Origin of the sequence: Gluconobacter oxydans DSM 3504, from assembly GCF_000583855.1 — a bacterium.
In the GTDB taxonomy this organism is placed as follows: Bacteria; Pseudomonadota; Alphaproteobacteria; order Acetobacterales; family Acetobacteraceae; genus Gluconobacter; species Gluconobacter oxydans.
Map to the genome: position 1 here is coordinate 1 of NZ_CP004373.1, position 57,671 is coordinate 57,671.

The 57,671-nt window shown below is 61.5% G+C and carries 50 protein-coding genes, 2 tRNA genes and 1 pseudogene (1 of these 53 running past the window's edge); 23 read left to right on the forward strand and 30 right to left on the reverse strand.

Features of this window, described 5'->3' with window-relative positions; translation table 11 throughout:
• Nucleotides 1-118 precede the first annotated feature (118 nt).
• The 10 genes from dnaA to GLS_RS00050 all read left to right on the forward strand — a co-directional run bounded on the left by dnaA (nucleotide 119) and on the right by GLS_RS00050 (nucleotide 16,855).
• A complete protein-coding gene (gene dnaA / locus GLS_RS00005) occupies nucleotides 119-1,540 on the forward strand; it encodes a chromosomal replication initiator protein DnaA (protein WP_148295943.1) in 1,422 nt (473 codons plus the stop codon).
• 90 nt (nucleotides 1,541-1,630) lie between these two features.
• Nucleotides 1,631-2,755, forward strand: coding sequence for a DNA polymerase III subunit beta (gene dnaN, locus GLS_RS00010; RefSeq protein ID WP_041110370.1), 1,125 nt, complete (start codon nucleotides 1,631-1,633; stop codon nucleotides 2,753-2,755).
• Between the two features lie 13 nt (nucleotides 2,756-2,768).
• Nucleotides 2,769-3,872, forward strand: a complete 1,104-nt coding sequence (gene recF / locus GLS_RS00015) for a DNA replication/repair protein RecF (protein WP_041110372.1) — start codon at nucleotides 2,769-2,771, stop codon at nucleotides 3,870-3,872.
• 85 nt (nucleotides 3,873-3,957) lie between these two features.
• Nucleotides 3,958-6,402, forward strand: a complete 2,445-nt coding sequence (gene gyrB / locus GLS_RS00020; protein ID WP_041110375.1) for a DNA topoisomerase (ATP-hydrolyzing) subunit B — start codon at nucleotides 3,958-3,960, stop codon at nucleotides 6,400-6,402.
• Nucleotides 6,392-7,183, forward strand: a complete 792-nt coding sequence (locus GLS_RS00025; RefSeq protein WP_041110377.1) for a DUF3108 domain-containing protein — start codon at nucleotides 6,392-6,394, stop codon at nucleotides 7,181-7,183. The genes gyrB and GLS_RS00025 overlap by 11 nt, the downstream gene beginning before the upstream one ends.
• 104 nt (nucleotides 7,184-7,287) lie before the next feature.
• On the forward strand, nucleotides 7,288-8,622 hold the full coding sequence (gene glmU, locus GLS_RS00030; protein WP_041110379.1) for a bifunctional UDP-N-acetylglucosamine diphosphorylase/glucosamine-1-phosphate N-acetyltransferase GlmU: 1,335 nt from the start codon (nucleotides 7,288-7,290) through the stop codon (nucleotides 8,620-8,622).
• Nucleotides 8,622-10,448 carry a glutamine--fructose-6-phosphate transaminase (isomerizing) gene (glmS, locus tag GLS_RS00035; protein WP_041110381.1) on the forward strand — a complete coding sequence of 609 codons (1,827 nt, stop codon included), beginning with the start codon at nucleotides 8,622-8,624 and terminating at the stop codon, nucleotides 10,446-10,448. Before glmU ends, glmS begins: the two co-directional genes overlap by 1 nt.
• A gap of 77 nt (nucleotides 10,449-10,525) precedes the next feature.
• Nucleotides 10,526-13,492: an FAD-binding and (Fe-S)-binding domain-containing protein gene (locus tag GLS_RS00040; protein WP_041110383.1), complete on the forward strand. Its 2,967-nt coding sequence runs from the start codon at nucleotides 10,526-10,528 to the stop codon at nucleotides 13,490-13,492.
• A gap of 116 nt (nucleotides 13,493-13,608) precedes the next feature.
• Entirely contained in the window at nucleotides 13,609-14,229 is a 621-nt protein-coding gene (locus GLS_RS00045) for a thiamine phosphate synthase (RefSeq protein WP_041110385.1), read from the forward strand.
• Nucleotides 14,230-14,278: 49 nt separating this feature from the next.
• Nucleotides 14,279-16,855, forward strand: a complete 2,577-nt coding sequence (locus GLS_RS00050; RefSeq protein WP_041110387.1) for a cation:proton antiporter — start codon at nucleotides 14,279-14,281, stop codon at nucleotides 16,853-16,855.
• Here GLS_RS00050 and GLS_RS00055 read toward each other — a convergent pair.
• Complete coding sequence (locus GLS_RS00055; protein ID WP_041110389.1) at nucleotides 16,852-18,279, reverse strand: peptide MFS transporter; 1,428 nt, start codon at nucleotides 18,277-18,279, stop codon at nucleotides 16,852-16,854. The two genes, GLS_RS00050 and GLS_RS00055, sit on opposite strands and share 4 nt — an antisense overlap.
• A gap of 586 nt (nucleotides 18,280-18,865) precedes the next feature.
• Between GLS_RS00055 and GLS_RS00060 the strand changes: the two are divergent.
• Nucleotides 18,866-20,492: pseudogene (locus GLS_RS00060) on the forward strand (porin).
• A 110-nt stretch (nucleotides 20,493-20,602) separates the two neighbouring features.
• Here the strand turns inward: GLS_RS00060 and GLS_RS00065 are convergent.
• From GLS_RS00065 to GLS_RS00100, 8 genes are read right to left on the reverse strand one after another with little or no spacing between them, the layout of a single operon-like run.
• Nucleotides 20,603-21,400 carry an MBL fold metallo-hydrolase gene (locus GLS_RS00065; RefSeq protein WP_041110391.1) on the reverse strand — a complete coding sequence of 266 codons (798 nt, stop codon included), beginning with the start codon at nucleotides 21,398-21,400 and terminating at the stop codon, nucleotides 20,603-20,605.
• Nucleotides 21,397-22,182 (reverse strand): TatD family hydrolase, encoded by a 786-nt coding sequence (locus tag GLS_RS00070; RefSeq protein WP_041110393.1) that lies wholly within the window; start codon nucleotides 22,180-22,182, stop codon nucleotides 21,397-21,399. Before GLS_RS00070 ends, GLS_RS00065 begins: the two co-directional genes overlap by 4 nt.
• Entirely contained in the window at nucleotides 22,179-23,714 is a 1,536-nt protein-coding gene (gene metG, locus GLS_RS00075; protein ID WP_041110395.1) for a methionine--tRNA ligase, read from the reverse strand. Before metG ends, GLS_RS00070 begins: the two co-directional genes overlap by 4 nt.
• Before the next feature lie 30 nt (nucleotides 23,715-23,744).
• On the reverse strand, nucleotides 23,745-24,668 hold the full coding sequence (locus GLS_RS00080; protein WP_041110397.1) for a DNA polymerase III subunit delta': 924 nt from the start codon (nucleotides 24,666-24,668) through the stop codon (nucleotides 23,745-23,747).
• Nucleotides 24,665-25,309 (reverse strand): dTMP kinase, encoded by a 645-nt coding sequence (gene tmk / locus GLS_RS00085; RefSeq protein ID WP_041112514.1) that lies wholly within the window; start codon nucleotides 25,307-25,309, stop codon nucleotides 24,665-24,667. The genes GLS_RS00080 and tmk overlap by 4 nt, the downstream gene beginning before the upstream one ends.
• A 4-nt stretch (nucleotides 25,310-25,313) precedes the next feature.
• The gene (locus tag GLS_RS00090; RefSeq protein WP_041110399.1) at nucleotides 25,314-26,588 is read right to left on the reverse strand and encodes a D-alanyl-D-alanine carboxypeptidase family protein; all 1,275 of its coding nucleotides are present in this window, start codon (nucleotides 26,586-26,588) and stop codon (nucleotides 25,314-25,316) included.
• Nucleotides 26,585-27,433, reverse strand: a complete 849-nt coding sequence (locus GLS_RS00095) for a septal ring lytic transglycosylase RlpA family protein (RefSeq protein WP_041110401.1) — start codon at nucleotides 27,431-27,433, stop codon at nucleotides 26,585-26,587. The genes GLS_RS00090 and GLS_RS00095 overlap by 4 nt, the downstream gene beginning before the upstream one ends.
• On the reverse strand, nucleotides 27,420-28,415 hold the full coding sequence (locus GLS_RS00100) for a lytic murein transglycosylase (RefSeq protein ID WP_041110403.1): 996 nt from the start codon (nucleotides 28,413-28,415) through the stop codon (nucleotides 27,420-27,422). The genes GLS_RS00095 and GLS_RS00100 overlap by 14 nt, the downstream gene beginning before the upstream one ends.
• A gap of 182 nt (nucleotides 28,416-28,597) precedes the next feature.
• Between GLS_RS00100 and GLS_RS00105 the strand changes: the two genes are divergently transcribed.
• A complete protein-coding gene (locus tag GLS_RS00105) occupies nucleotides 28,598-29,164 on the forward strand; it encodes a DedA family protein (protein WP_041110405.1) in 567 nt (188 codons plus the stop codon).
• Between the two features lie 5 nt (nucleotides 29,165-29,169).
• Nucleotides 29,170-30,234, forward strand: coding sequence for an ATP-grasp domain-containing protein (locus tag GLS_RS00110; RefSeq protein WP_041110407.1), 1,065 nt, complete (start codon nucleotides 29,170-29,172; stop codon nucleotides 30,232-30,234).
• A gap of 21 nt (nucleotides 30,235-30,255) precedes the next feature.
• Here the strand turns inward: GLS_RS00110 and GLS_RS00115 are convergent, their stop codons facing one another.
• Nucleotides 30,256-30,720 (reverse strand): MlaD family protein, encoded by a 465-nt coding sequence (locus GLS_RS00115; protein ID WP_011251626.1) that lies wholly within the window; start codon nucleotides 30,718-30,720, stop codon nucleotides 30,256-30,258.
• A gap of 183 nt (nucleotides 30,721-30,903) precedes the next feature.
• Here GLS_RS00115 and GLS_RS00120 point away from each other — a divergent pair, with 183 nt between their 5' ends.
• Complete coding sequence (locus GLS_RS00120) at nucleotides 30,904-31,746, forward strand: undecaprenyl-diphosphate phosphatase (protein ID WP_011251627.1); 843 nt, start codon at nucleotides 30,904-30,906, stop codon at nucleotides 31,744-31,746.
• 38 nt (nucleotides 31,747-31,784) lie between these two features.
• Complete coding sequence (locus tag GLS_RS00125; RefSeq protein WP_041110413.1) at nucleotides 31,785-33,326, forward strand: amino acid permease; 1,542 nt, start codon at nucleotides 31,785-31,787, stop codon at nucleotides 33,324-33,326.
• Here the strand turns inward: GLS_RS00125 and GLS_RS00130 are convergent.
• The gene (locus GLS_RS00130) at nucleotides 33,318-34,523 is read right to left on the reverse strand and encodes a mechanosensitive ion channel family protein (protein WP_041110415.1); all 1,206 of its coding nucleotides are present in this window, start codon (nucleotides 34,521-34,523) and stop codon (nucleotides 33,318-33,320) included. The two genes, GLS_RS00125 and GLS_RS00130, sit on opposite strands and share 9 nt — an antisense overlap.
• A 203-nt stretch (nucleotides 34,524-34,726) precedes the next feature.
• On the opposite strand from GLS_RS00130, the gene GLS_RS00135 reads away from it, so the two are divergent.
• Both GLS_RS00135 and GLS_RS00140 read left to right on the forward strand, forming a co-directional pair.
• Nucleotides 34,727-34,801, forward strand: a tRNA-Met gene (locus GLS_RS00135).
• Between the two features lie 76 nt (nucleotides 34,802-34,877).
• Nucleotides 34,878-35,747, forward strand: a complete 870-nt coding sequence (locus GLS_RS00140; RefSeq protein WP_193363828.1) for a glycosyltransferase family 2 protein — start codon at nucleotides 34,878-34,880, stop codon at nucleotides 35,745-35,747.
• 61 nt (nucleotides 35,748-35,808) lie between these two features.
• On the opposite strand, the gene GLS_RS00145 is transcribed toward GLS_RS00140, so the two are convergent.
• Together GLS_RS00145 and prmC are read right to left on the reverse strand one after the other, a co-directional pair.
• A complete protein-coding gene (locus GLS_RS00145; RefSeq protein WP_024717305.1) occupies nucleotides 35,809-36,267 on the reverse strand; it encodes a DUF4167 domain-containing protein in 459 nt (152 codons plus the stop codon).
• 264 nt (nucleotides 36,268-36,531) lie between these two features.
• Entirely contained in the window at nucleotides 36,532-37,377 is an 846-nt protein-coding gene (gene prmC, locus GLS_RS00150) for a peptide chain release factor N(5)-glutamine methyltransferase (protein ID WP_041112516.1), read from the reverse strand.
• A gap of 30 nt (nucleotides 37,378-37,407) precedes the next feature.
• On the opposite strand from prmC, the gene GLS_RS00155 reads away from it, so the two are divergent.
• On the forward strand, nucleotides 37,408-37,878 hold the full coding sequence (locus GLS_RS00155; protein ID WP_011251633.1) for a hypothetical protein: 471 nt from the start codon (nucleotides 37,408-37,410) through the stop codon (nucleotides 37,876-37,878).
• A gap of 3 nt (nucleotides 37,879-37,881) precedes the next feature.
• Here the strand turns inward: GLS_RS00155 and prfA are convergent, their stop codons facing one another.
• The 6 genes from prfA to GLS_RS00185 form a co-directional block, all read right to left on the reverse strand.
• On the reverse strand, nucleotides 37,882-38,943 hold the full coding sequence (prfA, locus tag GLS_RS00160) for a peptide chain release factor 1 (protein WP_041110417.1): 1,062 nt from the start codon (nucleotides 38,941-38,943) through the stop codon (nucleotides 37,882-37,884).
• A 4-nt stretch (nucleotides 38,944-38,947) separates the two neighbouring features.
• Entirely contained in the window at nucleotides 38,948-40,195 is a 1,248-nt protein-coding gene (hisS, locus tag GLS_RS00165; RefSeq protein WP_041110419.1) for a histidine--tRNA ligase, read from the reverse strand.
• Entirely contained in the window at nucleotides 40,195-41,340 is a 1,146-nt protein-coding gene (gene ispG, locus GLS_RS00170; protein ID WP_041110421.1) for a flavodoxin-dependent (E)-4-hydroxy-3-methylbut-2-enyl-diphosphate synthase, read from the reverse strand. Before ispG ends, hisS begins: the two co-directional genes overlap by 1 nt.
• 91 nt (nucleotides 41,341-41,431) lie before the next feature.
• Nucleotides 41,432-42,724, reverse strand: coding sequence for a helix-turn-helix domain-containing protein (locus GLS_RS00175; RefSeq protein ID WP_041110423.1), 1,293 nt, complete (start codon nucleotides 42,722-42,724; stop codon nucleotides 41,432-41,434).
• A gap of 14 nt (nucleotides 42,725-42,738) precedes the next feature.
• Nucleotides 42,739-43,782: an NAD(P)H-dependent flavin oxidoreductase gene (locus GLS_RS00180; RefSeq protein WP_041110425.1), complete on the reverse strand. Its 1,044-nt coding sequence runs from the start codon at nucleotides 43,780-43,782 to the stop codon at nucleotides 42,739-42,741.
• Entirely contained in the window at nucleotides 43,779-45,104 is a 1,326-nt protein-coding gene (locus GLS_RS00185; protein ID WP_024717303.1) for an aspartate kinase, read from the reverse strand. Before GLS_RS00185 ends, GLS_RS00180 begins: the two co-directional genes overlap by 4 nt.
• Before the next feature lie 174 nt (nucleotides 45,105-45,278).
• Between GLS_RS00185 and ubiG the strand changes: the two genes are divergently transcribed.
• The gene (gene ubiG / locus GLS_RS00190; protein WP_041110429.1) at nucleotides 45,279-46,034 is read left to right on the forward strand and encodes a bifunctional 2-polyprenyl-6-hydroxyphenol methylase/3-demethylubiquinol 3-O-methyltransferase UbiG; all 756 of its coding nucleotides are present in this window, start codon (nucleotides 45,279-45,281) and stop codon (nucleotides 46,032-46,034) included.
• A 64-nt stretch (nucleotides 46,035-46,098) separates the two neighbouring features.
• On the opposite strand, the gene GLS_RS00195 is transcribed toward ubiG, so the two are convergent.
• The 8 genes from GLS_RS00195 to GLS_RS00225 form a co-directional block, all read right to left on the reverse strand.
• Nucleotides 46,099-47,370 carry a lactonase family protein gene (locus GLS_RS00195; RefSeq protein WP_041110431.1) on the reverse strand — a complete coding sequence of 424 codons (1,272 nt, stop codon included), beginning with the start codon at nucleotides 47,368-47,370 and terminating at the stop codon, nucleotides 46,099-46,101.
• A gap of 95 nt (nucleotides 47,371-47,465) precedes the next feature.
• Complete coding sequence (locus GLS_RS00200; RefSeq protein ID WP_041110433.1) at nucleotides 47,466-47,954, reverse strand: DUF2147 domain-containing protein; 489 nt, start codon at nucleotides 47,952-47,954, stop codon at nucleotides 47,466-47,468.
• Nucleotides 47,955-48,212 (reverse strand): glutaredoxin 3, encoded by a 258-nt coding sequence (grxC, locus tag GLS_RS00205; protein WP_011251643.1) that lies wholly within the window; start codon nucleotides 48,210-48,212, stop codon nucleotides 47,955-47,957.
• A 7-nt stretch (nucleotides 48,213-48,219) separates the two neighbouring features.
• The gene (locus GLS_RS00210; RefSeq protein WP_226986594.1) at nucleotides 48,220-48,990 is read right to left on the reverse strand and encodes a ComF family protein; all 771 of its coding nucleotides are present in this window, start codon (nucleotides 48,988-48,990) and stop codon (nucleotides 48,220-48,222) included.
• Nucleotides 48,987-49,181, reverse strand: a complete 195-nt coding sequence (locus GLS_RS13020; RefSeq protein ID WP_062449727.1) for a DUF3553 domain-containing protein — start codon at nucleotides 49,179-49,181, stop codon at nucleotides 48,987-48,989. The genes GLS_RS00210 and GLS_RS13020 overlap by 4 nt, the downstream gene beginning before the upstream one ends.
• A 30-nt stretch (nucleotides 49,182-49,211) precedes the next feature.
• Entirely contained in the window at nucleotides 49,212-50,618 is a 1,407-nt protein-coding gene (gene pgmG, locus GLS_RS00215) for a phosphoglucomutase/phosphomannomutase PgmG (protein WP_041110436.1), read from the reverse strand.
• Entirely contained in the window at nucleotides 50,618-51,502 is an 885-nt protein-coding gene (gene galU / locus GLS_RS00220) for a UTP--glucose-1-phosphate uridylyltransferase GalU (protein ID WP_041110438.1), read from the reverse strand. The genes pgmG and galU overlap by 1 nt, the downstream gene beginning before the upstream one ends.
• A 209-nt stretch (nucleotides 51,503-51,711) precedes the next feature.
• Nucleotides 51,712-51,797: transfer RNA gene (locus GLS_RS00225), tRNA-Leu, on the reverse strand.
• 59 nt (nucleotides 51,798-51,856) lie between these two features.
• On the opposite strand from GLS_RS00225, the gene lipB reads away from it, so the two are divergent.
• Entirely contained in the window at nucleotides 51,857-52,558 is a 702-nt protein-coding gene (gene lipB / locus GLS_RS00230) for a lipoyl(octanoyl) transferase LipB (protein WP_405002420.1), read from the forward strand.
• Here the strand turns inward: lipB and GLS_RS00235 are convergent.
• Together GLS_RS00235 and GLS_RS00240 are read right to left on the reverse strand one after the other, a co-directional pair.
• The gene (locus tag GLS_RS00235) at nucleotides 52,539-53,132 is read right to left on the reverse strand and encodes a LolA family protein (protein WP_041110442.1); all 594 of its coding nucleotides are present in this window, start codon (nucleotides 53,130-53,132) and stop codon (nucleotides 52,539-52,541) included. The two genes, lipB and GLS_RS00235, sit on opposite strands and share 20 nt — an antisense overlap.
• Nucleotides 53,129-53,443: a BolA family protein gene (locus GLS_RS00240; RefSeq protein WP_052327394.1), complete on the reverse strand. Its 315-nt coding sequence runs from the start codon at nucleotides 53,441-53,443 to the stop codon at nucleotides 53,129-53,131. The genes GLS_RS00235 and GLS_RS00240 overlap by 4 nt, the downstream gene beginning before the upstream one ends.
• 69 nt (nucleotides 53,444-53,512) lie before the next feature.
• Between GLS_RS00240 and GLS_RS00245 the strand changes: the two genes are divergently transcribed.
• The 3 genes from GLS_RS00245 (at nucleotide 53,513) to GLS_RS00255 (ending at nucleotide 57,114) form a co-directional block, all read left to right on the forward strand.
• Nucleotides 53,513-54,133: a DnaJ domain-containing protein gene (locus tag GLS_RS00245; RefSeq protein WP_041110444.1), complete on the forward strand. Its 621-nt coding sequence runs from the start codon at nucleotides 53,513-53,515 to the stop codon at nucleotides 54,131-54,133.
• A gap of 85 nt (nucleotides 54,134-54,218) precedes the next feature.
• Nucleotides 54,219-55,235 carry a cobaltochelatase subunit CobS gene (gene cobS, locus GLS_RS00250; protein ID WP_041110446.1) on the forward strand — a complete coding sequence of 339 codons (1,017 nt, stop codon included), beginning with the start codon at nucleotides 54,219-54,221 and terminating at the stop codon, nucleotides 55,233-55,235.
• Between the two features lie 4 nt (nucleotides 55,236-55,239).
• Nucleotides 55,240-57,114 (forward strand): cobaltochelatase CobT-related protein, encoded by a 1,875-nt coding sequence (locus GLS_RS00255; RefSeq protein ID WP_041110448.1) that lies wholly within the window; start codon nucleotides 55,240-55,242, stop codon nucleotides 57,112-57,114.
• Here GLS_RS00255 and GLS_RS00260 read toward each other — a convergent pair.
• Nucleotides 57,068-57,671: the 3' end of a pyridoxal phosphate-dependent decarboxylase family protein gene (locus GLS_RS00260; RefSeq protein ID WP_041110450.1), read on the reverse strand. It continues 824 nt past the right edge of the window; the window shows 604 of its 1,428 coding nt (coding positions 825-1,428); its start codon lies beyond the right edge, outside the window — the gene reads right to left on this strand; it ends in the stop codon at nucleotides 57,068-57,070. The genes GLS_RS00255 and GLS_RS00260 overlap by 47 nt on opposite strands.

Genomic DNA, 57,671 nt, shown 5'->3' on the forward strand with positions numbered 1-57,671 from the left:
CGGAAATTCGCCAGCTTTTCTGCTGCAGATTTCTGTCGAGAGCACAATCGCCCTGCGCGCAGGGAACCACAACTGATACCCGCCCCGTGCGGGAATGGATATGAAAGGGGGTACAATGGTGGAAAACGCTCAGTATCTGGACGCCAGCGCCTCCGCCCCCGGTTCGACGACACCGCTGGAAACCGCCTGGATCCGCGTTCGTGAGAAACTGAAGAGTGAGGTTGGCGAGGTCGAATACCGGACATGGCTCCGGCAGATCGTTCTGGGACCACTCGAAGAAGATGAACTGACCCTCTACCTGCCCACGCGCTTCCTGCGTGACTGGGTCCGCAGCCAGTATGAGGAGCGCCTTCAGACGCTCTGGCGTACCGAGCGCGAGGACATCAAGGGGGTCGAGCTTCAGGTCAAGCGTGGTCTGCCTGAAGTCTCCATGGGTGACGCAGAGGACGGGGAAGACGGCTCAGGCGAGGGGCATGAACTTGCGCCGCAGGCTGCTGCCCCTGAAAGCCGCAGCGATCTGGCGGTGCCGCTTGATCCGCGCTTTACGTTCGATACCTTCATCGTCGGCAAGCCCAATGAGTTTGCCTATGCCTGCGCCCGCCGTGTGGCGGAAAAACCGTCGAGCCCGGGCTTCAATCCGCTGTTCCTGTATGGCGGAGTCGGCCTGGGCAAAACCCATCTGATGCATGCCATCGGAACGGAGTTGACCCGGACCGGCAAGGTCTCCGTGGCTTACATGTCCGCGGAAAAGTTCATGTACCGCTTCATCGCGGCGATCCGTTCGCAGTCCACGATGGAGTTCAAGGAACAGCTCCGTTCCGTTGACGTGCTGATGATCGACGATCTGCAGTTCCTGATCGGCAAGGACAACACGCAGGAAGAGTTCTTCCATACGTTCAACGCCCTCGTCGATGCTGGTCGCCAGATCATCGTCAGTGCCGACAAAAGCCCGTCTGATCTGTCAGGCCTCGAAGACCGTCTGCGGACCCGTCTGGGCTGTGGCATGGTCGCAGACATCCATGCCACGACCTTCGAGCTGCGCATTTCCATTCTGGAAGCCAAGGCCAAGGCCTCGGGGACGCATGTTCCGTCCAAGGTTCTGGAATATCTCGCCCACAAGATCACGACCAATGTCCGTGAGCTTGAAGGCGCTCTGAATCGCCTGATCGCCCATGCTGATCTGGTTGGACGTCCTGTGACGCTTGATACGACGCAGGATGTTCTCAAGGACATGCTGAAGGCCCATGACCGCCGCGTGACCATTGAGGAAATCCAGCGCAAGGTTTCCGAGCACTGGAATATCCGCCTGACGGACATGTCCTCCGCCCGCCGTGCCCGTGCCGTGGCACGTCCGCGTCAGGTTGCCATGTATCTGGCCAAGCAGCTCACAAGCCGGTCTCTTCCTGAAATCGGACGCAAGTTTGGCAACCGCGATCACACGACCGTCATGCACGCCGTCAACCGCGTGACCGAGCTGATGGACCAGGACACATCCTTTGCCGAGGACGTGGAACTGCTGCGCCGGATGCTGGAAGGCTGACCCTTCGCGACCTCCGATCCCTCTCTTTCCCGAGGGACGGGGGTCTGCTAGGTTCTCTCAATTAATTCAAGATCTTCGCCGAGGCTCGGAATGAAATTCAAGGTTGACCGTACCCTGCTGCAACGGGCTCTGGCGCATATTCACGGCGTTGCGGAAAAGCGGAATACCATTCCCATCCTAGCCAACGTTCTGATGAGCTATCAGGATGACGTTCTGCGTCTGACGGCGACGGATATGGAAATCGCCGTTGTGGAAGATGTTCCCGCGACTGGCGAGCGCTCCGGCTCCACGACCGTTCCGGCTGCGGTGCTCTTCGAGATCGTCCGCAAGCTGCCCGATGGGGTTGCTCTGGAGTTCGATCATCAGGACAGTGAGGCTCCGCTCGCCCTGCGTGCCGGCCGTTATGCGACCAGCCTGAACGTCCTTCCGGTTGATGATTTCCCGGCGATGGTTGCTGGCGATCTGCCGCATCGTTTTTCGATCCCGGCTGCAACGCTCCGTGGTCTGATCGATCGTACGAAATTCGCTATTTCCAACGAAGAAACCCGCTATTACCTGAACGGCATCTATCTGCACGTTGCAGAAAATGGCGCCGTTCCGATGCTGCGTGCGGTGGCTACGGACGGCCACCGTCTTGCCCGCGTCGAGACGGATCTTCCCGAAGGCGCACGCGGCATGCCGGGCGTCATCATTCCGCGCAAGACCATCAATGAACTGCGCAAGCTGCTCGATGAAGGGGCGGCCGATCTGGAAGTATCCCTGTCCGATACCCGCATCCAGTTCCAGGCCGGTCCCGTTCTTCTGACCTCCAAGCTGATCGACGGCACCTTCCCGGAATACGAGCGTGTCATTCCCAAGGGCAATGACCGCATCCTGCGCGTTGGAAAGCGCGACTTTGCAGCGGCCGTTGGTCGCGTCGCAGCCATCAGCCAGGAGCGTTCGCGCCCGGTCAAGCTGTCCATCACGCAGAACATGCTGAACCTGTCCGCCACCAGTCCCGATCAGGGCGTGGCGCATGAGGAACTGGACGAAAACGCCGTTTCCTATGACGCCGCACCGATCGAAATCGGCTTTCAGGCCCGTTACCTGACGGACATCACCGATCAGATCGACGTGGAAGTGGAGTTCGCATTTTCCGACAGCTCTGCTCCCACCATCGTCCGTGACACGGCATCGCCTTCGGCGCTGTATGTCCTGATGCCCATGCGGGTCTGAGCACGAGCCACGATTGAAACTGACCCGGCTCGCGCTGACGGATTTCCGGAACTACACCCATACCGTCTGGACCCCGGAAGCCTCCATTCTGGTTCTGACGGGGGAGAACGGGTCCGGGAAGACCAATCTGCTCGAAGCCGTTTCCCTGCTGGCCCCCGGGCGGGGCCTGCGGGGGGCAGCACTTCCCGCCTTGTGCCGTCAGGGCGCAGAACGATGGGGGGTTGCGGCCACGCTCCAGTCCGGACTGGACGAATTCCGGATCGGCACGGGGAGCGATCTGAGCGAAAAACAGCGCCGGACATTCCGCCTTGATGGGGAAAACATCCGCTCGCAGGCTCTGATCGGCCAGAAATTCTCCTGCGTCTGGCTGACCCCCCAGATGGACCGGCTTTTTCAGGAAGGCTCCAGCGGCCGGCGGCGGTTTCTGGACAGGCTGGTCATGGCGCTGTCTCCCGATCACGGACGCCAGATCGCAGCGCATGACCGCTCGGTCGTCAGCAGAAACAGGGTTCTGTCTGAACGTCCGAACGAGGCGGAATGGCTTACTTCCATAGAAGATTCCATCGCCCGTCATGCGGTCGCTGCGTCTGCCGCGCGGTTGGCGCTCATCGAGAGCATGAACGCCCATCCTTTTGAAAATGATGGATTTTCTGCCAGTACGCTGCATCTGGACTGCGCCATCTCACGCCACCTGACAACCCAGCCGGCCCTCGAAGTCGAAGACTGGATCAGGAACAGCCTGCGACAGGCCCGCACAGAAGACCGACAGCGCTCCACGACATCCGTCGGCGCCCATCGGGCCGATTTCACGCTTTCGGACACCGCCACGGGACGTCCTGCCGAGCTTTCGAGCAGCGGCCAGCAGAAGGTCATGCTGACCGGCACGATCCTGTCCCATGCACGGCTGATGACACAGGAACGGGGATATGCCCCGGCCATCCTGCTTGATGAACCCCTGCTTCATCTGGACGAGATGCGACGACATGCGCTCCTCGACAGCCTTGAGGGGCTGCGGGCGCCTGTCCTGATTACGGGCACGGATGCCGAGGCGTTCGCGCCAATCGCAGGCCGCGCCCAGTTTTTTTCCGTCAGGAACGGCACCATATCCCCGTCCTGATACGCCGCCGCCGCTGGCCTAAATGAACGGCAGGGGCTATACTGATCCATCAGTTATTCAGAGTACCACGGAGACCGTCACGCGCATGTCAGAGACCCAGAACCAGCCCGAGATTCCTGGCGCAGACGGTGAAGATTACGGCGCTTCCTCCATCTCGGTCCTGAAGGGGCTGGACGCCGTCCGCAAGCGTCCGGGCATGTATATCGGCGATACCGATGACGGCTCGGGCCTGCATCACATGGTCTTCGAAATTATCGACAATGCGGTGGACGAAGCCCAGGCCGGCCATGCAACCTACTGCATCCTGACCCTGAACGGTGACGGTTCCGTATCGGTGCGAGACGACGGTCGTGGCATTCCGACGGATCTTCATCCGGAAGAAGGCATCAGCGCCGCCGAAGTCGTGCTGACCAAGCTGCATGCCGGCGGCAAGTTCAACCAGAATTCCTACAAGGTTTCCGGCGGTCTGCACGGCGTGGGTGCGGCCGTGGTGAACGCCCTGTCCGAATGGATGGAAGTGCGGATCTGGCGCAACGGACTGGAGCACAAGATCCGCTTCCAGCATGGCGAACGCGACGAGGCCCTGCATGTCATCGGCCCCTCCTCCGAAGACCGGGGCACACTGGTTACGTTCAAGCCCAGCAAGCAGACTTTCACGAAGGTCGATTTCGACATTTCCATTCTTGAGCGCCGCGTCCGCGAGCTCGCATTCCTGAATTCGGGCATGCTGATCATCCTGCGGGACGAGCGTCATGCAGAGCCGAAGGAACTGCGCTTCCACTATGATGGTGGTCTGAGCGCGTTCGCGGAATGGCTTGATTCTTCAAAAACTTCCATCGTCACGCCGCCCATTACGGGCGAGATCGACAATCCCGAAAGCGGCATCCGCGTCGAGTTCGCGCTGACCTGGAACGACAGCTATCACGAGACGATGCTGTGCTTCACCAACAACATCCCGCAGCGCGATGGCGGCACGCATCTGGCCGGTTTCCGTCAGGCCCTGACGCGCGTTGTTGGCAAGTATGCCGAAGGTGTGGCCAAGCGTGAGGCCGGATCGCTGACGGGCGAGGACATGCGCGAAGGCATGACCGCTGTCCTGTCCGTGAAGGTCCCTGATCCCAAATTCTCCTCGCAGACCAAGGACAAGCTCGTCTCGTCCGAAGTCCAGCCGGTCGTTCACGCTGCGGCGTCCGATGCGATCTCCCACTGGTTTGAGACGCATCCCAAGGAAGCGAAGGCCATCGTCGCGAAGATCATCGACGCTGCCAGCGCGCGTGAAGCTGCGCGTCGTGCGCGTGAGCTGACGCGGCGCAAGGGTGTGCTGGATGTCTCCTCGCTTCCGGGCAAGCTTGCGGACTGTCAGGAACGCGATGCGTCCAAGGCTGAAATCTTCATCGTCGAGGGTGATTCCGCAGGTGGCACGGCCAAGCAGGGACGGGACCGTCGCTTCCAGGCCATTCTGCCGCTGCGCGGCAAGATCCTGAACGTCGAGCGTGCCCGGTTCGACCGGATGCTGGGTTCGGCGGAAATCGGAACGCTGATTACGGCGCTTGGCACCGGCATCGGACGCGGCGAAGTCGATCAGGGCGGTTTCTCGGCCGAAAAACTGCGCTACCACAAGATCGTCATCATGACCGATGCTGACGTCGACGGATCGCATATCCGCACGCTGCTGCTGACATTCTTCTTCCGTCAGATGCCGGAGCTGATCGAGCAGGGTTATCTCTACATCGCCCAGCCGCCGCTCTATCGCGCCAAGCGCGGTCAGGAAGAGCGCTATCTCAAGGATGATGCCGCTCTTGAGCAGTATCTGCTGGACAAGGCCCTGGCGAATGCCTCCCTGCGCTTTGCGGATGGCCGGGAACTGACAGGAGAGCCTCTGGCCGAGGAAGTCGCGTTTCTTTCGGCTGCCGCCCGTCGCCTTCAGAGCATTGCTTCCAAGGTTCCCGTCTGGGTCATGGAGCAGGCCGCCATCTCGGGTGTGCTCGACAGCGATATCGCGGTCGCAACCTCGCGGATGGCCGAGTTCCAGCAGCGTCTGGACGGGGCTTCGCTGCCCAACGAGCGCGGCTGGAAGGTCTCCATTTCGGAAACCGGTCTGGAATGTGCCCGCTCCGTTCGTGGCGTGGGCGAAGTCTACCGGATCGAGCCTTCGCTCCTGCGCTCGGCGGAAGCCCGCTGGCTGGTGTCGGAATGGGAGCGTCTGGCCCGCGATTTTGCCAAGCCCGTCACGCTCACGCTCGACCCCACGGCTTATGAACTGTTCGGTCCCGCAGCCGTCATGGAGCGCATCCTGCTTCAGGGCCGTCGCGGCCTGACCATCAACCGCTTCAAGGGGCTGGGCGAAATGAACGACGAGCAGCTGTGGCACACCACGCTCGATCCTTCGACCCGCACCCTGCTGCAGGTCCGGGTCGGGGACGTGGAAGATGCCGGACAGGTGTTCTCCACGCTGATGGGTGACGTCGTGGAGCCCCGCAGGGACTTCATTGTCGGTAATGCCCTGAAAGTCGCCAATCTTGACGTTTAAGGCTCTTGTCGCAGGGACCGCGCTTGCCCTGATGGCTGGACTGGGCTGTAGCCCGGCCCGGGCCGAGGGGCAGGTGAATGCCGCCTATGCCGTTTATCTCAAGGGCTTTCACGTCCTGAACGCGCAGGCATCCTATCAGCTCCAGCCCTGGGGCTATGGGGGCAGCACCCAGATCAAGCCTGCGGGCCTGATCAGCTGGTTCGTAACCATGGACGTGACATCCCGCGTTGAGGGGAAGTTCACGCCCGACGGCAATGTGCAGCCGGTCCTGTTTGACAGTGGGGGTATTTCCCGCGGGAAGCACCGTCATGTCCGGCTGGAATTCTCGAACGATACTCCGAAAGTGGTAGATCTCCAGCCTCCGGAGACTGACCGCGAACCGATCCCCGACAGCTCCCTGCCGCATACGGTCGATACCCTGAGCGGCATGGCGCATCTGCTGCATGCCCTTGCCACGACCGGGAAATGCGACGGAACGCAGATCGTTTTTGACGGGATCCGGCTGAGTGAAATGGTGGTCCATGGTCCGACCATGGCAGACATCCCGCAGGGGCAGGACGAGGCCTATGCCGGACAGGCGCTGCGCTGTGATTTCATAGGGCGCCAGCTGGCAGGCTTTGTGAAAGATTCTCCGAACAGAGCAAAACTGGCCTCTCCCCAACCGGGATCCGTCTGGTTCAGAAAGATTGACGGTCTGGGACTGGTTCCGGTCCGGATCGAGTTTAACCACCCCAAACTCGGGCGTGTCATGGTTGTCATGCAACACGCCGTAGCTCCCTGAACGGAGCACTCGAACGTCTTGCAATAATCGGCAATTCGAAGTGATGACACAGCCTGCGGGCTCCGTTTGACGCGGGCCCGCGGTTTGGATACCCCGGGCGGGACATGACCGACAGCACCCATCGCACCACTGCCATTATCCTTGCTGCGGGCCTCGGCACCCGCATGAAATCCCGTCTGCCAAAGGCGCTGCATCGTCTGGGCAACCAGCCGATGATCAACCATCTCATCACAACTGCCCGGCAGGTCTTTGATGATGTGGTCGTCGTCACCGGGCCGGACATGCCGGACCTTGAAAAGGCCGTCCGTCCTTTCAAAACCGTCACACAGGTCGAGCGGCTTGGCACAGCCCATGCCGCCAACACGGCGCGGGACCTATTCGGCACTGGCGACGTGGCCATTCTGTATGCCGATAATCCGCTGATTACGGCAGAAACGATGCAACGCCTGCTGGCAGCACGCAGGGAAGGTGCCAGTCTGGCGCTTCTCGGAATGCGGCCTGCGGAACCTGGGCGTTATGGCCGGATTGTGGAAGACCACGGCAGGGTCGTGAAGATCGTCGAATTCAAGGATGCCACGGAAGACGAACGCCGCATCACGCTGTGCAATGCGGGCGTCATGTGTGCCGGAGCCGATGATTTCCGCACCTGGCTTGCAGATGTCGGCAACGACAATGCCCAGGGTGAGTATTACCTGACAGACGTGGTTGAAATGGCCGCAAAAGCCGGACCGGTCGTTTGCGTGGAAGCACCGGAAGCCGAACTGGCGGGCGTCAATTCCCGCTCGGAACTGGCTCGTGCAGAAGCGACGCTTCAGACCCGGCTGCGAATTGCAGCCATGGATGCGGGTGTTACGCTTGTTGCTCCTGAAACCGTGTTCTTCAGCACCGACACCGTCATCGAAGCGGATGTAACGGTTGAGCCGAACGTTTTCTTTGGCCCCGGCGTGAAGGTCCGTTCCGGTGCGCTCATTCGTGCCTTTTCCCATCTGGAAGGCTGCGAGGTCGGGGAAAATGCGATGATCGGTCCCTATGCCCGGCTACGCCCAGGCACGCTCTGCGCCGCGCAGACGCATGTCGGCAATTTCGTCGAGCTCAAGAATGTGGAACTGGGCGAGGGTGCGAAGGCCAATCACCTGACCTATCTGGGCGATGCCTCGGTCGGGAGCGGCACGAATGTCGGTGCAGGGACCATCACCTGCAATTACGATGGCGTGTTCAAACACCGGACCACGATCGGCGAGCGCGTATTCGTCGGCTCGGATTCCATCCTCGTGGCTCCTGTGACCGTCGGAAACGATGCCCTTATTGCGGCCGGCAGCGTCATCACCAGTGATGTTCCCCCCGGCGATCTCGCTCTGGGCCGGGCCCGGCAGACGCTGAAAAGCGGGCAGGGCCTTCAGATCAAACAGTCTCTCAAAGCTCGGAAGGAACAGGGCTGATGTGCGGTATCTGCGGTATTGTTGGACACCAGCCTGCCAGCCCGATCGCGTTCGAGGCGCTTCGCCGTCTTGAATATCGCGGATATGATTCCGCAGGCATCGCCACGCTGACGGCATCCGGGGACATTGAGCGCCGTCGTGCTGCCGGCAAGCTCGATAATCTCGAGCATGTCCTGAAGGAACACCCGCTGCCTGGCACGACCGGGATCGGCCATACGCGTTGGGCCACGCATGGCGCGCCCACGGAAAACAATGCCCATCCCCATGAGGCCGGTCGTGTGGCGATCGTCCATAACGGCATCATCGAGAACTTTGCCGAGCTCAAGAAAGAGCTTGAGGCGAAGGGACGCGTGTTCCGGACGGAAACGGATTCAGAGACGGTTGCCCATCTGGTCGATGACTATCTGGAACAGGGACTGGAACCTCGCGATGCAGCCTTTGCCGCGATCAAGCGGCTGGAAGGCGCCTATGCCATTGCCATGATCTTCAAGGATCATGAGGGTCTGCTGATTGGTGCACGCCATGGTGCTCCACTGGCGGTGGGCTATGGCAATGGCGAGATGTTCCTCGGGTCCGACAGCATTGCGCTGGCCCCGATGGCCCGGAAGATGACCTATCTGGAAGACGGCGACTGGTGCGAACTGACACCTGGTCATGTCACGATTTTTGATATGACCGGCTCGGAAGTCACCCGTCCGGTTCAGGACCTGACCTTCATGGCCGGACAGGTCGGCAAGGACGGCTACCGGCATTACATGGAGAAGGAACTCCATGAACACCCCGTCGCCATCGGGCAGACGCTAAAGCGCATTACCGACCCAGCTTCGAAGCGCATCGTCCTTCCGGAAATGCCGTTCGATCCGGCGCAGGTTCCGCGCATTACCATCACAGCCTGCGGCTCGGCCTATTATGCCGGCATGGTCGGGCGGTACTGGCTGGAATCCCTTGCGCGCATTCCGGTGGAGATCGATGTTGCGTCCGAAATGCGCTACCGCGAGCCACCGCAGCCGGACAAGGGCGTGGCGCTGCTGATTTCCCAGTCCGGCGAAACTGCTGATACGCTCGGGGTTCTTCGGAGCCTTAAGAAGGCCGGGCAGAGCATTGTTTCCGTGCTGAATGTCGAGCACTCGACCATGGGACGCGAAAGCGATCTCGTCCTGGGTATGGATGCTGGGCCGGAAATCTCCGTAGCCTCAACCAAGGCTTTCACGGCTCAGCTTTCCGTTCTGGCGGCTCTGGCAATCGACTTCGCGCGGGCCCGCGGCACCATGGATCAGGGCCGTGAAGAACGTCTGACAGCCAGCCTGCTGGATCTGCCGTCCCGCGCTGCAGAAGTCTTTACCCGTACCAAGGATATCCAGGCGATGGCGGCCGTTGTCGCTCAGGCCCGCGATGTCCTGTATCTGGGGCGCGGAATCTGCACGCCAATCGCCTTTGAAGGTGCATTAAAATTAAAAGAAATCAGCTACATCCACGCGGAAGCTTATGCCGCAGGTGAACTGAAGCACGGCCCCATCAGCCTGATCGACCAGACCGTTCCGGTCGTTGCCATCGCACCGTCCACGATCCTGTTCGACAAGACGCTGTCCAATCTGCAGGAAGCGAAAGCGCGTGGCGGGCGCATTCTTGCCTTCACCGATACAGAAGGTGCGAAACGTCTTGAAGGCGTGGCGGAACAGGTTGTCATCATGCCGGATGTGGACGCTTTCGTGGCCCCGATCCTGTATGCCATTCCCGTTCAGATGCTGGCCTATGAAGTCGCCCTGCTGAAAGGCACGGATGTGGATCAGCCCCGGAACCTTGCCAAATCAGTCACGGTTGAATGAAGGATTTTCCTATCGGGGGAAATTTTTTGCAGACATTATAGTAACAACACACATGGCAGCCTGAAGGAGACGCAAATATGGGTGGGGACGCAATATCCGGAATATCGGCCGGAAATTCAGGACTCTCTCCCAGCGCCTCTGAAATCACCATACGCGAAGCTTTTATCAGGCGACTGGATGAGCAGGGATTTGAAGGTGATATCAACCTTCAGGTCTCGTCGCGGCTGGTCTCTTCCACCGATAACAGCATCTATCAGCGCCTTCCGGCCGCCGTCATTCATCCACGCACGCAGGAAGACCTCAACCGGGCCGTCCGCGCTGCCGCTGATGGTGAACTGACCCTTGCAATCCGTGGCGGCGGGACAGGCACCAACGGGCAATCGCTGACGGATGGTATCGTCCTTGATGTCTCCCGCCATCTGGACCGGATCCTGGATTTCGATGCCGAGGCGGGAACGGTCACGGTGGAACCGGGCGTTATTCTGGCTCGGCTTAATGCCTTCCTGAAGCCTCACGGATTTTTCTTCCCCCCTACGGTCTCGACCGCCACGAGAGCCACGATCGGCGGGATGATTGCTACCGACGCGTCCGGCAAGGGGTCGCGCATCTATGGTCGGACTTCCGACTACATAGAAACGATGGACGTCGTGCTCTCGGACGGAACCGACCTGCAGATCGGCCGACTGACAGCACCCCAGCTGGAAGAGGCGATGAGCGGGAAAGGGCTTGCCGCCCAAGCCTATCGCGAAGTCCATCGGGTCGTCACGGAACAGGCCGACGAGATCCGGCGTGTCTTCCCGGACATGAACCGTGGCCTGACGGGATACAATCTTCAGAACGTCCTGCTTGAGGACGGAAGCTTCCATATCGCACGGCTCTTGGCGGGATCGGAAGGCACGCTTGCCCTGATCAAGAAGGTTGTTCTGCGGGTCAGACGTCTGCCGAAATACCGGCAGCTTATCGTCGTTCGCTATGCCAGCTTCAACGATACCCTGCGTGATGTTCAGACGCTTCTGCCAGCCAATCCGTCTGCGGTAGAAGTGCTGGACGACCGCGTCCTTGCCAAGGCCCAGCAGGACGTCACATGGCACGCGCTGGAACGCGTTCTTGGCACTAGGTCTGCGCTCCCGGTCAAGGGTATGAGCTTCGTCGAGTTTGTCGGGGACGATCTGGACGTCCTGCAGGAACAGATGGCCCATGCGGTCACCCTGCTTGCGAACTCTCCGCACAAACCCATTGATCATAAAGCGGTTTCTGATCCGGACATTATCGCTAACCTCTGGACACTGCGGGAAAAATCGGTTGGGCTTCTCGGGCGTCCGGATGGCCACAAGCAGGGCGTTCCGTTCGTCGAGGATACGGCCGTTCCTCCGGAAGTTCTCCCTGAATATGTCAGCGAGTTCCGTGATATTCTGGACGGCTACGGACTGTCCTACGGCATGTTTGGACATGCCGATGTCGGCTGCCTGCATGTCCGCCCGTTTCTGGACATGCTCACACCGCAGGACCGGGCTCTGATCCGTCCGATTTCAGATGCTGTGGCTGCTCTGACGAAACGCCATGGCGGTCTGCTCTGGGGCGAGCATGGGCGGGGATTTCGGGGCGAGTTCTCGCCGCTGTTTTTCGGTGAAACGCTCTTCGCCGAACTCTGCCGGATCAAGGATGTCTTTGATCCCAAAGATATTTTCAACCGCGGCAAGTTGGCACCAAGTGGCGCGGGCTACCCCGTGGACCGCATTGACGGCATCCCGTTCAAGGGCAGCTTCGACGAGGATATTGCTCCCGCACTCCGCGAACCTTATGCGCTTTCCATAAGCTGTAACGGTAATGGCGCCTGTTTCAACCGTGAGCCGGACATGGCCATGTGCCCGTCTTACAAGGCTACGAAAGACAGGTCGCAGTCCCCGAAAGGCCGGGCCCTGCTGCTCCGGAGCTGGGCCCGGCTGCGCTCCCTGCCGGACAACGCACCTGACCGGGGGATGCTCCCGGTTCTGACGGAAGAGCTCAAGGCATCCCTGGACACCTGCCTGTCCTGCAAGGCCTGCGCGACGCAATGTCCGATCCGCGTGGATATTCCGTCCATGCGTTCGAAGTTCCTGGCGACCTACTTCCGCGACAACCGCAGGCCGGTTCGCGACTATCTGGTGTACTGGCTGGAGCCCCTGCTGGCGGTCGGGAGACAGGCCCCGGCGCTGGCCAATCTCCTGATGCATAATCCGGTATCCGAGGCTGTTCTGTCCCGGATCGGGCTGGTGGATCTGCCGTATCTGAAGCCTGCACGACTGGGAGCCGACAGTCGGGTCAGCCGCTCCTGGCTGCGCCGTAACCGTCGTAACCCGCGGGCTGTAATCCTGATCCAGGATTCCTTTACCGGCAGCTTTGACGGCGGCCTCATCGAGAAGGTCCATGCGCTTCTGACGACGCTTGGGCTGGACGTGAAAGTCACACCCGTCTGGGACAACGGCAAGGCCCGGCACGTTCTGGGGTTCCGCAGGGGCTTTGGCGTTACGGCCCGTCAGACATTGCGGAAGCTGCGCGCTCTGGCAGCTTTTGGTATTCCGATCGTTTCGCTGGATGCCGCTACCGGACTCATGTTCACGCAGGAATACAGGGAAGTCGCAGGGGACACACCCGTCCCGGACGTTCTTCCGCTGGAGACCTATCTGCGTGGACAGATAGAGCAGGGGGCGTTCGCGCAGCTACAGACTGCAGGCAAGGGGGAATCCCTGACGGTCATCTCGCATTGCACGGAGCAGGCGGCCCGTCCGGAAAGCGCGGGGGACTGGGCCTTCATCCTCCGGCATTTCGGAGTACCGGTTCAGGCAGGCAAGGCCGGGTGCTGTGGCATGGCCGGACTGTTCGGGCACCAGAAAGAACAGGCGAGCCTCTCCCGCCAGATTTTTGATCAGAACTGGGCGGGGAAAGTGAAGCAGCCGGTGCTGGCGACCGGATTTTCCTGCCGCTGCCAGAGCGAGCGCATGGCCGGTCATCGCCCGCCCCATCCGGCGGAAGCATTGATCTCCGGGTTGCAGGAACGGTCCTGAAAACAGGACGTTGATAAGGATGAAGCGCCTCTGGACGCACCCCGTCCAAGCTGTAACACTGTTACCTGTCCGATGATGCGCGGCTTTTCGTGCAGGCCCTGTGGAGTACGAATGTGATGTCTTCCCTTCCATCAAGGATTTACGCTGTCGTCGACCATCCGCGCTGGGTGGAACGGCTTGGGGGAGCGGGTCTGCGTTTCATCGAACTCTATCTGCGTGATCTGCCGGAAGAAGAGATCAGGGCGCAGGCCCTGCTGGCACAGGAACTGGCCGCACGTTTCAATGTTTCTCTGGCACTGAACCGCTACTGGCAGACAGCCATCGAACTGGGCTATGAATGGCTGCATCTTGGCCCTGAAGATCTGGAGACGGCGGATCTCAACGCGATCCGGACCGCGGGCATCAGATTTGGCATCTCGCCCCATACGCACGAAGAGCTGCAGACGGCACTAGCCTGCAAGCCGGATTATGTGTCCTTCGGCCCGGTCTGGTCCACGCAGCTCCGGGGCGTGCCGCTGACGGGGCGGGGCCTGGAGAAACTGGCAGAATGGCGCGGGCTGTGCGGCAATGTTCCGCTGGTTGCCATTGGTGGCATCACCGTGCCCCGACTGGCGGAATGCCTTGAGGCAGGCGCCGATACGGTTGCCGTCATGAGCGACTTCATCGGTCACGAGGACCCGGAAAGTCAGGTCCGACGCTGGCTTGACGCTGTTTCCCGAGAGACAGCACCAACTTGAAACACGCCAAGTCGTCTGAAGACGACCTCATGAAGGAGCCGAGACAACGATGATGGTGACAGGACTGGCGGCCGTACTCCTAGCGCTTGCGTTCCTGCTCACGCTTGTCAGCATCATCCAGCCACTCGCGAAACGTCTCGAGATTTCCGAAGCTGTCCTGCTGGCATTGACCGGGATCGGGCTGGGCCTCGTCGCGTCCCTCATCGTGCGCTCGTCTGCGACCGATCTGCTGGACGGGGCAGCCGAGGCGCTGATCTATTTCCCGGTCAACAGTGAAGCGTTCCTGCTGATTTTCCTGCCCGTTCTGGTGTTTCAGGGCGCAATGGCCATCGATGTGCGCCGCCTTGCCCATGAAACCGCAACGGTGCTGCTTCTGGCCGTGGTCGCCGTCATTGTCTCGACCGCGACCATCGGCTTTGCGCTTTATCCTTTTGCCCAGCAGAACCTCGTGGTCTGCCTGCTTCTGGGATCGATCGTCGCGACGACTGATCCGTCCGCTGTCGCTGGGATCTTCCGCGAAATTGGCGCGGCATCACGCCTGACACGCCTTGTCGAGGGTGAGGCACTCCTGAACGATGCTGCCGCCATTTCGATCTTTTCGATCCTGCTGGCAGCCGTTACCTCGCATCACCAGATCCATTTGGCCGACGCGCTGATGGACTTCCTGACAGCGTTCATCGGGGCGATTGTGGTCGGCGTCTGTCTGGCGCGCCTCACATTGCTGCTGATTGCCGGACTGGGAGGATCGGCCGCGTCCGAAGTCACGCTGACGCTGGCGCTGCCCTATGCCGTCTATATTCTGTGCGATGAAATGCTGGGCTTTTCGGGCGTGGTCGCAACAGCCGCGGCTGGGCTGACGGTCTCCGCTTACGGGCCGTCCACCTTCCGGCCGCAGGTCTGGCGTTTTCTGAACGAAATGTGGGAACAGCTTGTTTTCTGGGCCGGATCGCTCGTGTTCCTTCTGGCCGCCATGTTGGTGCCCCGTCTGCTGATCGGCATGACGAAATGGGACTTCGTGCTGATCGTGATCGCCAGCGTCGCAGGCCTGATCGCGCGTTCGGCCGTGATCTTCGGGATGCTCCCGCTTCTGGCGATCACGAAGCTCTCGCCGCCCGTTCCCAATCCCTTCAAGGCCACGATGGCCTGGGGTGGCATCCGTGGCGCCATCACGCTGGCGCTGGCGCTGGCCGTGACCGAGAACCAGAGCGTTTCGAGCCCGGTCGCGCATTTCGTCGGCATTATCGCCACCGGTTTCGTGCTCATCACGCTTCTAGTCAACGGGACCACGTTGCGGGCGCTCGTCCTGTTCTTCAAGCTGGATCAGCTTTCGCCCATTGATCAGGCCATCCGACAGCAGATCGTGGGGATTGGCCTGGGTGAGGTTGCGGAGCGCACACGGGAGCTTTCCGAAGAACTGGGCTTCAGCGAGCAGACCCGCGCCGGTGTCATTAGCCGTCTGGAACGGCGCGCGGAAAAGGAGAGGGCGGCCAACAATTTTGAATCCGCCCTGAGCGACCGCAACCGCGTCAATATCGCCCTGATTACCATCGCCAACCAGGAGCGCTCCCTGCTGCTGGACCTGTTCCGCATTCAGGGGCTGTCCCGGCGCGTGATGGAGACATTGCTGCGCACGGCTGAGTCCATGGCCGATGGCGCGCGTCTCGAAGGACGGTATGGCTATGTCCGAGCCCTCAAACGCCGCCTTCAGCCTTCATTGCGCTTCCGGATCGCGCAGGAACTCCACAGCCGCCTTCATATCGACGAGCCGCTGACGAACTGCATGATGGAGCGCTTCGAGATGCTCATCATCGCGCATCTCGTCTCGCTGTCACTTCAGCGCTTCATCCGCCAGCGCATGGAGCCGACACTTGGCCCGCGTATCACGGAAATCGTGTCCGAAGTGCTCGGCCGCCAGCGCAAGCTGCTGGACGATGCGCTGGAGACGCTGCGCCTGCATTATTCCGGCTATTCCGAGGCTCTGGAAAGCCGCATCCTGCGCCAGATTGCCCTGCGTCTGGAGGATGAGGAATATGACGCGCTCGAAGCTGACAACCTGATTTCCGAAGAGTTGCACCGCGAACTGCACCGGGAAATCGAACGCCAGCGCGCCCGGCTGGATGCGCCGCTGCGCTTCAATCTCAAGAGCGGCATCGAGCAGCGTCTCCGGGCCTTTCCGGCCTTCAACGGCGTTCCCGACAGCGTGCTTCAGAAGCTCTCGGGCAAGGTCTCCATGCATTTCGTCTCGCCTGGCGAAATCCTGTTCAAGCGCGGGCAGCGCGTGCGCGTCGTCTATGCACAGGTGGCAGGGCTGGCGGAAGTCAATCTGGCGGAACGGGATCTGCTGTTCGGAAGCGGAGACCTGATCGGCGCGGCCTCCGTCATCCGCAACGAGACCATGCCCGGGACCGTCCGCTCCCTGCAGTTCAGCCATCTGCTCGCCATTCCGCGTCCGGTGTTCGAGAGGCTGCTGAAGGAGTATCCCATCGTTCAGCGCCTCATCATCCAGCGTAGCCAGAAAAGAGCAGACGGCCTGCTGACGCCCGTCACGGTTCGCACGCTGGATGGTGATGCTGTCTCAACCGCATCGGCCCCGGAAATGCGCCGTCTGGTTGCGCCGCCGTCTTAAGGCACGGGCGGCGCGGTCTCTTTGCCGGGAGCCAGAAGGTCACGGAAGTGCACGGCACAGAAGCCAAGGATTGCCGCTGCCACAAGCGCGGCTCCTGAATGCAGCAGCCAGAACGAGACGTCGGAAATCCGTCCCAGCAGCGTCGCCAGCTTTCCGATCAGCAGGTTGGACAGGAACAGGTGAAGCGAGAAGCAGGCAACGAGAATGGTGTTCAGGCTCACGGGGGCGGCGCGTGAGAAAAGCGCCATTCCGATCGCATAATTCATCGAAAAACCGATGTCATTGATGATGTGAAAGGCCAGTCCCCAGAACAGGCTGACCTCATGGGGGCCCGGACTGATCCATGATCCCAGAGCCAGCATCAGCGGCCCGAAAGCCGCAATGTACGTCCCAAGGGCGACCTTGGAGATCTCCGACAGATCGGGCCTGCGACGCGCATAGGCCTTCCAGAACCACAGAACCAGCACGGCGCACAGGGTGCTAATAAATCCATCCAGGGAAATGAGATCGCTCACGGGCATCTCGTATCCCAGAAGATGAAGCTGGAAATGCTCGCGCCCCCAGAGCAGATAGCCGTCGAAGATTTCCGAGTTCGGAACAGCGCCCACCGCCAGAACAGGCACAAGCGCCAGCAGCAGCAGGGTCGTCTTCTTTTCCTGCGATGTCAGGGCAGGGCGTGCGGGCTTTGTGGCTGCGGCCGGGGCCTCAGACCGAAGCACCGCAACAGCAGGAGCGGGGAGCCAGCGCCGCCCCACGAGATAGACCACAAGCCCGATCAGCATGCCCAGGCCCGCTGCCAGAAAGCCCCAGTGCCATTCGATCTGCGCCAGGCTCGCGCACAGGACCGGGGACACGATGACGGCGATCTGAAGCCCCATCATGTAGATCTGATAGGCATCAGAACGCCGCCGGTCACCCAGTTCATACAATGCGCCGACCTGTGCACGCAGACCGCCAGCCATGCCAAGCCCGGCCAGCAGAAAGCCGAGAGCCAGTACAAAGCTCCAGTCAAATGACATCAGGAAATGACCCGCTGTCATCAGAATGGCGCCCAGCAGGATGGTCCGTGTCTGGCCGAGGACGCGATCCGCCAGAAAACCGCCGAGGAGAGGGGTGGCATAAATCAGCGCCAGAAACAGACCTGTAATGGCTGCGCCCATGGCGCGCGGCCCCACAGGCGCATAAAGGGCCGAAACAAACGCCTCAAGCGGGCCGAGACCCACAACGGCTCCTGAATGAGCCGGCTGCAGCAGATGGTCCGTCAGATACAGGGCCAGAATGGCCTGCATCCCGTAGAGCGAGAACCCGACCCAGCCTTCGGTCAGCGTCAGCACCCACAGTCCGATGGGATGCCCCCAGAGTTCCCGCTGTTTTCCGGCGGAAGACGGTTCGACAACAGGGGAAGCAGGAAGGATCTCGGTCATGCGGCCTCATTCGCGCAGGGGCGGGATAACCTGCGTAAAGGGAGAAAGCCGGTGAGGTAAAGGGGGAGATAGGGTAGTGGCAAAATGCCATAGGATGCATTTGTGGCGTTTTGCCATAGCGCCACAACAAGGCGAAGCAGCATTCAACCTATGGCAAAATGGCCCAATTCCTAAAATTGGCATTTTGCCATAGGTGGCAGGTTTGCCGTTACGGGAAAGCCTTGCATCCATCAGAAAGCAGCTGCTGGAAGCCGGAAAATCCAAGGCAAAATGATAATGGCATTTTGCCATAAGTGAAAAATGTCTGAAAACTGCCGATATTATTGCTTCCAGAGCAATCTGACGCAGAGAAATCCGGACGGATGTCAGGGCCGGGATCGCGCTCACATAAATGTCGTATAAGATATATTATGCCAACTAATGGATCCGGAAATCCTGAATTTCTGACGTTTTTGTGAGAACACATCCTATTGTTGCGAAGAATGTCTCCATTCGCGCTAGGAAAAGCATTGTAGTCCATTCTACCGGTGCACGCCCGCATTGCGAGCGCCGGTGTATCCGCGGGAGCGGCTGTTATATGCCATCTATGTCCCTGTGCCGCCTGAGTCTCCTGGGAAGCACATTCTGCATTGCTGCACTTTCCGTCCTTCCGAATGTCGCACGGGCAGATGATTATACGGAGCTGCTCGACATTCTCCGGGCCAAGGGCAGCCTGACCCGCTCGGAATACAATGTTCTGCTGGCCCATCACCAGCATCACTCGCATCCTTCCCTCCAGCGCGATGATGCCAGCGCCCCTGCCGCTCCGTCGCGTCATCGCAACCGCTACATGCGCTATGGACCCCAGAATGAAGGCAGCAGCCTGGAGGCTCCCCCGGATGTCACCACCATTGCGGCTGTTTCCGCAGCGCGCCGTGCTGCCATGGAAGCGTCCGCCAGTGCGCAGGATGCCCGCAATTCGCTTCTGGAAGCACGGCGCACGTACAATCCGGACAGCATCGTGCGCGTGAAGCCCTATGTCGCGGGCAAAGGCGTTACGATCCAGGCCGGCCAGATCGACATCAACATCTCGGGCTTCGTCAACGCTTACTACACCTATAACAGCCCCGCCGGTGGTCGCGCTGTTGCGGGTGGGTGTCTCGACCGGCAGCAGCGGCTTTGATTCCTCGTCCGTTCGTAACGGCCTGCTGCCCGGCGGTCTGATCCTCAAGCTGAACACGGTTCAGGACGGGATCAAGCTTGGCGCCGTCTTCGGTATGTATCCCGGCATCAACAACAACAATCCCAGCACCTTCAACGCCAATTCGGGCGGCAGCCCGGTGGGCCTTGGAACGGCCGGCCTCGATTTCCGTCAGGTTTACATGACCGCTGGGACGGACAAGTTCGGTACGGTCAAGCTGGGCCGCGATATCGCACTGTTTGCATCTGACGCCATCCTGAACGATGCCACACTCCTCAGCGTCGGCAGTACCGGCAGTAACGCCAATCCCGCCAACACGTCACTCGGCCGTATCGGCGTGGGCTATGTCTATACGGACTGGCTGCCGCAGATCACCTATATCTCACCGAAATGGAAGGGTTTTCAGGCTTCCGTCGGCGTCATGACACCGCTGGATGAATACAACTTCGCCGGTGGCGGCCTGTCTGCGACCACGACCCAGCACAGCTCGCCCATGCTTCAGGGCAAAGTCACCTATGATGGCAATATTCTCGGCTTCACGACCCGCTTTTGGAGCAGCTTCCTCGTCCAGCATCAGCAGAACCTGACCAGCTCAACACTGGGCAGCAGCAGCCGGAAAGGCACGACGGTCGAGGCCGGCGACGTTGGTGTGAAGGTCACGCGCGGACCGTTTGAAGGCGTGGCCTATTACTATTATGGCAGTGGTCTCGGCACGACCGGCATCTTCTTTGATGGCGTATCTGCCGATGGGCGCAAGCGTGATTCCGAAGGCTACTACGTTCAGGCAGCCTACAAGATCCTGCCCAAGCTCAAGCTTGTTGGAAGCTACGGCGTCAGCAACCTCTATCAGGCGCCTGGTGAGGACAATCCGGACATGGTCCGGCGCAACCAGTCTGAAGTCGGAGCTATCTATTACAACCTGACGGACTGGTTCACGATCGTCGGCGAATATGCCCACACGGAATCGGATTCCCACAGCAGCGCCCACGAAAGCGACCACACGATGTCCGCAGGTGCCATGATGACCTTCTGATCCTGAAGGACCGGGCACCTCCCTGCCCGGTCTTTCAGCTCACGAGGATATCTCTCGCTCCTGCCCTGTGCGTCCTTCATGGGCAGTCCGCTACAGGCCAGCACCCCGTATTAATCCTGAAGGTCGAGCACCATTCCGTCATAGGCTGGCTCGACGCCAGCAGGCAGTATCTGGCGCAGGGTCTGATAATCCATCTCTGGCCCCATATGGGTCAGGATGACGTGCCCCACACCAAGACGCTCACGCCACTCGAGCACGCGTTCAAGCCAGGCATGGGCTGGATGCGGCTCGTACTGGAAGCAGTCCACGACCCAGGTCTGCACGCCTTCAAGCAGCGACAGGGACACATCCGAAAGCGTCTCGACATCCGTGCTGTAGGCAAAGTTTCCACAACGTACGCCGAGAGACATGATCCGACCGTGTCGCTGCTCGAAAATCCGAGCGGTCAGACCGGGAAACGTGACTGTTTCTCCGGGCTGCACGACATGCTCGTCAAAAACCGGCCGGTAGAACTCTGGTCCTTTCCAGGGCGCGAACGCATAGGCGTAGCGCAGGCGCAGTTCTTCCAGAACATCCGGGGTGGCCAGCAGCGGCAGAGGCGTTTCGATCACGCGGTTGATGGCCCGCAATTCGTCGAGGCCACCGATATGATCGCTATGCGGATGCGTATAGAGAACCGCATGCACGTGGCTCAGGCCACAGCTCAGCATCTGATTGCGAAAATCCGGCCCGGAATCCACCAGAAGCCGGAAACCGCCCTCACCTTCAATCACGACTGAAGAACGTGTGCGCCGGTTACGCGGCTCAGTTGGGTCGCAGGCGCCCCAGATCCCCGTCCGTGGTCCCTCCTCGCCCCCGATCATGGGAACGCCGGCAGAGCCGCCACATCCAAGGATTGTCACTTTCACGCAGCGATCCTCGTGAACAGACGACGGGCGTTTTCAGACGTGATCCGCGCGATCTCGTCCAACGACACACCGCGCTCTTCGGCCAGTCGCGCGGCCGTATGAGCGACGTAACCCGGCGTGTTGGGCTTGCCGCGTTTCGGGACAGGTGCGAGGAACGGGCTGTCCGTCTCGACCAGAATGCGGTCTTCCGGAACCATCCGCGCCACTTCGCGGATTTCCTCGCATTTCGGGAAAGTCAGCAGTCCGGAGAAGCTGATATAGCCCCCCAGTTCCAGAGCCGCTTCCGCCAGTTTCGGGCCTGAAGCGAAGCAGTGGATCAGGAACGGAAACGCGCCCTTGGCGTGTTCGTCACGCAGGATGGCGATCATGTCGTCATCGGCGTTGCGGGTATGGATGACGACCGGCAGTCCCGTCTGACGTGCGGCCGCGATATGGGTGCGAAAAGCAGTGTGCTGCGCTGGCTTGGCCTCGTCTCCGCTATGGAAATAATCCAGCCCCGTCTCTCCGATCGCCACGACGGAAGGCGCTTCGGTCTTGGCGACGAGTTCCTCGACGGAAGGCAGACGCTCCTCGCCTGCATAATCCGGATGAATGCCGATCGCGCACCAGATCCGCAGATCGGGCGTGTCATGCTGCGTCAGAGCGATCTGCGTATCCGCCTGTGAAAAGCGCGTGCCGATCGTGATCATGCCTGACAAACCTGACTCTCGCGCCAGCTCGAAAGCGGGTGCAAGATCGTCAAGCTTGTCCAGATGACAATGGGTGTCGATCAGTCCCGTCATGCCTCTTCCTCGACAAAGCGCGGGAACAGACCTTCCGGCTTGGGAAGCGTGCGACCTGCGGGCAGCGGTGTTTCGAGGGCCGCGAATGTCCGCTCGTCATCCTGCACACCGAGCTGTGTCAGCATCCGGTCCATCGTGTTCGGCATGTAGGGCTGAAGCATGGTTGCAATGCCTCGGATCATGTCCACGAGAACCCGCAGCACATCTGCCATCCGCTCCGGATCGGTCTTTTTCAGAGCCCAGGGCGCCTGACGGTCGATATAGGAATTGGCGGCGCGGATAACCTTCCAGACTTCTTCCAGCGCATCCGTGATCGCCTTGCGTTCGATCTGTTCGGACATGATCGTCGGCAGCAGCGTCACCATTGCGAGCATGGCCTGATCATCTTCGGTCAGCGTGCCACGCTCGGGCAGAATGCCGCCCAGATTGCGGGCCACCTGGCTCAGCGTGCGCTGGCACAGATTGCCGAGATCGTTCGCCAGTTCGACATTCGTGCGCGTGATCATGGAACGGCGGCTGAAATTGGAATCACCCCCGAATGGCACTTCGCGCATCAGGAAGAAGCGCAGCGCATCCAGTCCAAACTCGTCAGCCAGCGCCTTCGGGTCGAGGACGTTGCCGAGCGACTTGCTCATCTTCTCGCCCTCGACCGTCCACCAGCCATGGGCAAACACGCTCTTCGGCAGGTCAATGCCCGCTGCCATCAGGAAGGCAGGCCAGTACACGCAGTGAAAGCGCGCGATTTCCTTGCCCACGATATGGACATCCGCCGGCCAGAACTTGGCCCGCGGGTCATCGAGATCCGGATAGCCCACGGCCGTCAGATAGTTCGCCAGCGCGTCGAACCAGACATACATGACATGGTCCGGATCGTTCGGAACCGGAACGCCCCATTTGAAGCTCGTGCGGCTGACGGACAGGTCGCGCAGGCCCTGGCGGACGAAGCTCTCGATTTCACGACGGGGGCCGACGGGACCGATGAAGTCGGGATTGTCTTCATAGAGTTTCAGAAGCCGGTCCTGAAAATCGGACAGACGGAAGAAATAGGACGGCTCTTTGACGCGCTCGACCGGCGCACCGGACGGCGCCACGAACGTTCCATCAGGCTTCTTGACCAGTTCGTCCTCGCCGATGAACGCTTCGTCGCGCGTCGAGTACCAGCCTTCATAGGCGCCCAGATAGATATGCCCGTTCGCGGCAACCTTCTCCCACAGCGCCTTGGCCGCGCCCTTGTGGCGCTCTTCGGTCGTGCGGATGAACTCGTCGGTCGAGATCGCCATATCCTTCTGCATCTGGCGGAAGGAGGCTGAAACCTCGTCGGCATAGGCCTGCGGGTCCATGCCCTTGGCCACAGCCGTCTGCTCGACCTTCTGGCCGTGCTCGTCGGTGCCGCTGACGAACAGGACCTCTTCGCCGTTCAGGCGATGGAAGCGGGCCAGAACGTCGGCCGCGATGGAGGTGTAGGCATGCCCGATATGCGGAGCGCCGTTCACATAGAAGATCGGGGTCGTGATGGTGAAGCGCCGCGTCATGTCCACTCGTTTCATAACACCCGGACCATCTCAGCTGCCGGAAGCGAGTTCCGCTGCCTGACGGATGGCCTGGGCCTTGTCCAGATTGAAGCCTTCGGTCTGACGCCTCAGCGTGTCCAGTTCGGAACACTGCCGCGCCGCCAGATCGGCCTTTGCAAGATCCCCGCGCCGCGCTGCCGAGCGCGCACGGTCTGCCAGTCCCTCGCCTAGCAAATCGCAGAGCAATGCGAAACCTTCAGCCTCTCTCGCAATACGCTCGCTCAGGGCCATGGTTTCCGACCCGCGCACCTGTCCAGCAAGGATTTCCGCCACAAATGACGCAATCGCCCCGTCCCTGTCATGCGAGAGAAAGAGTGCCCGGCCAAGCGATCCATGCGCGCGCGCCAGCACATCCGCAGAGATGCCGGGCAGTGCAGCCCGCATATCGGCATCGGACAGCGCGGACAGTGTGAGCATCCGGCAGCGGCTGCGGATCGTGGGCAGGAGCGCCCCCGGAGAGGACGTAGTCAGCAGCAGGACACAGCGCGGGGGTGGCTCTTCGAGGATCTTGAGCAGCGCGTTGGCCGCGAACCGGTTCAGATACTCCGCCCCGTCCACGATCACCACGCGCCAGCCGCCTTCGGTCGCTGTGTGATGCAGGAAAGTCTGGACCGGACGAACATCCGCCGCCGTAATTTCACCGCGCAAACGGCCTTTTTTCTCGTCCACGGCCCGCGAGATTTCCAGCAGGTCCCCGTGCGTGCCAGCCGCGATACGCCGTGCCTGCGACGAGTCCGGATTTTCTGCGTTCAGAAGCAGTCGGGCCAGACGGAAGGCCAGCGTTGCCTTGCCGATCCCTGCCGGACCACAGATCAGCCAGGCATGATGCAGCTTGCCACTGGCCAGGGCCTGTCGGAATGTGGCTTCCGCCTCGGCATGGCCATACAGGTTCAGAGTGTGCCGCGGATCGCTCACACGCCCTGAACCGTCAGGCTTTCATGCACGGCCCGCAAAAGCGCCGCACTGACGGCCTCCGGCGTCTGGCCCGCATCCACACGTTTCACCCGCGCCGGATCAGCCGACGCAATTGCATCGAACCCGGCCAGAACGCGTTCGTGAAACGCTTCCGCCTGAGCCTCGTAACGGTCCGTCTGGCCTCCACGCGCCTTCAGACGCGCGAGCGCCTGCGTCCGGGGGAGTTCCAGCATCAGCGTCAGATCCGGCTCGAAGTCCACGAGTTTGCGGGCACCGTTCAGGAACGCCAGAACTTCGGACGTCCCCTGCCCGATGCCATAGCCCTGATAGGCCAGCGTCGAGTCATGGAAGCGGTCACACACCACGATCTCGCCACGCTCCAGCGCCGGCAGAATGGCGTTGTCGAGATGGTCCGACCGGGCGGCCATGTGCATCAGGATTTCCGCCCGCCAGGACAGATCGACCTTCCCGAACAGCAGCAGGTTGCGGATTTCCTCCGCGCCCGGCGTCCCACCGGGCTCCCGCGTCAGAAGGACGTCGTGCCCTTCCGCGCGCAGGGCCTCGGCCAGAAGGCGGGCCTGCGTGGATTTCCCGGCGCCCTCGCCGCCTTCGAGCGTAATAAACAGTCCTTTTCCAGCCATGCCCTTACTGCGCGGGACCATGGCCTAGACGCGTCATGGCGCGGGCGACCAGTCCAAGCTTTGCCACCGTTTCGCCAGCCTCAAGCGGCACGCGGATATCGGCCATATTGGGCGCAGAAATCACCAGCGCCCCGCAGACCTGACCCTTCGTCACCGGCGCAATGACCGGAGAGGCATAATCCACCCCGATATGGGAGCGCTGCTGCCAGCCCACCGGGAGCGTCATGACGATATCGGCACCTGCCACCAGCGAGACCTGACGGTGTTCGCCCATCCAGACCGGCGCGGAATCCACGACCTGCCCGCGACGGAACAGCGTGGCGTTCTCGAAATTGGCGAATGCCCAGGACATCAGACGCTCACCCTCATGGGCGCGCTCGTTGCTCGACGATGTGCCATTGATGACGACGATGACGCGGTTGCCGTTGCGCTTGGAGCTTGCACAGAGGCCGAAACCGCCCGCATCCGTATGGCCGGTCTTCAGGCCGTCAGCGAGCCCCTTGTCCACCAGCACGTTCCGGTTACCCTGACGAATGTGGTTGTAGGTGAACTCGAGCTCGCCGAAATAGTGGTAGTACTGCGGAAAATCGCGGATCAGATGCGAGGCGACCGTCGCGACATCGCGTGCCGTCATGTAGTGGCCGTCTGCTGGCAGCCCCGTCACGTTGACGAAATGCGAGTTCATCATGCCGAGCTTCGGCGCTTCTTCGTTCATCATCGCAACGAAGCGCTCTTCGGAACCCGCAATGCCTTCAGCCAGAACGATACAGGCATCATTGCCGGACTGGATCAGCATGCCCTGGATCAGGTCGGATACCAGAACGCTCTGGCCCAGCGGCACGAACATCTTGGAACCCTGCGTGCGCCAGGCCTTTTCGCTGACCGGCAGGCTCTGCTCCAGACGGATGCGACCCGTCGCCAGCATGCCGAACACGATATAGGCCGTCATCATCTTCGTCAGGGAAGACGGTGCCATGCGCTCGTCGGACGCCTTGTCGAGCAGGACCGCGCCCGTGTCGTAATCCACGACATAAGCCCAGCGCGCCACCGTATCGAACGGTCCGATCGGCGTGTTCGCCGGCGTGCCAACAGGAGCGTCAGCCGAAGGAGCCGCAGCGGCTTTCGCAGCATGGCCTGCATGACGGTGCGGGCGCGCAAACGCCTTCAGGGGCCCCGCAAAAGAAGCACAGGCCGCAATGCCTGCCACCCCACCGAAAAGAGAGCGTCTAGTCCGCACGTTCGTCCCCAGTTCCACGGCCTTCACACAACCGGCCGTCATTCCACAATGATCCGCGCGCCCTCTACCCCGCACAGGCGGGTGCGGTCCAGTGCCGCGTCCGCCTGTGCGATATCGGCATAGGGCCCGCCAACAGCACGCCACTCCAGTCCCGCGCCTTCAGAGGCATGCAGAACCGTACCGCCACAGCGCATGGCGACACTCGCCGCCGTCGCGTGACCGGAAAATATTCCCATCAGGACATACAGCCCCGATGGCCCCGGACTGCCCTGCATCCAGGTCGCGGGCAGCGGCCCCACGGCAACGGAAGACGCCGTCGCGGACGAGTCGTTGCCATAGACCCGCGAAGACCCGTCACTCAGGGACGTCTCGCGGACTTCCCCGACGGGAGCCGCGGAAATGTTCTGGGCCGGCGGCTTGCCCAATCCTTCCGCCAGGGACCGGCTGGCCGCTTCGTCTTCCGTGACCTCAACGGGCGTATCCGCCGTCATGCCCAGCAGATCCGCAGCTTTCGGAGAAAGCGCGATGATGCGCCCCGGATCCGCCGGGCCACGATCGGTCAGCCGGATGCGGACGATCCGCCCGTTCAGCAAATTGCGGACACTGACGATCGCCGGAAGCTGGAGCGTCTGATGCGCGCCGGTCATGCCGTTCGCGGACCAGGCCTCGCCATCCGCCACCAATCCGCCAGCCGGTGCGTGCTGCCGCGTTGCCAGACCTGTGACGTGATAGTCGAACTGCTCGTTGGGATAGAACCAGCCGTGCGTTCCACGCCAGGCACTTCCCAGTTCGTAATGCGGGTGCGCGGCAGGCGTCGGCTCTTCACGGTGACAGGCCGCAAGAAGCGGCAGAAGGGCCAGAGCGGCCCCGTAATTACGCAGAGACAATGCCCGTCCCCAGAAGCCCGACACCGAGCGCATAATAGTCCGAAGGATTATAGCGGCGGATCACGTTGAAGTTGTGATAGACCATGAAAGCCTGCGTCCCCGGACCATCGGGCTGCACGACAGCACCCTGCACGTTCGATTGCGAGAACGCCGTCCCATCCACGCGACGCACGCCCAACGCCATCCACTCGCCCAGCGTCCGCTGCCGGGTCCGGCCGATCTCGGCCTTGTCGAGCACCTTGGTCAGCGTGACTTCCTGCCCCCACGGTTCGTTGACCTGCCAGCCGCATTTACCGAGGTAATTGGCAATGGAGGCGAACACATCCGCTTCAGACGTCCAGATATTGCGCTTGCCGTCCCCGTCTCCGTCCGCTGCGTAGCGCAGATAGGCACTGGGCATGAACTGCGCCTGCCCCATGGCGCCCGCATAGCTGCCGATCATGGCCGCAGGTGCGATATCACCGTCATTGAGGATCTGAAGAGCCTTCATGAGCTCGTTGCGGAAGAAGGCAGAACGCCGCCCGTCAAAGGCCAGCGTCGCCAGCGCATCGATGACGGAATACGTCCCGTCATGAGCACCAAATCCCGACTCGAGGCCCCAGATCCCCATGACGGCGCGGTCGTCGCATCCAAAGCGTGCGCTGACGGGAGACATCACAGACTGCTGAGCGGCGTAAACACTCCGCCCTTTCACAAACCGCGACTCCGGCAGAACGCGATCACGATACTGCGCCCAGGTCAGGGTGAACTCCGGCTGGTGACGGTCCAGTTTGAGCACGGAGGCGTTGGGCTGCGTCGTCAGGCTGAGAGCCTGCGAGACGATCGAAGATGAAAGCCCCTGCGCCAGCGCCTGTGCCCGGACACTCTCGAGAAAAGCGCCATAACTCTGCACACGGGCCTGGGCGTTGGCGGATGAAATCCCGACTGCCGCCGAACCGGCAACGGAAGTCAGGGCGGCAAGCAGATGGCGTCTTTGAAGCACGGTCAGGACCAGTCCCTTACGGGTAGAAATGATAGGGCATACGCTAGCAATCCGCAGCACGGACCGCCAGTCTCGGCGGGAGTGTCGCAGGTCATTCGCACCGAAATATGGCACGGCAAGATTGTCGTTGGCGCGCTGGCGTGCGAAACCGGCGCCTCAATGTTCATGGAACCTCCCCACTCGTGATCGCCATCGGCCCCGCCATGGCCTCGCAGCCAGCCTGGCTGAAGGCAGCCACCATCATTGTCGGCACCTTCATTCTCGAAGACGTGGCCACGGTGCTTTCCGCTATCGCCGCCCGCGCCGGAGAAGTCAGCATCCCCCTCGCCTTGGGTGCGCTGTATTTCGGGGTAGCAGTCGGGGATATGGGCCTGTACGGGCTTGGCGCCGCCGGTGCCCGCTGGCCTTACCTCAAGCGGTTCCTGACCCTTCCCAAACGCGAACGTACACAGGACTGGTTCAGCACGAACGTCATCCGCGTGGTGGCCATTTCCCGCTTCGTGCCCGGCGCCAGGCTGCCGCTCTATACGGCCTGCGGTTTCTTCCGCGCGCCGTTCCTTCCCTTTGCCATGACCGCAGTTCTGGCTACGCTGGTCTGGACGACGTGTCTTTTCCTGCTTGCCATGAGAGTCGGGGGCTGGCTGCTCGCCCATCAGGGGGGCTGGCGCTGGGCCGGGCTGGCGGGGTTCGTCCTGTGTATCGTTGTCGTCGGGCGCCTGATCGCCCGTCTCCAGACCGTGAGCCAGTAACAGCAATGTCCAAGTCAGAAGCCGACCAGAACCCCCTCTCCCTTTTCGAATTCTGGCCTGGATCCATCTTCTACACCCCCATCGTCCTGTACTGGATCGCTATGGGGATCAAATACCGCGACCTCAGCATCTCGACCGCCGCCAATCCGCGTATCGAAACCGGCGGCCTGTGCGGCGAGAGCAAGTCCTCCATCCTCGACATGGGCGGTTCCACGGCACAGTCCTATATCGCCCCTTATGTCGTCTTCCGCAGTGGCAAGGGTTCCGTTCGCCGGGCGCTCGACGCCATGGAGCGCAAGGGCCTGTCCTTCCCCGTCGTCATCAAGCCCGATATCGGCTGTAATGGCACGGGTGTGAAGCTCGTCCATAACCGCGAACAGCTCGAAGCCGTCCTGCCGCAGTTCCCTGATGACGTGGACATGCTGGCACAGGACCTCATCACCTATCCCGTCGAGGCTGGGCTGTTCTACATCCGCCATCCCGACGAACCGCGTGGCCGCATCACATCCATCACCTACAAGGAAGCGCCGGTCCTGACAGGCGATGGCGTATCCACCATCGAGGAACTGATCCTGCGCGATCCCCGTATGAGCCTGGTGCCGCAGATCTATCTGCCGCGTCTGGCCGGACGGGAGAAGAACGTCCTCGCCAAGGGTGAGGAAATGCCGCTCGTCTTCGCGGGCAACCACTGCAAGGGTTCCGTCTTCCGCGATGGTCGAGCCGATACGACGGACGCGCTGACCGCACGCCTCGACGCCATCATGAAGGACATCCCGGATTTCCATTTCGGGCGCGTGGACGTGAAAGCCGCTTCCATTGAGGACCTGCGCCGGGGCGAGAACTTCCGGATCATCGAGATCAACGGCGTTGGTTCCGAAGCGACCCATATCTGGGACCGCCGCACCACGCTGTGGGAAGCCTATCGCGCCCAGTTCTCACATTACCGTCAGACGTTCCTGATCGGTGCTGCCAACAGGGCGCGGGGCTGGAAAACGTCGGGCGCGTTCTCGATGCTGCATTCCTGGCGCAAGCAGCGCCGGCTTCTGGCGTCCTATCCGCTGAACGACTGAACCCGGCGCGGCAGACGGGCCTTACTGGCCCAGCTTGCCGCCACCAAAGATGTAATTGCTGACCTGCTGTTCGAGCGAAAGCTGATCCCGCGTGTCGGTGATCTTGCCTTCGCCGGACAGTGTCGTGTGGGAATGACCTGGCTGGATCTGCAGGGCATTGTCCGCCGTCATGGTCGGCGCACCGATGCCCACGGCCGTATCAACGGGAAGATGCAGGCGCTGGTCCACCGTAAAAGCCACATCGGCCATCTGCGTGCGCGGATCGAGTGTGATGGAGACGACGCGTCCCACCGGCACGCCTGCGAGATCGACATTCGCGCCCGTGTGAAGGCCATTCGCGGAATTGAAGGCCGCATGCAGGATCTCACCCTGAAAATCAGGCCCCTTGCGCAGGGCATTGCCGTAAACGAGGAATGTTCCGGCAATCGCCAGAACGAGACCACTGGCCAGGATGGCGCCCCCACGGCCACTCAATGTTGACTGCATGCCAGCCTCGCCTTCCGGAAAATCTTGAACAGAACGGGAGTTAGTCCTCCCTTGACCGCCCGGTCAAGATGGAGACCAGGGTTGCCAGAGAGGTGACCTCCAAGGTTGCGTCCTCTGCCACCATGGGGCAAGTGATCTGCTTTTCCGCCTTTGTGACGAAGGCTTCCACCCGAAACAGGCTCCATGACGCTTCTCCAGGCCCTCATCCTCGCCATCGTTCAGGGAATTACCGAACCCTTCCCGGTCAGCAGCCTCGGTCATGCCGTGCTCCTGCCCGCTCTCCTGCACTGGGATCTGGACGAACACGCGCCCATGTTCCTGCCGTTCCTGACCATGCTGCATGTCGGCACGCTGGTCGCGCTGGCCGGTGTGTTCTGGCGGGACTGGATGGCCATTCTGGGCGGTATGTTCGGTCGCTACGGCAGTTACCGGCAGATGGAAGCGATTCGGATCTTCGGACTGCTGGTCATCGCCACCATTCCCGCTGTTCTGGTCGGATGGCTTCTGGAGCACCGCCTGCGCGCCGTGTTCGGCACGCCCCTCGCCGTTGCGGGGTTCCTGATCCTCAATGGCTTCCTGCTGATGGTCACCGAATGGCTCCGGCGCCAGAAGGGCCACCGCGACCACAAGCCCATTGCAACGCTTGCTCCGAAGGATGCCGTGATCATCGGCATCTGGCAGTGCCTGGCTCTCCTCCCAGGTCTGTCGCGTTCAGGTGCGACCATGAATGGTGGCCTTCTGCGCGGGCTGGACCATGAAACGGCCGCGCGGTTTTCGCTCCTGATGGCCCAGCCTATCGTGCTTGCGGCCACGGTCCGTGAAGCCTGGCAGATGCGTCACATGACAATCTCACACGATATCATGGTGCAGTGCGTCGCCGGTGCCGTCGTTGCCGGGCTGACCGCGCTGATCTGCTCGCTCGTGATGCTGCGCTTCTTTCGCAACCATGATGGCTGGGCCCTGACACCGTTTGGTGTCTACTGCGTTCTGGCCGGCCTTTTCGCCGGTGCCGTCATTCTTCTCTGACCTTTCCAGCCGCCGTTTTTCGCGGCACATTGCGGATCATGCCAGCTTCGATACAATCTCCTCCCGATCTCCCCGGACCAGGCCGCCGAAAGACCCTTGAACAGGTCCTTTTCGAGAACGACACGAACGGTCTCAAGCGCAGCCTGACGGCGACGCAGCTGATCATCCTCGGGGTCGGGTCCACAATCGGCGCTGGCATCTATGTCATGACGGGTACGGCTGCTGCCGAATATGCCGGCCCCTCGGTCCTGATTTCCTTCGTCATCGCTGCCCTCGCCTGCCTGTTCACGGCCTTTTCGTACGGCGAACTTTCCTCGACCCTTCCCGTATCGGGCTCGGCCTATTCCTACGCCTATATCTCAATGGGCGAGAAAGCGGCCTGGATGGTCGGCTGGCTCCTGCTTCTGGAATACGGCATCTCATGCTCCGCCGTCGCAGCGGGCCTGTCGGGTTATGCAAGCTCCCTGCTGGGCGTCACCGGCTTTCACATGCCGTCTGCACTGACCCACGCAACGCTCCAGCCCGTCCCCGGCACAGCCGGGGCACAGATCAGCGCCGACTGGCGGTTCGATCTGATCGGCTTTACCGCGACGCTTCTCGTGACGGCCCTGCTGGTCCGGGGCGTCGAGGAATCCGCCCGCATCAACACCATGATCGTGGCGCTTAAAGTCGGGGTGCTGTTCGTATTCGTGGCGCTGGGCATCGGGACCGTCAATCCGGCGAACTGGCATCCGTTCATTCCCGCCAGTGAAGGCGGTTTCCATTACGGGGTACGCGGCATTTTCCGCGCAGCTTCGGTTATTTTCTTTGCCTATGTCGGCTTCGAGGCCGTTTCCACCGCTTCAGCCGAGGCCCGTAACCCCACCCGCGACGTGCCGATCGGCATCATCGGCAGCCTGCTGATCTGCACCATCGTCTACATGATCGTCGCGACCGTCCTGCTCGGCATCGTGCCCTATCGTGAGCTGGATGTGCCCGACCCGCTCGCCATTGCCGTGAAGATCATGCACACGCCCTGGCTGTCCCTGCTGGTCAATATCGGTGCCACGATCGGCCTGTGCTCGGTCCTGATGGGCCTGATGTACGCGCAGTCCCGCGTCCTGCTGACCATCAGCCGCGACGGTCTGATTCCGCAGATCTTCAGCGTCATCCATCCGAAATTCCGCACACCATGGATCGGGACCATCGTCCTCGGCCTCGTGGTCGCACTCATCACCGCAACCCTGCCGATCGACATCATCAGCGATCTCGTTTCCATCGGGACGGCTGCCGCGTTCGGGATTGTCTGCTTCACGGTCATCTGGCAGCGCAACACGCGACCTGACATCGTGCGTCCCTTCAGCGTCCCGCTGGGCGGTATCCGCATCCGTGGGATCTGGATCGGCACGACACCCGCGCTCGGCATCCTGTTCTGCCTGGTCATGACCATTCCGCTGGTCTCGGACATGGTTCACGCCGTCACCAGCGGTAACCCGGTTCCGCTGATCCTTCTGGTGACCTATCTGGCGCTGGGCATTGCAACTTACGCCTTCTACGGGCGGCGCCATTCAAAAATGCGCGCCGAGCCTCCCTCAGTCTGACGACATCGACGAACTGCCGGGCCCCATGCCCGGGCCCATATAGCTTCCCGGCGGCGGTCGGCTGATCGGGGGCGCCATCCGTTCCCAGGGCTCCTGAGCCCCGGCTGCTGGCGGCATCATGGAGAAGCGCGAACGGGGCAGCGCCTCGGGGCATTCATCGCGGATGCGGGCGATGATCTTCTCGCGGATATCGCACCGCAGATCCCAGCTCTGAAGCGCCGTACGCGCACTGGCGATGATACGGATGGACATGACATGCGCATCGCAATCCGCCACCTGAACGTCGAACACGCGCCCGTCCCAGAGTGGGCATCCCCGCACGATTTCGTTCAACATCTCGCGGATCTTGTCCATCGGCGCCTGATAATCGACCCACAGGAACACAACCCCGATGATGGCCGCGGAATTATGCGTCCAATTCTCGAACTGGTTTTCCAGAAAATACGAGATCGGCACGATATGCCGCCGCCAGTCCCAGACCCGCAGCACCACATAGGTCGCGTTGATTTCCTCAACCCAACACCAGTCGCCATTGATGATGATCAGGTCTTCCATCCGGATCGGCTGGGTCAGCGCGATCTGCACACCTGCGATCAGGTTCGTCAGCAGCCCGCGCGCCGACAGACCGACGATCAGGGACGCCGCCCCCGCAGACGCGAACAGGGACAGCCCGTACTGCTTGACCGACGGAAACAGCATGAGCGCCGAGGCCACGGTCACGATGCCCACCAGGATTTCCGTCAGCCGCCGCAGGACGCGGATCTGCGTCTGGTGCGAGCGGATCATGATGTCGTCGGTCTCCTCGCGCGCCGCAAGGCGGTTGAGATAGACCTCCGTCATGATCCGGAAGACCATGATCGCCGAGAACCCGAAAGTCAGGATCAGCAGGAACAGGAAGAAGAGCTGAAGATCGTCTTCCTGAGCCGCCGTAAATCCCGTTGCCGCCGGCAGCGCGGAGAGCATAGCCAGGAGCGCCACCATCAGCCGCGTGGGCCTGCGCAGGGAGGAGACGATGCGCCGGATCAGCGCAGCCTTGCGCGATCCCGGGATCCGCAGGAGCTGCGTCGTGACCAGATTGCCGCAATAGAACGCCAGCACCCCCACAACCACCAGCATCAGCACCGAAACGACGGAAGCAGGCAGCCAGGTGAAATAGGACCGTATGGCAAACAGGGTGCTGACGAAATGTTGCGTCACCAGATGAAGGACTCCTTGCGTTAAAAGGAATTGCGGGCCTGAAAGAGGCCAAATGGATTGGAAAACCGTGATACCTCAAATGCCACGGGCACCCCGGACAATGCGACCCGTAAAAACATCTTATTTTCCCGGGACTAACGTGTTGACACCCTGAAAGATCCCCCTTAAAACCCCGCGACAACGCCGGTTAACCCCGGCCGGATGGCGGTGTAGCTCAGTGGTAGAGCAGGGGAATCATAATCCCTTGGTCGGCGGTTCAAATCCGTCCACCGCTACCATCCCTTTTCCCGAAAACAGAAAATTCATTGCGGTTATGCCCTGCTGTGCGGGAACGTTTTCTGTATTCTGCCCGGCATGATCAAGAAACCCCTCGCCGTCGTGACGATGGTCTATAACGAGCCGGAACATCTTCAGCTCTGGCGCCGTCATTATGGTGCCCAAGTCGGAGAAGCCGCCTGCTACGTGATCGATCACGGATCGGATGATGGCTCGACAGAACATCTGGGGCAGGTGAACGTCGTGCGGATCCCCCGCTCCCCACAGGACGATGAACGCCGCACCCGCGCCATCGGAAAATTCTGCGACAGCCTGCTCGAATGGTATGACAGCGTCATCTATACGGACGTGGACGAAATCCTGCTCGCGGACCCGGCTTTTGTCCCTTCCCTGACGGAATTCGCGCTCCTGAACCGCTCCCCGGTTGTCACCGCCACAGGCTTTGACGTCATTCATATCCCGGACGAGGAAGCACCGTTCGACTACAGCCGCCCCTTCTCCCTTCAGCGCCGCCATCTCCGCTTTTCCAGTGCGATGTGCAAACCGGTCCTGACCCGCATTCCCATTACATGGGCTCCGGGTTTTCACTGCTGCGAGGAGGCCGTCCCCACTCTTGCGACCCCACTTTTCCTGTTCCATCTCCGCTATGCGGATCTGACATCGGGACTGGAGCGGCTGGAACGCACCCGCAGGCAGCCCTGGATTTCCGAAGAGGTCGGACGCCACCAGCGTCTGGAAAACACGGATTGGGAGAACATGCTGCGCAGCATGGCCGGACTGCCCCGGACGGACTGCACGCTCGATAACCGTGACGAGCGTCTGAGCCAGTGGCGCCAGCAGGTCGAGGACAGCACGCAGACACGGGTACATGACCGCTACCGCCTTGATCTCCATCTGAGCGGCACGGAACTGTGGCGCGTTCCCGAGCGGTTCGTAGGACGGGTCTGAGACACAAAAAAAGCCGGCCCTTTGCGGGGCCGGCTTTTTTTGATCTGTCTGAACCGGGGCTTCAGTCTGCCTCGACCTCAGCCGTGCGATGATCCTGATCATCTTCCGAGGAACGCTCGGCGTTGTGCTCGGCATCCTGTTCCTGCGAGGGCTGCTCCTCTTCAGAACGCTCGCCACGCGGCTCCCGGCGGTCTTCATAAGCGCGCTGGCGCTGCTGCTGACGCTCGGTGCGCTCCTGCTGGCTCTTCTCGGCAGCCTGGTTCATGGCATTGAGAATACGGAAATAATGCTCCGCGTGCTGGAAATAGGCTTCTGCAAGAATGCGGTCGCCAGTTCCGGTCGCGTCGCGGCCCAGCTGGAGATACTTCTCGAACAGCTGCTGCGCCGTACCACGGACCCGCAGATCGGGTCCGTTACTGTCAAACACATGGTTGCGGTTCAGAGGTGTCTGGGCATTGCTGCTGCGTGATGGCCCACTACCCGCACGATGATGCCGGCCTCTTATGCGCTTCATATTCATCGACCCGTGATGCACTTTCATGATGACGTGGACCGTTCTGCAACTGCAGAAAGTCCGACCGCCGCTGTCGAAAAAGACGTCTGTCTGTTCCGCTATGGCTGAACCCAGCTCAGCCAGTCTTCCATCGTCAGTGCATGATGACATGAACGATGGGCAAAGATGCGCCTGACAGTGCTGGCAAAAACACCCTCAATTCGCATGCATTGGCTTTAGCAATACCAAGTTCCGTCAGTCAAGCCAACGGTTTTTCGTCACGATCCGCCCTCACCCGTCCGATCGCAGGACAAGGGCTCGTTCGATGCCGCCCAGATCGGCCTTATGCGCCACGTCCCGCAGCCCGCTCGCCGCTCCCAGCGCGGAGACCGCATCGATCTGCCCGATCCCCATTTCTAGGATCGCGTATCCCCCCGGCACCAGAAGCGCAGGCAACGCAGCACACAGGATGCGATAGGCGTCCAGCCCGTCCGCGCCACCATCCAGAGCCCGCGCTGGCTCATACTGCAGAACTTCGGGCATCAGCCCCGCCAGATCCCCGCTCTCAATATACGGCGGGTTGGACAGGACAACATCGAACCGTCCCGTCAGCGCATCCGCCCAGCTTCCGGCCAGAAAGGCACTGCGTTTCGCCAGTCCGGCCCGGATGGCATTGCGCCTTGCCAGTGCTGCGGCCTGCGGGGACAGATCCACGCCCACACCCGTGGCCTGGGGATATTCGGACAGGGCCGCCAGCAGCAGACATCCTGTTCCGGTTCCAAGATCGAGAATGGAGAGCGGCGCATTGCGGTCCGGACAGACATACAGCAGAGCTTCGATCAGGGCTTCACTGTCGGCACGGGGGATGAGCGTGTCACGTCCCGTCTCCAGATCCAGCGTCCAGAAGCTAGTCTCTCCCGTGATGAACGCCAGAGGCTCCCGGTCCAGACGCCGCTTCAGGGCCTCTGCGAATCGCAGCTCCTGCGCAGGCTCTACACCGTCCAGAGATAGCAGACCGCCCAGATCACGCCCTGTCGCCCAGCACAGCAGGAGCCGGGCTTCACGGCGCGCATCCTCGATCCCGGCCTGCTCCAGCGCCTGTGAGGCCTCGCGCAAAAGATCATCTTTGGCCATCATCATTCAAGCGAACCTGTTATAGTTGGTGTCATGAAGTCCAAACGCGCCTTCCTCTATTCCGCCCTGCTGCTTGGCTGCACGCTCAATCCAGTTCACGCCCAGTCGGAACTGTCCACGGAACTGCCCCCGTCCTTTACCGTGACGGACGAGCGCGCGCCCGAAGAAATTTCGGAAGTCTCGCGCCTCTATCTGGACGGCAATCTGGTGGCGACCTTCAGGCTGGGACTGTCCAAAGCCCATGAGACGCAGACGATCCCGCTTCCGGTCGGCCGCTTCGATGTAGATTATGCCCTGTGTGGCGAAATCACCATCGTCCATAACGGCCATCAGGAAACCCATCAGGTCAGCAGCGAAGGCCAGCTCCACCATCCCGAAGGCCATTCGCTCGACGCGGTGGGGACCAACAACTTCACCGATTTCTTTCTGGTCGACTACGACGATGCCGCTGTTGCCACACACCGCCATGGCCGCGCCGCCGTCTGCGCGACACCCAATACCTGAGGCTCAGAACCCTTCGGCGGCAAGCAGTTCCGTCTGCTCTTCGCGGGTCAGGGCATCAATGATCTCGTCGAACTCGCCGCCCATGATCCGGTCGATCTTGTAGAGCGTCAGATTGATTCGATGATCCGTCACGCGCCCTTGCGGAAAATTATACGTCCGGATGCGCTCTGAACGATCGCCCGTCCCGACCTGTGATTTCCGGTCGGCTGCCCGGGTGGCATGAAGCTGCGCGCGTTCCCGCTCATAGAGCCGGGCACGCAGGATCTTCATGGCCTTGGCCTTGTTCTTGTGCTGGCTTTTCTCTTCCTGCATCGCTACGACAATGCCACTGGGCATGTGTGTAATGCGAACCGCACTTTCCGTCTTGTTGACGTGCTGGCCGCCCGCCCCCGAAGCGCGGTAGACGTCGATCCGCAGATCATCGTCATTGACCGTCACATCGACTTCTTCGGCTTCCGGAAGCACGGCCACGGTCACGGTAGACGTATGAATCCGTCCCTGACTTTCCGTCGCCGGAACACGCTGCACCCGGTGCACACCGGATTCGTATTTCAGCCGCGCGAAAACCGACCGGCCGGAAATGGTCGCCATGCCTTCCTTGAGGCCGGCCACCTCGTTCTCGGCATATTCCATGACTTCAAAACGCCAGCCATTCTGTTCGGAAAAGCGGCGATAGGCATCGAACAGTTCCGCGGCGAACAGTCCCGCCTCATCGCCGCCCGCTGCGGGACGGATTTCAAGGATGGCGCTGCGTTCATCCGCCGCATCTTTCGGCAGAAGCGCCAGACGCAGGGCATGCTGAAGATCGGGCAATGTCGCCTCGATCTCCGCAAGCTCCATCTGGGCCAGTTCACGCATTTCCGGATCATCAAGCAGGGCCTGCGCCCCGGCTTTCTGTTCCTCGGCACTTTTCCAGGCCTGGATGGAGGCGACCACAGGCTCCAGTTCGGCATATTCCTGCGACAGACGGGTGAAGTCCTCACCCGTCAGCTCGCCGGAAGACATCAGGGCCTGGACTTCCTCCGAACGCGCGACAATCCGCTCAAGCCTGTCGTCAAATGCCATGTGTTCAGGTGCGTCCTGCGCTCAGAACCCGCACCAGATCCGCAACCGGCACTTCCTGCTGCTCGCGGCTGGAGAGGTCACGAAGCTGCACGATATTCTTGGCGATTTCCTCATCGCCCAGAACGATCGCATGGGACGCGCCGGACTTCACCACACGCTCCATGCGCTTCTTCATGTTGCCACGGGTCTCGATTTCGGCCCGCAGACCAGCAGAGCGCAGAGCGCGAGCAATAGACGCGGCTTTGAGGACGGCCTCGTCTCCCATCGGCACCAGCGCGATACCGGCCGGAAGTTCCGGGACGGAATCCAGCAGCATCGCCAGACGCTCAATCCCGCCAGCCCAGCCGATCGCGGGAATGGCCGGGCCACCCATCTGCTCCACAAGACCTTCATACCGGCCACCAGCCAGCACCGTGCCCTGAGCGCCAAGCTTCGAGGTCACGAACTCGAACGCCGTGTGGCTGTAGTAATCAAGGCCGCGGACGATGCGGGGGTTTTCAACGAAATCGACGCCGAATGCCTGAAGGCTGGAGCGCAATCCGTCCCAGAACTGACGGGACTCATCGTTCAGATAATCCGCAAATGCGGGAGCATCGTCGAGCAGCTTGCGGTCCTGCTCGGACTTGCTGTCCAGAATCCGCAGCGGATTGGCTTCAAGCCGGACGCGGCTTTCTTCCGACAGCGCATCCGCATGGTCGCGGAAATACGCCACCAGCGCTTCACGCCAGGCCTGACGGCTGGCCAGATCGCCAAGCGTGTTGAGCTCCAGCGTGACATGATCGCCCAGACCCAGCTCGCGCAGGATGTCCTGCGCCATGGCAATCGTCTCGGCATCCCGAAGCGGGCTTTCCGCCCCGATCAGTTCCGCACCGATCTGGTGGAACTGACGGTAACGCCCCTTTTGCGGGCGCTCATAACGGAACATTGGCCCGTGATAGAACACCTTCTGCGGCAGGGACTGCGTCAGGCCATTCGTGACCAGTGCCCGGCAGATCGCCGCCGTGCCTTCGGGGCGCAGGGTGATGCTCTCACCGCCACGATCCTCGAACGTGTACATCTCCTTGGACACGACATCGGACGTCTCGCCGAGCGTGCGCGAAAAGACGCGCGTGTCCTCGAATATAGGTGTGCTCCATTCCTCGAAACCATAGGTCCGCAGCACCCTGCGGGCCGTCTCCACAACATGGTGGTGACGGCGCATGGTCTCGCCAATGAGGTCATGGGTGCCGCGTGGGGGCTGAAGTCCTGACATCAGTTGGCTGCCGGGTCCATCTGCTTGGCCGTGGAGGCCTCGACCTTGCCGGCCTCGATATCCGAAACCTTCTTTTCCACCAGTTCGACGATATGCTCGATCATGTCGCCAGCCGGCATCGTGTGATCCTGACGGCCTGCGGCATAGACCATGTGACGGCCATTACCACCACCGGTCACGCCGATATCGGTCATCAGAGCCTCACCCGGGCCATTCACCACGCAGCCGATGATGGACAGCGTCAGCGGCGTCTTGATGTGCTGCAGGCGATCTTCCAGCGTCTGCACCGTCTCGACGACATTGAAACCCTGACGCGCACAGGACGGGCAGGAAATGATCTTCACGCCGCGATGACGCAGACCGAGGGACTTCAGGATATCCCAGCCGACCAGCACTTCTTCTTCCGGAGCGGCGGAAAGCGAAACACGCATCGTGTCACCCACGCCGGCCCAGAGCAGGTTGCCCAGACCGATGGAGGATTTCACGGTGCCCGCGCGCTTGGAGCCGGCTTCGGTGATGCCGATATGCAGCGGGTGGTCACAGCAATCCGCAAGCTGCTGATAGGCTGCAACAGCCATGAAAACGTCCGAGGCCTTCACGCTGATCTTGAACTCGTGGAAGTCGTGATCCTCGAGGATCTTCGCGTGTTCCAGAGCACTCTCGACCAGAGCTTCCGGGTTGGGCTCACCGTACTTTTCGAGCAGGTGCTTTTCGAGCGAACCGGCATTCACGCCGATACGGATGGAGCAGCCATAATCCTTGGCGGCGTTGACGACTTCACGCACGCGCTCGGCGCTGCCGATATTGCCCGGATTGATTCGCAGGCAGGCCGCACCGGCCTTGGCGGCTTCGATGGCGCGCTTGTAGTGGAAATGGATGTCCGCAACGATGGGGACGTTCACTTCATGCACGATCTCCGCCAGCGCAGCCGTGCTGGCTTCGTCCGGGCAGGACACGCGCACGATATCCACACCAGCCAGCTCGGCCAGGCGGATCTGGTCGATCGTGGCCTGCGCATCGGATGTCAGGGTGTTGGTCATGGTCTGCACGGAGATCGGGGCATCACCACCGACCGCAACCTTGCCGACATGGATCTGGCGCGACTTGCGACGCTCGATGTGCTGATAGGGACGGTAGCTGCTCATGATTTACCTCTTCGTGCCCGGAAAGGACCGGGAGCTCTGACCCAGTGGGCTGTATTCAGGGGCACTGAGCCCCCCTGACGGATATAAGGGTTTAATGCGATGGCGACGATTGTTCCAGCGGCTGATGTTCAAGCTGCCGGGCATTGAGGTCATCGGCCGAGACTTCAGATGCGACCGGCGCCTTCCGGGGAACGGAAACAGGCGGTGCTCTGGGGGGCGCAGGCGCGACTGCCAGCGGCGCAGCGGTTGCTCCCGGTACGGGAACCGGCGCATTGGGCTGCACCGGCAGCGCGATCCCCGATCCGAATGCTCCGGAACGGATGGCATCGGCCGTCACCTCGACATTCCGGCGGACCTGCCCTTCTTTCCCCAGCGGCGCACTGGTTGCCCCGGCCGTGGTCAGGACGATACCGCCAGCATTGCCGAACGACATCCGGAACGGAGCGCCTGCGGGATCGCCCTGCCAGCTTTCACCCGGCTGCATCACACGCGACATGAGAACATGCCCGTCCCGATCCCTGACCTGCGTCCAGACGGGAGCCAGCGCCCGGAGCACAACAGCTCCTTCGGGTACAGCCGGCGGCAGATCCGTGGCAGGCTGACCGATCGCTCCAGTCTGCTGCGAAGGCGGGGCCTCGCCTGCCGGGGGCGTCTCTGAATCGTCATCCGAAGCCGGCGAAGCCACAGATGGTACAACCGTCGAGGGCGTGGGTTGTACCACTGAAGGCGCTGCAGGAACATCCGGCGCCGGAGCATTCTGCGTCGGTGCGGCCGCCGGAGCATTCTGCGTCGGTGCGGCCGCCGGTGCCGGCGCTGCGGGAACAGAGGACGCCGTCACGGGAGCCTGAGGCTCCGGCGTCGGAGCACGTCCGGGCATCACTGAGGCGACCTGCGGAGAGGTCATGGCAGGGGTCGCAGCCCCTGGCATCAGTTCCGCTACAGCCGGGACCTGCCTCTGGGCCGGGTTGTCATGTTCCGTAAAGCGATACCAGCCCACATAGGCTGCGACCACAACCACGAGCCCTGCCCCGACCAGCACACCGACCGGCAACCCGCGATCACCCTCAGGCTGCGGGAAAACCAGCTCCGGCTTGCGGGTTACGGCGCCACGCGTGTCACGGCGGAACCGCTCGACCAGCGCATCCGCATCCAGTTGCATGGCATGAGCATAGGTGCGGAGAAATCCCACCGCATAAGCCACGCCAGGCAGCTTCGACAGATCGTCTGCCTCGAGGGCAGCCAGCAGTTTCGGGCGGATTCGCAGCCATTCCGCGACATCTTCAAGCCGCCAGCCGAGTTCCTCGCGACGCGCACGCAGCACCGTTCCGACACTTGGCTGGTCGGAAGGTTGCGAAAACGGGCGGTTCGAGGACGGTGGGGACATGACCGGACAATCCGTTAGCTTGGCGCGTGGATGCGGGTTTCGCGCTGCTTGATGGCATCCACGGCCTGCTCAACCAGCGTCGCGATGATTTCGGCGACCGGACGGACTTCCTTGACCATGCCCACGGACTGACCAGCCATGACCGAACCCGTCTCCACGTCACCGTCGATGACGGCACGACGCAGGGCACCGGCCCAGTAATGCTCGATCGAGAGCTGGGCTTCTTCCTTGGTCAGCTCGCCACTCTGGAACTTCCGGAGTGCTTCACCCTGAAGACGCGCGAAGTTCCGGCCCCCTTCGTTCGAAAGACCACGCACCGGGATGACCGGGAACAGCTCATCGAGCTGCACGGTCGTCACCGCATCGCGGGCATTGGCGCGCAGGAAGGCCTTCTTGAAGTTCTCATGCGCGATGCTCTCTTCGGACGCCGCAAACAGCGTTCCGAGCTGCGCACCGGCCGCGCCCTGTTCCAGATAGGACAGGATCGCGTCACCACGGCCCAGCCCACCGGCAACAAACACGGGAACATCACGGATATGCGGCAGGATTTCCTGCGCCAGAACCGTCAGCGACACCGGACCGACATGGCCGCCGGCTTCCGAACCTTCGATCACAAGAGCTTCAATGCCCATGCGCACCAGACGCTTGCCAAGAGCCAGAGCCGGAGCGAAACCGATCGCCCTCGCCCCGCCATCGCGCACCTTGCGGATCGTGGCGCTGTTCGGCACGCCGCCTGCGAGCACGATGTGCGAGACATCATGCGCCAGACAGACATCCACCAGCCGGTCCAGCTCGGGGTGCATGGTGATGAGGTTCACGCCGAACGGGCGCTTCGTCATCGCCTGCGTGGCAACGATTTCCTCTTCCAGACGCTCGGGCGACATCGCACCACAGGCAATGACACCGAATCCGCCGGCATTGGAAATCGCGGAAACCAGATGCCGCTCGCTGACCCAGGACATGGCGCCGCCAAGGATGGCGACTTCGCTCCCGAGGAAGTCACAACCCGGCTTCCACAGCCGGTCCAGCGTCGCGCGGGCGTTCAGGGTTTCGCTCACGCGTCGGCTCCCTCTTTGGCATCAAGGCCATAAGCCGTGTGCAGAGCGCGCATGGCCAGTTCGGTATATTCGGAATCGATCAGGACGGAGATCTTGATCTCGCTCGTGGAGATGACCTGCACATTGATGCCGCGGTCGGCCAGCGTGCGGAACATCCGCGCGGCCAGACCGGCATTCGAGCGCATGCCGATACCCACGACGCTGATCTTCACCACGTTGTGTGACGTGATCAGTTCGCCATACTGTACGTATTCGCGGGCCTTCTCCAGCACGGCGCGGGCAGCGGCCTCATCGGCCTTGCTGACCGTGAAGGTCATGTTCGTCATGTTGTCCACGCCGACGCTCTGGACGATCATGTCAACATTGATGTTCGCGGCTGCCAGCGGATCGAAAATCGCGGCGGCAATGCCCGGACGGTCCGGAATGTTCCGCACGGAGATTTTCGCTTCGTCATGCGAGTTTGCAATCCCCGCAACCAGTTCCTTCTCCATGATCTCGTCCTCATCAACCACAATCGAACCGCTGTCGTCATCCGTCTCGGCGAACGAGGACAGCACCCGCACACGGACACCCTCGCGCATGGCGAGACCGACACTGCGGGTCTGAAGTACCTTGGCGCCTACCGAAGCCAGTTCAAGCATCTCCTCATAGGTGATGCGATCCAGCTTCTTGGCGCGTTTCACGATGCGCGGATCGGTCGTGTAGATCCCGTCCACATCGGTATAAATATCACACTGATCAGCATTGATGGCAGCAGCGACGGCCACGGCGGACGTGTCCGATCCTCCGCGTCCCAGCGTCGCGATGCGGCCATCGGGGCCGACGCCCTGGAAGCCGGCCACAACGGGCACGACATCATCATCCAGACAGGCCAGAAGCGCCGTGCCGTCCACGCTCTCGATGGCGGCCTTGCCATGTGCGTCGTCCGTCACGAGCGGGATCTGCCAGCCCTGAAACGACCGCGCTTTCACACCAAGCGCCTGAAGCGCGATGGACACGAGCCCGCTCGTCACCTGCTCGCCGGCGGCCACAACGGCATCGTATTCTTTCGGATCGGCCAGCGGGTCCAACTCGGCGCAGTATCCGACCATCCGGTTCGTGACACCAGCCATGGCGGAGACCACGACGGCCACACGGCGGCCGCGGTCATGTTCCGCTTTCACGCGTTTTGCAACGTTCCGGATGCGCTCGATATTCCCGACGGACGTGCCGCCGAATTTCATGACAACCGTCTTCCGTTTCCCGCTTTCGCCCTTGATGGCGGCATGGGGATCGGCACGACCGGAAACCTGGTCGTGGACGGGAGTATCGGGCATGGACATCGCGGATAAGGCTCCAGTACGTGTCTGGCGTTGCGCGCTCGGGTCTGGCATCGGGTACGGCAAAGACATGCAAACCACCCGGCACCTGGACAGACTCTGCCGGTCCACATACTCGTCTCGCTCCGCCACGTCCAGATGACGTGCGGCAGACAGGCACACAGAAGGAGAATTCTGATGCCCACAGAAACATCCCCGGGACAGGATTCCAGACGCTCATCCGTATCGGAATCCGAAATCGCCCATTTCAGCGCCCTGGCCGAGGACTGGTGGAATCCGCGCGGCCCCATGGCCCCGCTGCACGCCATGAACCCGCTCCGCACCGAATGGGTCAGCCGTCATGTCGCCCCCCTGCGCAAGGCGTCTTCCGGGCCTCTGAGCCTGCTCGATATCGGCTGCGGTGCCGGTCTGGCCAGTGAGGCCTATGCCAAACTCGGCTTCGACACACTTGGAATCGATGCCAGTGCGGCTGGCATCCGCGCGGCTGAAGCGCATCTGGGCGCCCATCCCCTGCCACCAGAGGCAGCCTCCCTGTCCTATCGCAATGGCAGCGCGGAAGATCTCGTTGCGGAAGGCGCGCGCTTTGATGTCGTCAACGCCCTGGAAGTCATCGAACACGTCAATGATCCGCAGGACTTCCTGATCATGCTGGCCACGCTGACAAAACCGGGAGGCATGGTCGCCGTATCCACCCTGAACCGGACACCGCGCTCTTTTGCCGTCGCCAAGCTTGGCGCGGAATATCTGCTGCGGATGTTGCCTGTGGGCACGCATGACTGGAAGAAGTTCATCAAACCCGACGAACTCGCCGCCATGGCCCGTCGCGCAGGCCTGCGCATGCTGGACATCGCGGGAATGAGCTACCTCCCGTTCCAATGGCGCGAAAGCCGCGATACCGGCATCAATTACATCGCGATTTTCCGCAAGGACTGAACAAAAAAAAGGCGGTTGCAGCGCATTATTCTGCTGCAACCGCCCTTTTCGGATTAGTGCTCGATCAGACCTGCGTGTTCATGAACGCAAAGGTCGTCGGGCTGCCGACCGGCGTGAAATTGTTCGTAAACGCAATTTCGCCCGTCTTCTTGTCCACCTTGAAAGAGGTCACGGCATCCGAGCGCTGGTTGGCGCAGAACAGAAACGCTCCGGACGGATCGAACATCAGCGCGCGGCCGTAATCCGCATGCATCCAGACCTCGTCCTGAAGGGTCAGGGTCCCGTCCGCGCCGATGGCGAACACGGCCAGCGAATCACCCAGACGGTTGGAGACATAGACGAACTTGCCACTGGCCGAGATCAGGATTTCCGCTGCAAGCGTCGAACCCCGGAAATGCGACGTCACCGTGCTGACGGTCTGAATGTCGCTGATCGCGCCCGTTGCCGGGTCGAAATTGGAAACGACAACCTTCGAATCTTGCTCGCACAGATTGTACAGGATGCGGCCGGAATGATTGAACTGGAAGTGACGCGGCGCCGAGCCCGGTTCCATATCGTAATAGGGCGTCTTGGCCGGGATCAGCTTGCCGGTGTCGATGTTCAGCGTCCAGACATAGACGCGGTCCAAGCCCGCATCATCCGCCAGCACGAACTTGCCGCTCGGGTCTGAATGGATCATGTGCGGGTGTGAACCCGAATGATCGGACACGGCGAAATTGCCCTGCGGATTGTCCGAAGCCCGCTCCGGCTGGCGCGGCCCCGTATTGTGCACGACGTCCGAGGCCTCACCCAGCGATCCGTCCGAGCGGATCGGCAGAACGGCAACGCAACCACCCACATAGTTGGCAACCAACACGTAGCGACCCGAATGGTGGATGCTCAGATGAGCCGGTACGGCACCTTTCGAGCTGACAACGTTCAGCTTGCGCAGCGAACCTGTTTTGGGATCGATCGCAAATGCCGTGACGGAGCCATCCCCATCCTTGTTGAAATCGTCAATCTCGCTCAGCGCGTACAGGAAGCGCTGGTCCTTCGAAATCGCAAGGAAAGACGGGCTGGCGATATCCGTGAAGGTCGTGATCGGCGTCAGAACGCCCGTATCGCGATCCATATCGAAAACGGAGATCCCCTGCCCGTTCCCGGTTCCACCTCCCGGCGGCCCATGTTTCGTATATCCGCCGACGAAACAGATCGTCTTTGCAACCGGCTTCGGCGGTGGCGGAGGTGTCGGAACTGCCTTTTCAGGGTCAGCGGCCCCGGCGACACCAGTGCCGGCCGCAGCAACGCCGGCAACCAGTCCGACCGCAAAATTACGGCGGGAAACAGGGTGGGACATGATGGATCTGCATTCCTTTCAGTATGGCAGGGATAACGCCCGCTACCAGGAAAAGACGCATTCCCGACCCCGATACCGGTTTCCCGGCCACTGGTTCAGTGGGCGTCCTTCGGCAGTTTGCATTGCGGCCCCACGGGTGGACCAGCATAGCGGGTCCAGGTCTGGGTTTCCCCCAGAAGGGGCATTCCCAGAACGAATCCGCGCAGTTTCAGGACATTGGGCTCAGACACCCATATCCGCGCCTGATAGACCCGTCCGGTCCGCGGATCAAGAATATGACCCTGCCACTTGCGGTCCTCAATTGGGACAAAGTCTGTCAGCATACGGATTCCACACTGCGACCGCCCCCAGACATCCTTTGGAACAGCCCCATCATAAGCCATGCCAATCAGCTGCCCGCAGAGCATGTGACCGCAGGGCTCAATGGAAAACAGGCCGTCATGCTCCTCGGACAGCCACAGCCCCTCTTCGGGAATATCCGAAGGAGCCGCACCTGCTGAAGCGGATGTCTGCGCCTGTGCCGGGACACAGGAAAGTGATGACACAGCCAGCAGGACAGCCGCGAAAAAGCCTGCTCCCCGCATTCAGACCTTGCCCAGCAGGGCATCGAGACGCCCCGCACGATCAAGCGCCATCAGGTCATCACAGCCTCCCAGCCCCTTACCGTCCACAAAGGTCTGCGGCACGGTCCGGCGACCGGACCGACGGATGGACTCCTCGCGCTCGGCCGATCCGTGAGGCGCGTTGATTTCCTGAAACTCTATCCCCTTGGAGCGCAGCAGGCTGACGGCATGCACGCAGTAAGGACATCCAGGCTGGGTATAAATCTCGACTTTCGACATAGGATCCTCATTCCTGGACAAAGCGCGGGTTCTGTTCATCCACTCTCCCGGTCCGCGCTGCAACCAAAATATCCACGCTCGCCGCACCGGCCTTCATCAGAGCCATCGTGCAGGCCGATGCCGTAGACCCTGTCGTCAGCACGTCATCCACAAGCAGAATGGCCTGTCCCTCTATCCGCGCTCCACGTCCTTTCCTCACCCGAACAGCATGTTCCATCTCGCGCTCACGCTCCCCGGCAGACAGGCGGGCCAGCGCGCGCGTGGAGCGGACACGCTGAAGAGCATCCACCACACAGGGCAGACCCGCAAGCCGTGAAACGCCCTGCGCCATCAGGGCGGCCTGATTGTAACGCCGTTTCCACAAACGGGTGCGATACAGCGGAACGGGCACAACAAGCGTGACGTTCCGCAGCATATCCTCAGCGGCCGATGCCATCTGGCGGCCTAGAACGGCTGCATTTTCAGTATGATCAGAATATTTCAGCGGCAGGATCAGGCGCCGCGACCACGTATCGTAAACGAAAGCCGCCCGCGCCGAACGCCAGACCGGCGGATGGGCCTGACAGGCCGCACAGCAGCTCTGAGGACCGCCCAGGCCCTCGTTTTCCAATGGAACACCACAACGGTGACAGCTGGGAGAAACAATCCGGTGAGCGGCCTGGAAACACGTGCCGCAGAACGCACCTTCCGTCATGACTTCCGTCCCGCAGGCCGCACAGGTCGGCGGCAGAAGCGTATCCAGAACAACGCGCGCGCTGCGGGTCAGAAGCCGTTTCACCCTGTGCGCGGTATCAGTTTGAGCGTGATTCGGGATGCGTCGATCAGGACCTTGCCCTGATGCTGGAAATTGACGGTCACCCGCTCTCCCACAGCCGACTGGACCTGGCCCCAGCCCCATTCGGGGTGATCGGGATGCTGGACAATCTGTCCTGGCTCAAGAAAGGACTGAAAGGGCCCGGTCACTGACAGACCTGCCAGAAGACCGGAACCCGTTCCATGTCAGTGCCCTGCATTCTCGCCGGAGAAATCAGGCGCCTCGAGACCGGAAGCCTCAAGCTGTGCCGCCAGCGCTGCCTTCAGACGATCAAGCCCGGCGTCGTCACGCGCTTCCGCCCGGGCCACCAGAACGGCCTGGGTGTTGGAAGCACGAAGCAGCCACCAGCCATCGGGCGTATTGACGCGGACACCGTCAATTTCGGACACGTCCGCGCCCTCTTTCCGCAGACGGTCGGCCACTTCCGTGATGACCTCGAACTTGCGTTTGTCATCGCAGTTGAAGCGCAGCTCCGGCGTCGTAACCGTCACCGGCAGACTGTCGCGGAAATCCGAAAGCGGCCCCGGCAGACGCGAGACAATCCCCAGAACCCGCACGGCAGCATAAAGCGCATCATCAAAACCGTACCACTTGTCGGCAAAGAAGATATGCCCGGACATCTCGCCCGCCAGCGGCGAGCCGGTTTCAGCCATCTTGGTCTTGATGAGCGAATGGCCCGTCTTCCACATCAGCGGCTGTCCACCGGCCTTTGCGATCTCGTCGAAGAGGATCTGGCTGGCTTTCACATCCGCGATGATCGTAGCCCCCGGATGACGGCTCAGAACGTCCTGCGCCAGCAGAACCAGCATCTGGTCACCCCAGAAGATCTGGCCGCGATTGTCGACAATACCGATCCGGTCCGCGTCACCATCAAAGGCAATCCCCAGATCGGCCTGCTTTTCGTCCACAACGCGGATCAGGTCCTGAAGATTTTTCTCGACCGTCGGATCGGGATGATGGTTCGGGAAATGCCCGTCGATCTCTCCGAACAAAACCGTATGCTCGCCCGGAAGACGCTCGACCAGACGGCTGAGCACGGCGCCAGCTGCGGAATTACCATTGTCCCAGACGACCCGCAGTGGCCGGATCCCATCGTAATCCTGTACAAGCCGGTCAATATAACGGTCGGAAATATCGATTTTAGTCGCAGTTCCGTTCGTCGCAGGAAGAACGTCGCCGGATGCGGACAGACGGCCCAGTTCGCGGATCTGGTCGCCGTAAAACGGCTTGCCGCCCATCATCATCTTGAAGCCGTTGTAATCGGGTGGATTATGGCTCCCCGTGACCATGACGGCACCATCGGCCCTATCCGCCACGGAGGCGAAATAGAGCATGGGCGTCGGCCCACATCCGATCCGCGTCACCTGCGCTCCGGATTCGACGGCGCCCCGGACCAGCGCCTCCTCCAGCGCCGGCGAAGACAGACGGCCGTCATATCCGACCACAATCCGCTTCCCACCGGCGCGGATCACCATACTCGCAAATGTGCGACCAATGGCGAACGCGTCGGCCGGATGCAGCGTCTTTCCGACGATCCCGCGGATATCATATTCCCGCAGGCTCGTCGGATCGAAATCATGCCGGAATGGCATCAGGGCGCATCCACATACTGCTTGTACTTCTTGAGGAACGCCTTCACGGACCCGCCAAGATCCTCGCGGTCGATCGAGAAGGCGATCTGGGCTTCGAGGAACCCGGCCTTGTCGCCGCAGTCATAGCGCGTACCTTCGTAGCGCAGACCATGGAACGGCACTTCGCCGATCGTCTTGGCCATCGCATCCGTCAGCTGGACTTCATTGCCCGCGCCACGCTCCAGCTTCGCCAGATACTTCATGACGTCCGGCGTCAGCACATAGCGACCGATGATGGACAGGTTCGAAGGGGCATCTTCCGGAGCCGGCTTTTCAACCAGCCCCTTGACTTCGACCAGCTTGCCGTCATCGCTGCCGACGTCGAGGATGCCGTAGCGGTTCGTATGCTCGGACGGAACTTCCGTGACTGCCACGACATTGCCGCCGGTCTGGTTGTAGGCCTCGACCAGCTGACCGATGCAGCTGCGTCCCTTGACGATATCGTCCGGCAGGAGAATGGCGAACGGATCATCTCCGATGAACGAACGTGCACACCAGATCGCATGACCCAGACCCAGCGGCTCCTGCTGTCGCACAGCCACGAGGGAACCTGCCTGCACACTGCTGGGTGCAAGCGCATCAAGTGCGCTCTTCTTGCCCCGCTCCTTGAGCGTTGCTTCAAGTTCGTAGGCAATGTCGAAATAATCGATCAGGCTGTCTTTGCCACGACCGGTCACCAGACAGAATTCTTCAATCCCGGCTTCGCGGGCTTCATCGATCGCGTACTGGATCAGCGGCTTATCGACGACAGGAAGCATTTCCTTCGGCATGGCCTTGGTCGCAGGCAGGAACCGCGTTCCGAGACCGGCAACAGGAAGGACAGCTTTTTTCAGTGGCTTGATCACGAAACCTCACACATCAGCCGAAATAACGCCCGACCGCCGAACCACAAGGTCAGACGCTCTCAAGGACGCAACAAGGAATAACCCTGTCTCAGCAGTCTGGCAACAAAATGGCACAGACCGGAGACCAGTAGGGAAACGCTTCGCTCCCCTGCGGGGTTTATTTCATGATGTCTGATTTTTACTGGGATACACCGACATCTGAATGTCAGTGGTGCGGCCGAGAAGACTCGAACTTCCACGGGGTTGCCCCCACAAGCACCTCAAGCTTGCGCGTCTACCATTCCGCCACGGCCGCCCCGTGACAAACGACCCTGCTTCGTGCATGACCGTCCGGTGTGGAAGGGGCTATAGCTGATGCCGAAAACGAGGGCAATGACCCGAAATGAGATTTGTGAAGAAATTTTGTGGAAATCCTCCCCGGGACTGACCCCCTACCCCGAGGCCCTGACCTTCATGGAGGAGCGTGCGCGGGCCATTCATCAGGGCACAGCAGAACCGCTGGTCTGGCTTGTCGAGCATCCTCCCGTCTTTACGGCAGGCACCTCCGCCAAAGACGCGGACCTCTATAATCCTCACGGCTACCCGACCTATTCCGCCGGACGCGGCGGCCAGTGGACCTATCACGGACCGGGACAGAGGCTCGGTTATGTCATGATGGATCTGACGAAGCCCAACGGCACCGTCCCGCCCCGCGACCTGCGCGCTTTTGTCGCGGGACTGGAAGGCTGGATGACTGACGCCCTCGCCCGGCTCGGCGTCACGGCCTTTACCCGCGAAGGCCGGATCGGCGTCTGGACGATCGATCCCCTCACAGGGCTGGAAGCCAAGATCGGGGCGCTGGGCATCCGCGTCAGCCGGTGGGTCAGCTGGCATGGCGTTTCGATCAATGTCAGTCCCGATCTGACCGATTTCGATGGAATCGTGCCCTGCGGCATCCGCGAATTCGGCGTCACCAGTCTCCAGCGATTCGACAGCAGCCTGACGATGGCGGATCTCGATGACGCCCTCGCCGCTGCATGGCCAGGACGGTTCAGCTCTATCCCGCGGGCGGCGTGAAGACGGACGGGGCGATCGCCACGCCCTGCTGCACAGCGGAAAGCTCCACCCCGAAATGATGCTGTCGGGCATCCACGCCCTGCAACCCGATCAAACCGAGCTGACCGTTCACGTCCGAAAACTGGATCGTCAGCAGCCCCTGGGACGGATTATCCGCCTGCGCGACCGAAATCTGCAGCGATCCGTCCCCATGCCGCACATCCGTAACCTGCACGTCACCATCGAACCGGATCGGATATTTCAGCAGCAGGCCGAGCGGATTGTGACGCAGCGACAGATGCGTGACAGCGCCCGTTGCCCGATCGTCGAGCACAAGGTGCCCGTCACCCGCGACGAGTTCCATCGGATGCGGCGCCACATAATCCAGCCTCAGATGCCCGGGAATATAGGAAAAACGCCCCGCGCTCTCCCCGGCATCCGGCCCATGTTGCAGGAAGGCGGCCTGTAGTCCCTGAACACCGTTCAGATAGGCCTCGATACGATGCACGTCGTCCTGCTCGGCCGCAGGCAGGTGGCCATAGCCACCCGTCGCACAGCCTGACAGCAGAAGGAGGGCCAGCAGAGCACGTTTCATGGGGTTTTCTCTCCCTGCAGAACCAGGGACAGCGCATGCAGTCCGGAGCTGAACTCCTCAGCCAGCAGACCATTGACCAGCCGATGGCGCGCCACCCGGTTCAGTCCATCAAACCGCGCACTGGTGATGGCGACATTGAAATGCGTCTCCCCACCGCCCCCAAGAGCCTTCGCACCAGCATGATGCGCATGACGGGCGCTGTCATCCTGGATCTCGAGCGTCGTGGGCAACAGTTCCCGTCGAAGGATCGCCTCGATCCGTTCCCGTCGGGTGGAGTGCGGCGTGGAAGAGCGTGAAGCTGTTTCAGACATGATGAAAATCGTCCAGCTGGAGGAATGGCCGCTTGCATCGTGCGGCTGTGATTGCCCATATCAGACACCATGCAGCGCAAATCCACCAGACACCGGGCCTTCGATCCCGATCCTGACGCGCCGGAACAGGTCTGCGACCATCCGGGCTGCAACGAACCTGCGGGCTACCGTGCGCCGCGCGGGCGCGATGCCCTGCGCTCGTATTTCTGGTTCTGCCTTGAGCATGTCCGCGAATACAATTCCCGCTGGGATTTCTATCGCGGCATGACGCCGGGCCAGATCGAAGCGCATCTGCGGGCTGACGTCTCATGGCAGCGTCCGTCCTGGAAGCTCGGCACCGGCACGGCCAACAAGGCCGAGTTCAACGAGGATGACATCCTCGACCCGCTCGACATTCTCGGCGCGACCCGTCACAGCCGGGCCGAGCGGGCGAAAGATGCGGCCCGCCAGCGCGCGTCCGCCCAAGCCGCCGGAATCCCCGAGCCCCTGCGTCAGCCCCTTGCGACCCTGGATCTGACATGGCCTGTCTCTTTCGATGACGTGAAAACCCGCTATCGCGCCCTCGCCCGCCAGCATCACCCCGATGCCAATATCGGCGATGCGAAATCCGAAGAGCGTTTTAAAGCCATCGGCTCGGCCTATGCCGTGCTGAAAGTCCATTTCACCCGGCAGGATGATTTCGTTTCCTGAATTTTTAGACTGGAACACAGGACGCCGAGGCTCCATCTTCTCCAGAACGTCCTGATCCAAGAGCCAGAGAAAGCCCAAGAGTCCCATGAGTGATTTCGCGACGATTGACACCCCGGAAGCCGTGACCACCGCTGAAAATGCTGCGGTCCCGACCAGCGTTCTCGGCGCTCCCGATCTCATGGTCTCCTCGGCAGAACTCTTCGGCATCCGCACGGACATGCAGGTTCCGGCCTATTCCGTACGCACGGAACATGTCCCCGACATCGACCCGTCCTACAAGTTCGACGAGGACACCACCCGGGCCATTCTCGCGGGATTCGCCTTCAACCGGCGCGTCATGGTCCAGGGCTTCCACGGCACCGGCAAGTCTTCCCATATCGAGCAGATCGCCGCGCGCCTGAACTGGCCCTGCGTCCGGATTAACCTCGACAGCCATGTGTCGCGGATCGACCTGATCGGCAAGGACGCGATCGTGCTCAAGGACGGCAAGCAGATCACGGAATTTCGCGAAGGCCTGCTTCCCTGGTGCCTCCAGCATCCCTGCGCCCTGATCTTCGACGAATACGATGCAGGCCGCCCGGATGTGATGTTCGTTATCCAGCGCGTGCTGGAAGCCGAAGGGCACCTGACGCTTCTGGACCAGAACCGCGTCATCCGTCCCAATCCGGCCTTCCGCCTGTTCGCCACAGCCAACACGGTGGGTCTGGGTGATACGACCGGCCTGTATCACGGCACCCAGCAGATCAATCAGGGCCAGATGGACCGCTGGAACATCGTCGCCACCCTGAACTACCTGCCGCTGGAGCAGGAAGTCGGCATCGTCACGTCCAAGCTGAAGATCCCCTCAGAAGACAAGGATGCCACGACGCTGGTCGAGCGGATGGTCGCGCTGGCGAACCTCACGCGGTCCGGCTTCATGGCTGGTGACATCTCCACAGTCATGTCCCCACGCGCCGTCATCGCCTGGGCTGAGAACAACCGCATCTTCAACGACGTGGCGTTTTCCTTCCGCCTCACCTTCCTCAACAAATGCGATGAGGCCGAGCGCGGAATCGTGGCGGAATACTACCAGCGCTGCTTCAACGCCTCACCGCTGGCCTGATCCCTTGTCTGCTCCCAAGACTTCCCTCACCGACGAGGAACGGCAGGAACGCTTCCGTCAGGCCACCATCGCCACCCTGCGCGCCATGGGGGGCGCGCCGGAACAGGGCGTGGATTTTCAGGGGGCCGTCAACGGCAGCCGTCAGAACGCCGCCGCTGCCGGCAATGTGGAATTGCCCTATCTGTCGCGCCACATGCACGACTGGGAAATCCGCAAGATCCGGGGGGCCGCGGATTCCGCTGCCCTGCGGATGCGGTACCATGCCCAGAAAGACGCAGGCGCCCCGGCTGAACCCGTAGCCCGCCAGGCGTTCGATGCGCTGGAACAGGCCCGGTGCGAGGTCTACGGCTCACGCCACATGGCAGGCGTACGCGCCAATCTGGAACAGCGCGTCGCCCAGCATTGCGCCGAACTTGGCTGCAACCGGATGAAAACGCGCGAGGACATGCCGGCTCCCGTCGCGCTGGATCTCCTTGCCCGAGAAGCCATGAGCGGCCATCCCATGCCTGTTCAGGCCGGAGCGGCTCTGGATGAATGGCGCGCGTCCCTGACGCCCGCAGCAAAAGCCGCACTCGCCGACATGGCCCGCACCCAGAGCGACCAGACGGCCTTCGCCCGCGCAACAACCCGCTTCCTTGGCGCCTGCAAGCTCACAACCGTCCCCGATGAGGACGAAGAGCAGATGGCCCCGTCTGATCTGCCTTCCGACGAAGAGGAAACAACGGACAGCGACGCGCCTGAGGCAGAAGGTCAGGACCAGCAGGCCCCTGCCGCCACCGACGAGGAAGAAGACGGCTATCAGCCCGAGAGCGGCGAAACCGGCCTTTCCGGCGAAAGCGAAGCCACGGAATCCACTGAAATGTCGGAAGACGGCACCGAAGAAGCTGCCGGACCTTCAGACCAGCAGGCCGACACCGGACCTTCCGAAGCCCCCAATACCTACAAGGCGTACACCACCGATTTCGATGAGGAAGTGAACGCGTCCGATCTGTGTGACGCCGACGAACTGGACCGTCTGCGCCAGAAACTCGACCAGCAGATGTCCCAGCTCCATGGCCTGGTCTCACGCCTTGCGCACCGGCTGCAACGCCGCCTCATGGCGCAGCAGCAGCGCCGCTGGGAATTCGAGCAGGAAGAAGGCATTCTCGACGCCGGGCGCCTGTCCCGCGTCGTGACCAATCCGACCCTTCCGCTCTCGTGCAAGCATGAATGCGAGACGGAGTTTCGCGACACGGTCGTCACTCTCCTGATCGACAATTCAGGCTCCATGCGTGGCCGCCCGATCGGCACGGCCGCCATCTGCGGCGACATTCTGGCCCGCACGCTCGAACGCTGCGGCGTGAAGGTCGAAGTTCTCGGGTTCACGACCCGCCAGTGGAAAGGTGGCCAAAGCCGTGAGCGCTGGCTCAAGAACGGACGCACACCCCAGCCGGGCCGCCTGAACGATCTGCGCCACATCATCTACAAGGATGCGGACACGCCCCTGCGGCGCGCCCGGCGCAATCTGGGCCTGATGCTGCGCGACGGTCTGCTCAAGGAAAACATCGACGGCGAAGCCCTGCTCTGGGCCTGGAAACGGCTGCGCCGCCGGCCGGAACACCGCCATATCCTGATGGTGATTTCTGACGGCGCGCCTGTGGATGACAGCACGTTCTCCGCCAATCCGCACAACTATCTGGAAGACCATCTGCGCAAGGTGATCGCCCGGATCGAGGCGGATCGCGGGACCGAGCTGCTGGCCATCGGCATCGGCCATGACGTCACGCGCTATTATCGCAACAGCGTCACCATCAGCTCCGCCGAAGACCTCGGCGGAACCATGATGGCCCAGCTCAGCGCCCTGTTCGCGCCTGCAGGCGCTCGTCGCGCAGCGCAATAACGGCGTCCAGCATCCGGTCGGTATGGACGGTCGTAGTCCGGTGATTGACGATCGCCGCCCGCACCGCCAGCCGACCGTTGATCTTCGTCGTGGACGGCGCGGCGATCCCGCTTTCATGCAGATCCTGCACCAGTTCCGAGACTTCGGCATCTTCAAGACCGTCGATCCCGAAGCAGACGATATTCAGCGTCACCGGCGCCAGCAAAGTCAGCCCGTCCGTTCGTTCCACACGCCGCGCCAGATCGGCGGCCACGTCACAGCATGTTTCGACCATTTCTCCCATGCGCTCAGATCCGTAATGGCCCAGCGTCATCCAGACCTTGAGCGCCCGGAAGCCGCGTGACAGATCCGGCCCGAAATCACAGAACCAGGGCGCCCCGGCCGCAAGCCCGCGCTCTTCACGCACGAGATAATCCAGAGACTGCGCAAAAGCTGCCGCATGTTTACGGCTGTCGCGCACCAGCACGCAGCCCGCGTCATACGGAACCTGCGCCCATTTATGGAAATCAAAAGCCAGACTGTCTGCTTTCCCGATCCCCTCAAGCTGCGGCTGAAAG

Excerpts from the sequence above, each read along its gene's own strand:
- GLS_RS00115 (WP_011251626.1), bottom strand. The coding sequence starts at position 30,720 with ATGCAGTCAACATTGAGTGGCCGTGGGGGCGCCATCCTGGCCAGTGGT.
- GLS_RS00235 (WP_041110442.1), bottom strand. The coding sequence starts at position 53,132 with ATGAAACGTGCTCTGCTGGCCCTCCTTCTGCTGTCAGGCTGTGCGACG.
- cobS (WP_041110446.1), top strand. The coding sequence starts at position 54,219 with ATGAGTGATTTCGCGACGATTGACACCCCGGAAGCCGTGACCACCGCT.
- GLS_RS00055 (WP_041110389.1), bottom strand. The coding sequence starts at position 18,279 with ATGACCGAGATCCTTCCTGCTTCCCCTGTTGTCGAACCGTCTTCCGCC.
- glmU (WP_041110379.1), top strand. The coding sequence starts at position 7,288 with ATGACCGACAGCACCCATCGCACCACTGCCATTATCCTTGCTGCGGGC.
- GLS_RS00245 (WP_041110444.1), top strand. The coding sequence starts at position 53,513 with ATGCAGCGCAAATCCACCAGACACCGGGCCTTCGATCCCGATCCTGAC.
- grxC (WP_011251643.1), bottom strand. The coding sequence starts at position 48,212 with ATGTCGAAAGTCGAGATTTATACCCAGCCTGGATGTCCTTACTGCGTG.
- GLS_RS00120 (WP_011251627.1), top strand. The coding sequence starts at position 30,904 with ATGACGCTTCTCCAGGCCCTCATCCTCGCCATCGTTCAGGGAATTACC.
- GLS_RS00240 (WP_052327394.1), bottom strand. The coding sequence starts at position 53,443 with ATGTCTGAAACAGCTTCACGCTCTTCCACGCCGCACTCCACCCGACGG.
- metG (WP_041110395.1), bottom strand. The coding sequence starts at position 23,714 with ATGACGCGGCGCTTCACCATCACGACCCCGATCTTCTATGTGAACGGC.
- pgmG (WP_041110436.1), bottom strand. The coding sequence starts at position 50,618 with ATGCCATTCCGGCATGATTTCGATCCGACGAGCCTGCGGGAATATGAT.
- GLS_RS00185 (WP_024717303.1), bottom strand. The coding sequence starts at position 45,104 with ATGTCCATGCCCGATACTCCCGTCCACGACCAGGTTTCCGGTCGTGCC.
- ubiG (WP_041110429.1), top strand. The coding sequence starts at position 45,279 with ATGCCCACAGAAACATCCCCGGGACAGGATTCCAGACGCTCATCCGTA.
- GLS_RS00040 (WP_041110383.1), top strand. The coding sequence starts at position 10,526 with ATGGGTGGGGACGCAATATCCGGAATATCGGCCGGAAATTCAGGACTC.
- prfA (WP_041110417.1), bottom strand. The coding sequence starts at position 38,943 with ATGGCATTTGACGACAGGCTTGAGCGGATTGTCGCGCGTTCGGAGGAA.
- GLS_RS00155 (WP_011251633.1), top strand. The coding sequence starts at position 37,408 with ATGAAGTCCAAACGCGCCTTCCTCTATTCCGCCCTGCTGCTTGGCTGC.
- GLS_RS00200 (WP_041110433.1), bottom strand. The coding sequence starts at position 47,954 with ATGCGGGGAGCAGGCTTTTTCGCGGCTGTCCTGCTGGCTGTGTCATCA.
- glmS (WP_041110381.1), top strand. The coding sequence starts at position 8,622 with ATGTGCGGTATCTGCGGTATTGTTGGACACCAGCCTGCCAGCCCGATC.
- GLS_RS00175 (WP_041110423.1), bottom strand. The coding sequence starts at position 42,724 with ATGTCCCCACCGTCCTCGAACCGCCCGTTTTCGCAACCTTCCGACCAG.
- GLS_RS00145 (WP_024717305.1), bottom strand. The coding sequence starts at position 36,267 with ATGAATATGAAGCGCATAAGAGGCCGGCATCATCGTGCGGGTAGTGGG.
- GLS_RS00140 (WP_193363828.1), top strand. The coding sequence starts at position 34,878 with ATGATCAAGAAACCCCTCGCCGTCGTGACGATGGTCTATAACGAGCCG.
- GLS_RS00195 (WP_041110431.1), bottom strand. The coding sequence starts at position 47,370 with ATGTCCCACCCTGTTTCCCGCCGTAATTTTGCGGTCGGACTGGTTGCC.
- gyrB (WP_041110375.1), top strand. The coding sequence starts at position 3,958 with ATGTCAGAGACCCAGAACCAGCCCGAGATTCCTGGCGCAGACGGTGAA.
- GLS_RS00045 (WP_041110385.1), top strand. The coding sequence starts at position 13,609 with ATGTCTTCCCTTCCATCAAGGATTTACGCTGTCGTCGACCATCCGCGC.
- lipB (WP_405002420.1), top strand. The coding sequence starts at position 51,857 with ATGCCGAAAACGAGGGCAATGACCCGAAATGAGATTTGTGAAGAAATT.
- GLS_RS00110 (WP_041110407.1), top strand. The coding sequence starts at position 29,170 with ATGTCCAAGTCAGAAGCCGACCAGAACCCCCTCTCCCTTTTCGAATTC.
- GLS_RS00090 (WP_041110399.1), bottom strand. The coding sequence starts at position 26,588 with ATGACGGCCGGTTGTGTGAAGGCCGTGGAACTGGGGACGAACGTGCGG.
- GLS_RS00050 (WP_041110387.1), top strand. The coding sequence starts at position 14,279 with ATGATGGTGACAGGACTGGCGGCCGTACTCCTAGCGCTTGCGTTCCTG.
- dnaN (WP_041110370.1), top strand. The coding sequence starts at position 1,631 with ATGAAATTCAAGGTTGACCGTACCCTGCTGCAACGGGCTCTGGCGCAT.
- ispG (WP_041110421.1), bottom strand. The coding sequence starts at position 41,340 with ATGAGCAGCTACCGTCCCTATCAGCACATCGAGCGTCGCAAGTCGCGC.
- GLS_RS00070 (WP_041110393.1), bottom strand. The coding sequence starts at position 22,182 with ATGACGGGACTGATCGACACCCATTGTCATCTGGACAAGCTTGACGAT.
- hisS (WP_041110419.1), bottom strand. The coding sequence starts at position 40,195 with ATGTCAGGACTTCAGCCCCCACGCGGCACCCATGACCTCATTGGCGAG.
- prmC (WP_041112516.1), bottom strand. The coding sequence starts at position 37,377 with ATGATGGCCAAAGATGATCTTTTGCGCGAGGCCTCACAGGCGCTGGAG.
- GLS_RS00125 (WP_041110413.1), top strand. The coding sequence starts at position 31,785 with ATGCCAGCTTCGATACAATCTCCTCCCGATCTCCCCGGACCAGGCCGC.
- tmk (WP_041112514.1), bottom strand. The coding sequence starts at position 25,309 with ATGGCTGGAAAAGGACTGTTTATTACGCTCGAAGGCGGCGAGGGCGCC.